The following is a 56,760-nucleotide window of genomic DNA, read 5'->3' as shown; positions in this document are numbered from 1 at the left end:
CATCTCTAAAATACCCCATATTTTTAGTTTTTTGCGCTGCTTTGTGAGCGTTCATTGGTGAGAAGAACCAAGTGGAATAGATTATATGGGAAAAATCAATAAGGGGAAGCCTGATGACCAGACCATTGCCGTCTTCAAACGATTTTACTGCGCCATATGCTGTCGATGATCAGCAACTGGTCGCATCTTTGCTGAAAACCATCGCCCTGCCGGAAGACGTCAACCGCCGTATCGATGCACGTGCCAGCAAATACATCGCCACGATTCGCAAGGAAGCGAGTGGTATCGGCGGTGTGGAGGATTTCCTGCGCGAATATGGCTTGTCCACCCGTGAAGGGCTGGCGCTGATGGTTCTCGCCGAAGCCCTGCTGCGCGTGCCGGATGCGGCCACGCAGGACAAGCTGATCGAGGACAAGCTGAAGCAGGGCAAGTGGTCGGAGCACGAGCCGAGCGGCGATACGTGGTTTGTATCGGCATCGGCTTGGGCGCTCGGCCTTTCCGCCAAGGTGATCAAGCCGGGCGAGACGCCGGAAGGGGTGATTTCCTCGCTGGTCAAGCGTATCGGCCTTCCCACGGTCCGCACCGCCACCAAGCAGGCCATGCGTTATCTCGGCCACCATTTCGTTCTCGGCGAAACCATCAAGGATGCGCTGAAGCGCGCTGCTTCCAACGAAGCCAAGGGTTATCGCCATTCCTTCGATATGCTGGGTGAGGGCGCCCGGACGCGCAAGGACGCGCGCGGCTATTTCAAATCCTATTCCGATGCTATCGACGCGATCGGCCGTGCCACGGGCAACAAGAAGCTGCCGGATCGCATGGGCATTTCCGTCAAGCTCTCCGCCCTGCATCCGCGTTATCTCGCCACGCATCATGATCAGGTCATGGCCGAACTGGTGCCGGACCTCTTGGCATTGGCGCAGAAGGCCAAATCCTACGATCTCAATTTCACGGTCGATGCCGAAGAAGCCGACCGGCTTGAGCTGTCGCTGGATGTGATCGACCGCGTCTTTGCCGATCCGTCGCTGGGTGGATGGGACGGGTTCGGCCTGGCCATCCAAGCCTATCAGAAGCGTGCGCTTGAGGTGATCGACCACATCGACCGGCTGGCGGCGCGCCACAACCGTAAGATGATGGTGCGGCTGGTCAAGGGGGCCTATTGGGATACGGAAGTGAAGCGGACGCAGGAGCGCGGTCTGCCCGATTACCCGGTGTTCACCCGCAAGCCTGCAACCGATGCGTCCTATATGGCCTGCGCCAAGCGTATGCTTGACGCCCGGCCCCGCATATTCCCGCAATTTGCCACCCACAATGCGCTGACGGTCGCCATGATCCTGGAAATGGCCGGCGACGACAAGACCGGCTTTGAGTTCCAGCGGCTGCATGGCATGGGCGAAAGCCTCTACAAGCAGATCACGGAAAAGGACGAGAAGATCGCCTGCCGCATCTATGCGCCTGTTGGCGGCTATCGCGATCTCCTGGCCTATCTGGTTCGCCGCCTGCTCGAAAACGGCGCCAACTCGTCTTTCGTGTCGGTGGTCGGTGACAGCAATGTGCCGATAGCGGACCTGCTGGTGCGCCCGGCGGAAAAGCTCAATGACGGCAAAGGCTATCGTCACCCGCATATCCCGCTGCCCGCCAAAATCTATGGCAAGCGCACCAATTCGGCCGGCGTGGAACTGGGTGACCGCAAGGAACTGGCGGCCCTTTTGGGCGGGATCGCCAAGGCATCCCGCACGGTCAACGCTGTTCCGCTGATCGACGGCGTGAAAGCTGCGGGCAAGGCCCAGAATGTGATTTCGCCGGTCAACGGTGCAACCGTCGGAACGGTTGTGTTTGCGACGGCGGACGAAGCGGCAAAGGCCGTCGGCATTGCCAAAAGGGCTTTCGTCTCATGGTCGCGTGTTCCGGTGGAAACCCGCGCCAAGGCCCTGGAAAAGGCGGGTGACCTTCTGGAGAACAATCGTGATCTGCTGATGGACCTTCTCTCCCGTGAAGCGGGCAAGACGCTCGATGACGGCATTGCCGAAATTCGCGAGGCAGTGGATTTCTGCCGCTACTACGCTGCCGAGGCGCGCCGTCAGTTTGCAACCGACAAGGCCATGCCCGGCCCGACAGGCGAAGACAACAAGCTGCGTCATCGCGGTCGCGGTGCCTTCGTCTGCATCAGCCCGTGGAATTTCCCGCTGGCGATTTTCCTGGGTCAGGTCACGGCGGCCCTTGCTGCGGGGAACACCGTCGTGGCGAAGCCGGCGGAACAGACGCCGCTGATCGCCTATGAAGCCATCCGGCTTCTCCACGAAGCGGGCGTGCCGAAAGATGCCGTGCTTTATGTCCCGGGTGACGGCTCGGTCGGTGCGGCACTGACATCCCATGCGGATATTGCCGGCGTGGCCTTCACCGGCTCGACCGATACGGCCTGGGCCATCAACCGTACGCTGGCGGCGAAGAAAGGCCCGATTGTTCCGCTGATCGCCGAAACCGGCGGCCTCAACGGGATGATCGTCGATGCCACTGCCTTGTCGGAACAGGTTGCCGACGATGTTGTCATGTCGGCGTTCCGTTCGGCAGGTCAGCGCTGTTCTGCGTTGCGAATTCTCTACCTGCAGGAGGATATTGCCGACAACATGCTCGAGATGATCGAAGGCGCGGCACGTGAGTTGACGCTTGGCGATCCCTCGCTGGCCTCCACCGATATCGGCCCGATCATCGATCAGACGCAGCGCGACATGCTCGCGGCCCACATTGCCGCGATGCGCAAGAGCCAGAAGGTTCGCTATGCCGGCACTGCGCCGGACGAAGGCCTGTTCTTTGCGCCGCATATTGTTGAACTCAATCATGCGGAAGCGTTGGAGAAGGAGGTGTTCGGGCCGGTTCTGCACGTGGTGCGCTGGAAAGCCAAGGATCTGGACAAGGTACTCGACCAGATCGCCTCGACCGGTTACGGCCTGACCTTCGGTCTGCACACGCGCATTGAGGCGACAGTCGCCAAAGTCATCGACCGGCTCGACATCGGCAATGTCTATGTCAACCGCAACACGATCGGCGCGGTTGTCGGGACACAGCCCTTCGGCGGTTCGGGTCTTTCCGGCACAGGTCCCAAGGCGGGCGGTCCGTCGTACCTGACGCGGTTTGCGCTGGAACAGGTGGTCTCGGTCAATACGGCTGCGGCCGGGGGCAATGCCAGCCTCATCGCCATGGGCGAATAAGCGGGAAAACGGCTGAAATCAGATGCGCGATTGGGGATAGTGGGGCACTCACTATCCCCAATTCGCTTCTACGATGCTATTTGGCGTATTCAGAATGGTAACCGATAAATAGGGCGCAACCCTAAAATGGGGAGGATATGCCGATGGCTGTCATGAAGTCCGATATTGAGATCGCCCGCGCTGCAACCAAGAAACCGGTTTTCGAGATAGGTGCAAAGATTGGCATTGCGCCGGAACACCTCGTTCCCTACGGGCACGACAAGGCAAAACTCTCGGCGGAATTCATCCGCTCGAAGCGCGGTGCTCCGGATGGCAAGCTGATCCTCGTGACGGCGGTCAGCCCGACACCGGCCGGTGAAGGCAAGACGACGACGACCGTCGGTCTCGGCGATGGTCTCAACCGCATCGGCAAGAGCGCGATTGTCTGCATCCGCGAGGCGTCGCTCGGGCCCTGTTTCGGCGTGAAAGGCGGCGCCGCCGGCGGCGGCTATGCGCAGGTCATCCCGATGGAAGACATCAACCTGCATTTCACCGGCGATTTTCACGCCATCACTGCGGCGCACAATCTGCTGGCAGCCCTGATCGACAATCACGTCTATTGGGGCAATGAACTCAATCTCGATACGCGCCGCGTGACCTGGCGGCGGGTCATGGACATGAACGACCGCGCGCTGCGCGATATCGCGTCTTCCCTGGGCGGCGTGGCCAACGGCTTTCCGCGTGAATCGGGTTTTGATATCACGGTGGCCTCGGAAGTCATGGCCATTCTCTGCCTTGCAACCGATCTCGAAGATCTCGAGCGGCGGCTGGGCGATATCATTATCGGCTATCGTTTCGACAAGACCGCCGTCTATGCCCGGGACCTCAAGGCCGACAAGGCGATGGCCGTCCTCCTGAAGGATGCCATGCAGCCCAATCTGGTGCAGACGCTGGAAAACAATCCGGCCTTTGTGCATGGCGGCCCCTTCGCCAATATTGCCCACGGCTGCAACTCCGTCGTTGCCACGACGACTGCGCTCAAGCTTGCGGATTACGTGGTGACGGAAGCCGGTTTCGGTGCCGATCTCGGCGCAGAGAAATTCTTCAACATCAAATGCCGCAAGGCCGGATTGAAACCGGCCGCTGCCGTCATCGTTGCCACGGTCCGCGCCATGAAGATGCATGGCGGCGTTGCCAGGGACGATCTCGGTCTTGAGAATGTTGCTGCGGTAAAGGCGGGCTGTGCCAATCTTGGCCGCCACATGGAAAATGTGCGGCAGTTCGGTGTGCCTGTTGTCGTGGCGATCAATCATTTCAGCGCCGATACCGATGCCGAGATCGAAACCGTGAAGAACTTCGTTGCGGCCCACGGCGCGCAAGCCATCCTGTGCAAGCACTGGGCGCTGGGATCGGCCGGGATCGAAGAGCTGGCGCACAAGGTGGTGTCTCTCGCCGAGAGCGGTTCAGCCCAGTTCTCGCCGCTCTACGAGGATGAGCTCTCTCTGTTCGACAAGATCGAGACGGTGGTCAAGCGCATCTATCGCGGCGCGGAGGCGGATGCCGATGCCAGCGTGCGGGAGCAGTTGCGGCAATGGGAGGCCGCGGGATACGGCCATCTTCCCGTCTGCATGGCCAAGACGCAATATTCGTTCTCGACGGATTCGCACCTGCGCGGCGCACCGGTCAATCATGTGGTGCATGTGCGGGAGGTGCGCCTTTCGGCTGGCGCCGGCTTCGTCGTCGCGATCTGCGGTGAGATCATGACCATGCCGGGTCTGCCGAAATCGCCTTCGGCGGAACGCATTCATCTCAACGGGCAGGGTTTGATCGAAGGGTTGTTCTGAGCGATTTTCAGGCCGGTGATTTTTGCTGTTGCAAGCGCCGCCGCGTAACGCTAACAATCACCGCCATGAACACGCGCGTTATGATGTCAAATGGCTGGTGGTGGGCTCGCTGATCGCGGCCACGCAGCCTTTTGCACGCACGTAAAGGGATCAGGGCCGCAACGGGTTTTCCGGGCGGCCTTTTTGTTTGACCGCCAGAAGCCCGCAAAGCCAAATGCAACGGAGTGGAAATGATGATGCATAGAATTGAGGGCGACGTGGAAATATTCGACACGGCAGGCGGTGTTACCATCTCCCGGTCACGCATTGCGACTGCCTATGCCAGCGCCATCGACAGCTATGTCGACGGGCTGGATGAACGGCGCGGGGCAGTTTTCTCGTCCAATTATGAATATCCCGGCCGTTACACGCGCTGGGATACGGCCATTATCGATCCTCCGGTTGTCATCACCTCCAATGGCCGGCATATGACGATCGAGGCGCTGAACAAGCGCGGTGAAATCCTGTTGCGCCCGATCTACAAAGCGGTTTCGGCCCTTGCCGAAGTGTCGATTTCCGCTGCGGGCGCAACGAAGCTTGACCTTGAAATCGCCCTGCCGAGCCGTCCGTTCACCGAAGAAGAACGCTCGCGTATTCCTTCGGTTTTCACGGTTTTGCGCGGCATCGTCGCCCTGTTCTTCAGCGAGGAGGATGCCAATCTCGGCCTGTATGGCGCGTTCGGCTATGATCTCGCGTTCCAGTTCGATCCGATCCAGTACAAGCTGAAGCGGCCGGATGACCAGCGCGACATCGTGCTCTATCTCCCGGACGAAATTCTGGTCGTCGATCACCACGCCGCCAAGGCGTGGCTTGACCGGTATGAATACGCGTTCGAGGGTGCTTCCACGGAAGGCCTGTCGCGGGAAACCGAAGCCAGGGCATTCAAGCCGACGAGCATGATCCCGGGTCGCGGCGACCACAATCCCGGCGACTATGCGGAACTCGTCAAGAAAGCCAAGGAAAGCTTCAAGCGCGGTGATCTCTTCGAAGTGGTGCCGGGCCAGACATTCTACGAGCGCTGCGAGACCAAGCCTTCGGTGATTTCGCGCCGTCTCAAGGCCATCAACCCGTCGCCCTATTCCTTCTACATCAATCTGGGCGACAACGAATATCTCGTCGGTGCTTCGCCCGAGATGTTCGTGCGCGTGGTTGGCCGCCGTATCGAGACCTGCCCGATTTCGGGAACGATCAAGCGCGGCGAGGATGCGATTGCCGATGCCGAGCAGATCATCAAGCTGCTCAATTCCAAGAAGGACGAGTCTGAACTCACCATGTGCTCGGACGTGGACCGCAATGACAAGAGCCGGGTCTGCGAGCCAGGTTCCGTGCGCGTCATCGGCCGCCGCCAGATCGAAATGTATTCCCGGCTTATTCACACCGTGGACCATATCGAGGGCCGTCTGCGCGAGGATATGGACGCCTTTGACGGCTTCCTGTCGCATGCATGGGCCGTAACGGTGACGGGTGCGCCAAAGCTCTGGGCCATGCGCTTCATCGAAGAGAACGAACGCAGCCCGCGCGCCTGGTACGGCGGTGCCATCGGCATGGTCAATTTCAATGGCGACATGAACACCGGCCTGACCCTGCGCACCATCCGCATCAAGGACGGCATCGCACAGGTGCGGGCGGGCGCGACGCTGCTGTTCGATTCGATTCCGGAAGAGGAAGAGGCGGAAACCGAACTCAAGGCTTCCGCGATGATTGCGGCGGTGCGCGAGGCGCACAAGAGCAATATCCCCGTGGAAGAACGCGCCGTTGCGCGGGTCGGCGAAGGGCTGTCGATCCTGCTTGTCGACCACGAGGATTCGTTCGTCCATACGCTCGCCAATTATTTCCGGCAGACGGGCGCCACCGTGACCACCGTTCGCACGCCGGTGCCCGATGAAATCTTCGACCGGTTGAAGCCTGATCTGGTGGTGCTTTCGCCGGGGCCGGGCACGCCGGAGGATTTCGACTGCAAGGCAACCATCAAGAACGCGCGCAAGCGCGACCTGCCGATCTTTGGTGTCTGCCTCGGCTTGCAGGCGCTGGCGGAAGCCTATGGCGGCACGCTGCGGCAACTGCACGTTCCGATGCATGGAAAACCGTCACGTATCCGGATTACCAAGCAGGGCAGGATTTTTTCGGGGCTGCCGAAGGAGGTCACGGTTGGCCGTTACCACTCGATCTTTGCCGATCCGGTGCGGCTGCCGGATGAGTTCATCGTGACGGCGGAGACCGAAGACGGGGTCATCATGGCCTTCGAACACAAGAGCGAACCGATTGCGGCGGTGCAATTCCATCCGGAATCGATTATGACCCTCGGGCATAATGCGGGCATGCGCATGATTGAAAACATCGTGGCGCATCTGCCGCGCAAGGCCAAGGAGCGAGCTGCCTGATGGAAGGTGAAAACGTCGTCCAGCGACTGGCATTCTGGTCGATTTTCGTTGGCATGGGCGTGCTGGCACTGAAATATGCCGCCTATCACGTCACCGGTTCCGTTGCGCTCTACTCCGACGCATTGGAATCGATCGTGAATGTCGTGGCGGCGCTTGCCGCCTGGTGGGCGATCCGTGTCAGCCACAAGCCCGCCGACCAGAATCACCCGTTCGGGCACCACAAGGCCGAGTATTTTTCGGCGGTGCTCGAGGGCGTGCTGATCGTCGTGGCGGCGCTGTTGATCCTGCGGGAAGTCTGGTCCGCCTGGGAGATGCCCAAGGTCATGGAGGAACCATGGCTGGGTCTGGCGATCAATGGCGGTGCCTCGCTTGTGAACGCCCTGTGGGCCACGCTGCTGATCAGCCGTGGTCGCCGGCACAAATCGCCGGCTTTGCTGGCGGACGGCAAGCACATCATGACCGATGTCGTGACCTCCATCGGTGTGTTCATCGGTCTCGTCGGTGCCGTGATCACCGGCTGGACGTTCCTCGATCCGCTGCTTGCGATGATCGTTGCGCTCAACATCCTCTGGCAAGGCTGGAGTGTGATCGGGTCGTCCGTGCAGGGCCTGATGGATGTGGGTGTTCCCACCGAGGAAACCATGCGCATCCGCGACGTCATCTCGGCCAATGCCGACGGTGCGCTTGAGGTGCATGACCTGAAGACGCGCATTGCCGGGCGGGTAACGTTCATCGAGTTTCATCTGGTCGTTCATGCCAGCATGAGCGTCGGCGACGCCCATGTCATCTGCGACCGGATGGAAAATGCGCTGATGCAGCAGATTCCCGATTCGAGTGTCGTCATTCACGTCGAACCGGAAGAAGAGGCCAAACTGCCGATCGGCACGGCTGCCGTTCCCTTCGCCTGAGCGATCCAACCTTGTGGGCGATGCGGGCAAAGCTCTTGGTTGGGACGGTAATCTGGTGTTTTAAATCCCCTTTTGCGTCACTTTGATTCCCGTTTTGTGTCTTGTAGAATCCCGTTTTGTGTCTTAGGGTCAATTTGCAAGTCGTTCACGCAGTTGGAAAATGTATCCGAGATTTTCTGCACAGGATATAAGGTCTGCTCTGACGGACAGTCGGGTGGTGCTGATTGCAGGACCGCGTCAGGCGGGAAAATCGACCTTGGCAAAGTCTGTGTCAGACTCGTCGAGGAGCTATTTTACGCTCGACGATGCAACGATATTGAATGCTGCCAAAGCTGATCCCAAAGGTTTCATAAGAGGCCTGGATCGCGTGACGATTGACGAGATTCAACGAGCGCCTGGTTTATTGCTCGCTATCAAGGAAAGTGTTGATGAAGATCCACGCCCGGGACGCTTCTTGCTGACCGGTTCGGCCAACATCATGACGCTGCCAACAGTCGCCGATTCCCTGGCGGGACGGATGGAAGTGATTACGTTGATGCCGTTGGCGCGGGGCGAAATAAGCGGGCAGAAGCCAACCTTCCTTGAACTGGCTTTTCAAGGCCAGGTGGCGCCGGTCAAGGGAATATCTGTTTCAGGCCCGGAATTAATCGAGATTGTCCTGGCGGGCGGTTATCCCGAAGCAATTGCACGCTCCACGCCAGAGCGACGCACCAAATGGTATCTCGATTATATAAACGCGATCATTCAGCGGGACGTGCGCGACATCGCTGATATCACCCGTATTGGTGACATGCCGCGGCTGATACGTCTCTTTGCAAACTATTCGGCAAAACTCATCAATTTCAGTGAAATCGGCGTCGCTCTGGCGATGGATCGCAAGACCGTCCAACGCTATCTCGATATTTTCACGGCCTTGTATATCACTCACTCAATGGAACCATGGCATAACAATCAGATATCGCGGCTGACCAAGTCACCAAAACTTCACTTTCTTGATAGCGGGCTCCTTGCTTCCGTACTCGGCGTTACAATGGATGGAATCAGGTCAGACCGGAATGTGTTTGGCCACTTGCTGGAAAGCTTTGTTTTTGGCGAGCTTCTTAAACAGGTCGGATGGATGCAGGCGCGAGGAATATCCATTCATCATTTCAGAACGACAACCAGGATCCAGGAAGAGGTTGATTTTGTTCTTGAAGGCAATCGGGGCGGGATAGTGGGTATTGAAGTCAAAGCATCGGCTACCGTGCTATCTGAGGATTTTCGTGGAATGCGTAAGCTTTCAGAGGTAACCAAGGGCCGGTTCATCGCGGGCATACTCATCTATGATGGCGATAAGATCGTTCCATTCGGTTCCGACATGTTTGCCGTGCCGGTCTCGCATCTCTGGAACTGATGGATATGGTTTGGAGAACTACAAAAACCGGTGCACGGCAGCAACATTTGTCACGCAATGTTTCGAGCTGTCATGATTTTGTTACAATTATATTGACATAGCAGAGCCGCTGAATGACACCATCATCAAGCAACGCAATTTCTCCATCAATGATGCAACGCCGGGGGCGTCAGTCAGGGGACACAGGATTTGGCGGCAAGCATCCATTCTCCAGGGAATCGAGCGCCGAAAACGCAGGCAGCGCCGGGCGGACAACCGCGGCTGTTTACAAAATTAGTTAACCTTTAACTGTCAGGATTAACTTATGGGTAAACCGACCCTCTACGCACTTCTCACCGGACTTTCATTGATGGCTGCGGCCTATCCCGCCAGCGCGCGGATCATCATCGACTGTGAGAAGCCGGCGGCAGCGAAGGTACCGGCCCCGGCGAACCCGGTTGATCCGCTTGCGGTTACCGGTAAAACTAGCACGGCCGCCTGCGGGCAGAAGCTGCAGGCCGTGGTGCCCGCGCCAGAGAAGGCGCAGCCCATCAATATCGTTGCAACAGGCGGTGCAGGCATGTTGAAAAAAGCAGTGAAGGGCGAGATTCTTCCACAGGGCGAGAGCGCGCTGCGGGACGACCTTGCGTTCAAATACCGGCTCTACCGGCCAGATGAGCCCAATGGCGATGCGATGGTTCTCCTGCACGGTTCGGGCCAGGACGAAACCAGCCTTGTTTCCCTCGCCACCAAGATCGCGCCGCATGCGCTTCTGCTCGCCGTTCGCGGCCGGATCATGCAGGATGGCACCAGCCGGTGGTACCGCCGTCTGACGGCGGTCAGCTTCGACCAGAAGGACATTCATGTCGAGGCCAAGGCCTTCGCCGGTTTCCTGAAACAGGCGACGGAGAAGTACAAGATCGATCTCAACCGCACGACGTTCCTCGGCTATTCGAACGGCGCCAACCTGGTTGGCGCGGTGATGATGCTCTATCCGGATATGGTCAAGCAGGCGGTGCTGCTGCGCTCCATGCCGGTGCTGACGGAAAATACCGATGCCAATCTCGCGGGTGCGCGGGTTCTGACGGTTTCCGGCGTTGCCGACCAGACCTATGCGCCGTTCGCACCGGCGCTTGCGACCCTGCTGCGCGCGCACGGGGCAACGGTCGAGGCGAAGTCGATCAAATCCGATCATGGCCTCGGCAATGACGACGTGCGGGTTGTCAGCGAGTGGCTTTCGGGAACGAGCGCCGAGTTGAAGAAGAACTGAGTTCCCTGCGAACACCTCTTGCATCCGGCCGGACAGTCGTTTAATTGTCTGGCCCATGGAAACGCGCCAGACACATTTGTCGTCTTTTGCCAAATCCGCTTTTGCGGGTTTGACCAGCCGCGCCTATCTCCTTCCGCTTCTTCTCGACCTTATCGGCGATCGCCGGGCTCGTTGAGAGGAGCGTCCGGCGGTCGAAAGTGCCGCCAGGCTTTTTGCTCCTTACCCCTTTACAAGACCATTCCAACGCTTGAAAAAGTGCCGCACGAGCGCCAGAGATGCGCAGACGGCCGGAAACGAGAAGCAAATGACCGATATGACCGCTCCCCGCACCATGGGCATGCCCGATGCCCGCAAGAAATATGAACCGTATCCGCTGGTTGATCTGAAGGACCGGCAATGGCCGTCCAGGCGCATCGAAAAGGCACCGATCTGGTGTTCCGTCGATTTGCGCGATGGCAACCAGGCATTGATCGACCCGATGGGCCACGACCGCAAGGTGCGGATGTTCGCCCTGTTGCTCGATATGGGTTTCAAGGAAATCGAGATCGGCTTTCCATCGGCGTCGCAGACGGATTTCGACTTTGCCCGCTGGTGCGTCGAGGAAGGCAATATTTCCGACGATGTCTCCCTGCAGGTCCTGGTGCAGTGCCGTCCCGAATTGATCACCCGTACCTTTGAATCCCTGCAGGGCGCAACCAAGCCGATCATCCATTTCTACAACTCGACCAGCGAATTGCAGCGCCGGGTTGTTTTCAACAAGGATGTCGGCGGCATCAAAACCATTGCCACCGATGCGGCCAAGATGATCACCGACATGGCGGCAAAGGCCGGCGGCGGTTTCCGCTTCGAATATTCGCCGGAAAGCTTTACCGGAACGGAACTCGACGTGGCGCTGGAGATCTGCAATGCGGTCACCGAAATCGTCAAGCCGACCCCTGACAACAAGCTGATCATCAATCTGCCGTCGACAGTCGAGATGTCGACGCCGAATGTCTATGCGGACCGCATCGAGTGGATGTGCCGCCAGCTCGACAACCGTGAAAACCTGATCATTTCGTTGCATCCGCACAATGATCGCGGAACGGGTATCGCCACGACGGAACTCGGTCTGATGGCCGGTGCCGACCGTGTTGAAGGCACCCTGTTCGGCAATGGCGAACGGACGGGCAATGTCGACATCGTGACTTTGGCGCTCAACATGTTCACGCAGGGCGTCGATCCGGAAATCGACTGCTCCGATATCAACCGGATGAAGGAAGTCTACGAATATTCCAATCAGCTGGTGATTCCGGAACGTCATCCCTATGTGGGCGAGCTGGTCTATACGGCCTTCTCCGGTTCGCATCAGGACGCGATCAACAAGGGCATGAAGGCGATCAAGCAGGCCAACAAGACCCTGTGGGAGGTGCCTTATCTGCCCATCGATCCGCAGGACGTCGGCCGCAGCTACGAGGCGATCATCCGCATCAACTCCCAGTCTGGCAAGGGCGGACTCGCCTATATCCTGCAGGCTGACTATGGCATCAATTTGCCACGCGGCATGCAGGTGGAGTTCCGCGATGACATCCAGCAGATCACCGACGAGGAAGGCAAAGAGATGCCATCCAAGCAGATTTATCAGCGGTTCCTCGAGCTTTATGTCGATCAGCCGGATGCCCGGTTGAAATTCGTCGATCACCACACCTATCCCGATACGGAGCACAAGGGCATGCGCATCCTCTCGGCCGAGATTACCGACCGCGGCGAAACAAAGCGGATCGAGGGCAGGGGAACAGGTCCGGTCGACGGCTTCATCGATGCCCTGTCGCACTATCTCGGTTTCAGGCTCTCGGTCGTCAACTATTCGGAGCACTCGCTCCAGCATGGTTCCGATGCTGCGGCTATCAGCTACATGGAAATCGAGCATCCGAACGGCAAGATTTTCGGTGCAGGCATCAACAAGAGCATTGTTGCCGCCTCGCTTGAGGGCATTGTCTCGGCGGCCAACCGCATTATCGGCAAATAAGCCGGACATCTGCAAAAGGCCGCTGCGAAGCGGCCTTTTTCTATTGGGAGCGTTTCATGCATCAGTTGCACGCAATCGAGATGGGTGAGGGGAATGGAACACCCGTCGTCTTCCTGCATGGGTTTGGCGGAACCGCCGCCGGGTGGCATGTCGTGCAAACGGCGATTTCCGCTGATCATCCGACCCTTGCATTCGATCTGCCCGGCCATGGTGCATCGCTGGATTACCCCGATGCGGTGACCGCCCGCCATTTTGCGCAGGCGGTTGTTGAGGACATCAACAGGCGCGATATTCCAAGGGTTCATCTGGTCGGCCACTCCATGGGCGGCGCAACCGTGGCGCTGGTTGCCGCCTTTGCCGCTGAAAAAGTGGCCTCGCTGACTTTGCTGGCTCCGGGCGGCTTCGGTCCCGATATCAATGGCCGCTTGCTTCGGCATTATGCGGCGGCCCGAACATATGACGCGCTTCAGGCGGCGTTGGAGGGCATGTTCGGCTGGCGCAATCCTGTTCCTGAAGAGATGATCCGGCGCGACGTGGACCTGCGCCGCAAGCCGGGACAGATCGAACGGCTCGATGCCATTCTCGCGCGAATGATGAAAGACGGTTTGCAGGGGACTATTCCCAGAGATTTCCTGCAGGCTTTCACCATGCCGGTCACCGTTGCATGGGGGCGGCTGGACAATGTCTTGCCGGTGTATCAATCGGAAGGGCTGCCGCCGCGTTTTTCGATACATCGTTTTGACGGGGCCGGACATATGCTGATCGAGGAGATTCCGGGCGAGGTCATCCGTATCATTTCGACAACTGTGCGCACAGGCTGAATTCGGACAAGTTTGTGATGCAACGACGGACGCATATTGTTAATGATGCCTTAACCCCACTTGCCGGAAACGCCTATGAGTGAGATGCACGACAAGATCAGCCCGATGGATGCCAGGCGCAGGCTCGGCGATGCCATTCGCGGTGCACAGGTCGCAGCGGCGGACCGCGGCGATGTCGTCATCGACATGAAGGAAGCGGATCTCGCCCGGATCGAAATCCTGGCGCAGGATCTGCAGCCGGTTTTCGATGAAGTTCCTGCCGATGACGAGCAGTGGGATTTTGCCATTTCCACCGGCTTGCAGCCGCGCCTGTGGATCGATGCCACCGCGCATGTGATGATGGGCCGGGACAGGCGCACCTATCGCTTTGTCAGGGATACAAGGCTTGGGCGGAGCGTTCTGGCGGAGTCGCCCGAAGTGAAGCCGATCTCCGACGCGGTCACCACCTACATTGCCGAGCGGATCGTCGAACGGCAGCGCATGATGGAGGGCGAACGGGTCAGCCTGCGCTCCACGGCTGTTGCTGCGCCATCCGGTCCGGCCGAGCCCGCCCCGCAATCGGCGGCTGCACCGACGGTCCAGCTTCGGCAGCACCGCTCGATGGCGAATGATTTCGTCAATGCGGTCATCTGGCTGCTGATCGGTGCTTTCGCGGGTGCTGGCGCACTGCTCGCCTTTTTCTGGGACCGGCTTTCACCCTATTTCTAACGCTCAGGCGGGCGCGGAAACAGCGCCGACATGAAGTTCGTGCTCGGCTATCGTCTCGATGGTCATGGCGGCATCCACGATGCCGCGCTCCGTCATGCGGCATGACCAGCCGGAAGCGGTCTTCGCGATGGCAAAGATATTGAAGCGCGCCGCCGGCTTGTGGCCGCCGAAGCTTTGGCTGGCGGAAGGCACGCAAACAACGGGTATCTTCCAGCCGGGGCCGTCGATTGCGTAGCGTGTCGCCAGATGCGTATGGCCATGCAGGACAAGTTCCGCCCCGTGCCGCCGCACGGTCCGCTGGAACAGGCCGATGCCGAGCAGCCGCTTGTGCGACGGCGCTGCACCGCGCACCGGCGGGTGATGGATCATGATCACCCGGAACAGGCAGCGCTTGGCGGTTTCATCGAGAATTTCGCCGAGGCGGCGTGCCTGCCGGTCGCGCAGATCGCCGGTTGCCATGAACGGTGCGGTGGCGCGGGCCGATGACACCCCGATCAGGGCGACATCGCCGCGAACCCGCAGGTAAGGGAACTCAACCGGACGCTGTTCGGCTGCCTCGCGGTCGCCCAGCATCCATGGAGCCCAGTAGCGCCGGGTTTTTTTCAAAGCGCCGGGCACATAGGCGTCGTGATTGCCGGGGACAACGGACACGTCATGCGGATTGCCCAGGGTTTTGAGCCAGCGTTCGGCGGTCTCCAGTTCCTCATCCAGCGCCAGGTTGACGAGATCACCCGTCACTGCCAGATGGTCCGGCGCCTGCGCCTTCAGATCGGCAACCAGGGTATCGAGCGTGCCTTCCGTCATCGAGCCCTTGCGGTTGGACCGCCAGTTGATATAGCCGGTGATGCGTTTCGACACGAGCTCACGCAGGCTCAGCGCGGGCAGGGGCGACAGGTGAATGTCGGAGATATGTGCAAGACGGAACATTGTTTCAGCTTTAAGAGAGTGTAGCGTAGGAATCCAGTGTTAGAACCTTTGTATCGTTACTGGGTTCCCATTTAGGACCGGTGAAATGGCTGACAAAAGCGTGAAATGGCGGCATCGCCTGTTTCACACCTATTTTCTCCTGCGGCGCCCGATGACGTTGGGCGCGCGTGGCGTGATCCTCGACGAAGCGGCGCGGTCGGTCTTTCTCATCAGGCATACCTATGTGCCCGGCTGGCAGTTTCCCGGCGGCGGCGTGGAAACCGGCCATACGATCGAGCACACGCTGGCGAAAGAGTTGATGGAAGAAGGCAATATCGAACTGACGGCCAGGCCGCAGCTTTTTGCCATCTATCACAATGCGCATGCCTCAAAGCGCGACCACGTCGCGCTCTATGTCTGCCGTTCGTTCCGGCAGACCGCACCGCGCCTGCCGGACCGCGAAATCGCCGAGACCGGATTTTTCCGGCTCGATGCTCTGCCGGAAGGCACCACCGCCGCAACGCGGCGGCGGCTTGCCGAAATTCTCGACGGCGCCGAGATATCGCTCACCTGGTGAGTTCAGAACCGGTCGCGGTCGTGGGGGGCGGCAAAATCCAGCTGCGGCCCCTTGGGGACGATGCCCGTCGGGTTGATGGTTTTGTGGCTGCCGTAATAATGCGCCTTGATGTGCAGCATGTTCACGGTCCCGGCCACATCAGGCACCTGATAGAGATCGCGGGTATAGTTGGACAGGTTCGGATAGTCGGCAATGCGCTGCCGGTTGCATTTGAAATGCCCGACATAAACCGGATCGAAGCGCAGCAGGGTGGTGAACAGCCGCCAGTCCGCCTCGGTAACCCGATTGCCCGCGAGATAGCGCTGCCTGCCGAGACGCTCTTCCAGTTGGTCGAGCGTGGCAAACAGCTGGTCGAACGCTTCTCCGTAGGCTTCCTGCGTGGTGGCAAAGCCTGCGCGGTACACGCCATTGTTGATATTGGGATAGACCAGCGCATTGACGGCGTCGATCTCGCCACGCAGGGCTTCGGGGTAGAAATCCCGCGATGCATCGCCAAAGGCATCGAACGCCGTGTTGAGCATGCGGATGATTTCGGAGGACTCGTTCGAAACAATGGTGTTCTGCTGCTTGTCCCACAGAACAGGTACGGTCACGCGGCCGGAATAGGAAGGGTCCGCGCGCGTGTAGATTTCGTGAAGCCGTTTCGAACCGAACAGATGATCCGGTGTGGCTCCATCCACGGCATGGAAGGTCCAGCCTTCGGCGCCCATGAAGTGATCGACGACCGAAACGGAAATGACATCCTCGAGCTTCTTCAACGCGCGAAAGATCAGCGTGCGGTGAGCCCAGGGGCAGGCATAGGAAACATAGAGGTGATAGCGCCCGGCCTCGGCCTTGAAACCGCCCTTGCCGGAAGGGCCGGCAGAGCCATCCGCCGTCACCCAGTTGCGGAACTGCGACTCCGAACGGATGAAGCGCCCGCCGCTGTCCTTGGTGTCATACCACTGGTCGTGCCACTTGCCGTCAATCAGAAGACCCATTTCATACTCCTTGGCGCGTAAACCTGCGTGCAACGGTAACTGCGTTTATTGCCGATTGCCTATACCTAGACACAAATGCCGTCCAAACCACCCCGGTCCAGGTGAACAGAGTGTCACTTTTTGCCATGGACGCGCGAAAATCGGTTTACGGCGGGCGGCTGAGATGCTACGCGGAAAAAAAGGAGACATTTTGTGACAGGATTCCTCTTCATCCGACGATGAAACCCGAACCGGCGCTTGAACAGCGCGGCGGACTTTCCTGTGTTGGCCAAAGGCCATTGTCTACTCCTTTATGAAGATACCCAGCATGCTGACCCATGTCGTGACCTACGCACCGGAAGAACCGGTGCATGACGCTGCCATCGAAGACATCAACAAGGAAGCATTCGGCCCTGGCCGTTTCACCCGTGCCGCCTATCGCATCCGCGAAGGCGGTCCGCATGACAGCACCCTGTCCTTTGTCGCACTGAACGGCGAACATGTCGTGGGGTCGGTGCGGTTGACGCCCATCCTGATCGGCAAGACACCGGCGATGCTGCTCGGTCCGCTGGCGGTCCGGCCGGCCTGGAAGAAGCAGGGCATCGGCGCGGCGCTCATGCGCATGTCCATGGAAGCCGCCCGGCTTGCCGGACACAAGCTTGTCATTCTGGTGGGCGACGAGCCCTATTATGCGCCGTTCGGATTCCGCCCCATTGTCGGGCATCAGATCGAAATGCCCGCGCCTGTCGAGCCATCGCGGTTCCTTGCCTGCGAACTCACGCCGCGCGCCCTGAAAGACGTGCAGGGCCGGGTGCGGCATGCGGGGATTGACGGTCAGTAGGCCGGTCTTCACCGGCCTTCGCGGTACCACATGCTGCCAAGGACAAGGATCATTGCGGCAAGGCCGAGGAAGCCGGAGAACAGCGGCAGGCGGTTGACGCTTTTCAGCACCGTTTCACTGGTTGGCCGCAAGCCGATCCAGTTGTCGCCACTGGCACTGGCAAAGCTGCGCGAGGCGACGATGCTGGGCACTTCAATCGATGTCTGGTCTGCGGTTGCCCGCAGGCGGCGGGCACCGCCGCCGGTTTCGCGGGCGAAGCCGTCGAGCTTGGCTGTCGTCGATATGTAATCGGCAAACTCCGGCGCATCGACCGGCCCGACATGGGCCAGCGTCGTCAGATCGCCATTGGCAACCTGGAACAAGCCGATTTCCGTTGTCGGTACCGAGGCGGTGAACACGCCGGGTTCGGTCTCGGTGAGCGGGATGTCCTGTTTCTTGCCGGATGGCGTGATGATGCTGGCCTGCTGGGCGGTCTTCTTCATCGTCTGACGGCGGATTTCGAGATTGCGGCCGCTGCCCGTTGCGGTCAGGGCTTCCTCTTCCAGTTCAGGTTCCTTCATCAGCCAATGGGCAATCCGGCGGTAGAGCGCGGCATGCGGGCCGCCGCCTTCAAAGCCGCGCGCCCACAGCCAGCCCTGATCGGACAGGAACATGCCGACCCGGCCTTCGCCGATACGGTTGAGCACGAGCAACGGCTTGTCGCCGGCATTCATCACCACCGTGCCATCCGGCTTGTTGACGTCGATCACGCGGAACCAGCGGCTCCACTGCGGCGGTTCCTGTGTGCTGCCTTCAAGCCCGCGCGTCACGGGATGGCGTTTGCCGTCGTCGCTGAGGCGCGGATAGAAGGCTTTTTCGGTAACGTCGCCCGTCGGCGTAGCCGGCAGGATGGTCAGGAGCGGTGTGTTGGCGATGGAGACGTTGCCCGCATATTCGGGACCGGCGGCAATCAACAATGCGCCGCCCTTCTGCACATAGTCGTTGATGTAGTCGTAATAGAGCAGCGGCAGCACGTCGCGATGCTGATAGCGATCGAAGATGATGAGATCGAACTGGTCGATCTTCTCGACAAACAATTCCCGCGTCGGGAAAGCGATCAGCGACAGTTCATTGATCGGCGTGCTGTCCTGTTTTTCCGGCGGACGCAGAATGGTGAAGTGGACGAGATCCACAGAAGCATCGGATTTCAGCAGGTTGCGCCATGTGCGCTCGCCATTGTGCGGCTCGCCGGAAACCAGCAGTACTTTCAGGTTTTCGCGGATGCCATCGACCATGGCGACGGCTCGGTTGTTGATTTCGGTCAGCTCATTGGGAACGGCATCGACTGCCAGCTCGACAATATTGACGCCGGCGCGCGGCAGCGTCACCTCAAGCGGCATTTCCTTGCCGATGACGGCATCCTGCGACAACACCTCGTTGCCGTTCACCCGCACGGTGACGCGCGCCCGGCCGCCCTGGGGTTCACCGGCGGCCGTGACCTTGTAAGTCATCTGCTGCGGTTTGCCGGTGATGCCGAAGCGCGGCGCCCGGACAAACTGGATGCGCCGGTCGATCTCGCCCGGCCTGCCGGTGATCAGGCCATGGATCGGTGCGTTGAAACCCAGCGCGGCAACATTGTTCGGGATATCGTGGATCTGCCCGTCGGTGATCATGATGGCGCCGCCGATGCGCGAGGGCGGAACATCGCGGAATGCGCCGTTCATGGCCTGGAACAGCCGCGTGGCCGTGGCATCGTCGGTTTCGCTGGCGCGGTTGGTCTCGACGGTCCGCACCTCGAACTGCGGCAGGCGCGCCAGCGCGGCCTGGACCTGCTTGAGCGCCTCGGTCGTATCGGCGGTGCGGTCGCCGATATCCTGGCTCTGGCTGCGGTCGGCGATCACGGCGACGACGCTTTTGAGCGGCTCGCGTTCCTCGTTGATAACGACGGGATTGAACAGGGCCATGGCGAGCGCGGCCACGGCGAGAAGACGGATCACGCTGCCGCGCTGGCGCAGGTACAGGCCTGCCAGTGCGAGCGCCAGCAGAGGCAGGAGCAGCAAGGCCAGAAGTGGGGTCGAGAGCAGGGGCTGGAAGTCGAGGGAGAGATACATGTCAGTTCGCCAGCCGCTTCAGGAGATCGGGCACGTGCACCTGATCGGATTTGTAGTTGCCGGTCAGCATGTACATGACGATGTTGATGCCTGCGCGATAGGCGAGAACCCGCTGATCCGGGTCATTGGGGATCGTCGGGAGCAGGGGTGCACCGCTGGCGTTGACGGCCCAGGCGCCTGCGAGATCATTGCCGGTTATCATGATGGGCGAAACGCCGTCGCCGACCCGCACCGGACGGTCCTTGTTGGCTTCGGGTGCCTGCGAGGCCTGCACCCAGAGCTGGCTGCCGCGGAACCGGCCGGGAAAATCCTGCAGGATATAGAAGGCCTTGGTCAGCACATGGTCATTGGGCACCGGTTCCAGCGCCGGTATGTTCATGCCGGAAAGAATGTCGCGCAGGCGCGCATTGGCCGGTGTCGAGCTGTTGTCGAAGCTGATGGCGGCAGCATCCTGATCGCGCGTGTCGAACAGAACGGTTCCGCCCTGCTGCATATAGGCGTCGATCTTGGCAATCGCGGCCTGCGACGGCATTTTGGCTGCGGGGTCGACGGGCCAGTAGATCAGCGGAAAGAAGGCGAGCTCATCGGTTTCCGGGTTGACGCCTATGGGCTCGCCGGGCTCCAGCGCCGTGCTGTCGGCAAGTGCCCTGGAAAGCCCGAAAAGGCCCGCTTTGCTGATGTCGTCAACGGCACGATCCCCGGTGATGATATAGGCGAGGTGCGTGGCATTGACCGCGTCCAGGATCGTCTGGTCGCCCGGTTTGCTGTCGTTCTGCTGGGCATGCGCCGGAGAGGGACCGAATGCCAGGATGGCGGGAATGAGCAGGATCACCAAGGAGGCGGCGGTAACCGTCTTGAAGCGGCGGCGCAAATGCCCGCCAAGCCAGAGAATGGCAAGCGCATCGAGCGCCAGCAGCAGGGCGGCGAGCCCGAAGAGCGGGCCGCGCAGCGGCATCGATTCATCGACGGCATAGCGTGCCGTGGTCACGGGAATGGCAAGCTCGGGACGGACCAGAGGCTTGATACCGCTGTCCGGCTTGAAAAGGTTGAGGGCAGTCATGGAATCCTCAACGCCGTAAAAGCCGGGCGGATTGTCAAAGCTCACCATGCCGGTTTCGCCCGGCTTGAGGATAAGCGGTTTGGCATCCGCGCCCGGAGGGGTCAAAGCCCCCTCGGCGTTCAATGTCAGATAGGGCGGAAATGCGCGGGAAGCCCCGGCGCCATTGTCCTGCGGCGACGGTCCGGTGTTGCGCGACAGGGTGACGATGCGGTGCAGCATGTCGACAAAACTGCCGCTGATCGGCAGGTTAGACCATGTGGCTTCCGGCGTGACGTGGAAGAGGACGAGCTGGCCGCGCCCGCGGGTCTCGCCCGTCACCAGCGGCGTGCCGTCGGCAAGATTGGCCCAGCTCTTCTCGAAGAGGTCGATGGCGGGCTCTGCCAGAACCTGGCGGTTGACGGTGACATCCTGCGGCGTCGGCAGCCCGGCAAACGGACCCGTATCCGGGAATGCGGCAACCGGCTGGGATTCCTTCCACGACAGGGCGCCGCCCAGGGAACGTTCGCCCTTGCGCAGGTTGACCGGCAGAAGCGGGTCATGCTCGCTGTTGCCCGCAAGGCGCGGTCCGGCAAAGCGGATCAGTGTCCCGCCCTTGGCAACCCAGTCCACCATGGCCTGTTCGGTCTCGCCGGGCAGTTTGCCGATATCGGCCATGATGATGACGGACGGCTTCTGTTCCAGGAGTTCCGGAATGGCCTTGATCAGCTCCGCATTGCGTGGCCGCAGGAGATCGGCGAAGGGCTCAAGCGCGCGCGAAATGTAGTAGAGCGGCGACAGCAGCGGCTGCGACTGATCCGCTTCGGAACCGGACAACAGGGCGACGCGGCGGCGCTTGTTGTTGTCGTCGACAAGGAACGTGGCGCCCGCATGCGGGGCATTGTCGATGCGCAGGCTGTGAAAGTCGTTGCGCAGTTCGTAGGGCGCCGCGATGACGGCTTCGCCGGTCGCTTCATTGGCCCGGAAAACCAGTCCGGTTTCGGCGATGCGGCGGCCTTTTTCATCATAGGCGCCGATGGTGATGCCGCCCGAGGCGCGGCTGTCATCGGAACGCACGGCGTGGACGGTGAGCCCGTTCGCATTGTTCTCCACCTGCCGGATGGCAGAAAGGGCCGCGATCGACGGCTGATACCAGATCACCGAGGCGATCCCGCTCCCTTCCATGGATTTGATGGCCGTCGCCGCCTGCGGGGTGTCGACACCATCGTTGAGATAGGCGACGCGCACGCCTTTGACATTGGTAAGGACGGCCTTCAGCCGGTCGAAGGCAGCGCTGCGGTTGACGGGAATCGGCCGGACATTCAGCGCACGCAGCCGCTCGAGCGCGGTTGCAGCATCGAACGGGCCGACATCGGCATTCAGTTTCTCGGCCGTACCCAGGATGTAGATCAGCGCGCCGGAGGCATTGGCATCGGCGATGAGCCGTTCTGCCGTTTCCTTGCGGGCGGTCCATTCCTCATTGGAGGACCAGCCATTGTCGAGCACGATGGCGACCGGCTCCTTGCCGCTCAAGGTCTCGGCGCGCGGATTCCAGACGGGTTCGGCGAGCGCCAGAATGACGAGCGCAGCCAGCACGAGCCGCAGCAGCGTCAGCCACCACGGGCTGCGGTCCGGCGTTTCCTCCTTCTTGAGGATCTGGGCCAGAATTTTCAGCGGCGGGAAGGATTCGCGGACCGGCCGCGGCGGCGTCGCCCGCAGCAGCCACCAGATAACGGGCAGGGCCAGAAGACCCAGAAGAATGGCCGGTGCGCCGAGGGCAAGGGGAAACGCACCCATCATAGGCCCGTCCTCTGATACCCGGCATCGGCGGTCATGTTCAGATGCACCGAAACCAGCGCTTCGGAGGCAAGGCGGTCAGTGCGGTTGGCGGTGTAGCTCCAGCCGATCCGGCGGCAATAGGCGCTGAGTGTTTCACGCCGTGCAAGGAACAGGCGCTTGTATTCCTCGGCATAGTCCTGCGCCCGGCCGACGGTCAGCATCGCGCCGGATTCCGGATCGACGAATTCCGTGCGCCGCTTGTAGGGGAAATCCGCTTCGGCCGGATCGTAGATTTCGACCAGATGCGCGCGGGCGCCGCGCTGGGCGATCTGCTCGAGCAGGGCAAGCGTCTCGCTGACCGGCTCGAGAAAATCGCTGACCAGCACGACATCGGAAAAGCGCCGGACCTTGCTGAAATCCGGCTGCTTCGGCAGGTCGATGACATGCGAGAGCGCAACCGCCAACCGCTCCGCGCCATTGGCGGCGGAGGTCGGATCGGTCACGTCGGGGAAGGCGATGCGCTCGCCGCTGCGCGACAAAAGTTCGGCCAATGCCAGGGTAAGCACAAGCGCGCGCGATTCCTTCGACACCTGCGCCATATCCGATTTGTAGAGCATGGAGGCCGAGGAATCGGCCCACAGCCAGACCGTATGGGCGGCTTCCCATTCCTGATCCCTGACATAGGTGCGGTCATCGCGCGCCGAACGGCGCCAGTCGATGCGCGCGATGGCTTCGCCGTCGGTGTAGGGCCGGAACTGCCAGAACGTCTCGCCGACGCCGCTCTTGCGGCGGCCATGCCAGCCGGTATTCGTGGTGTTGGCAATGCGGCGGGCTTCGACCAGAAGATCGGGCAACAACGCAGCGCGCTGGCGTGCACGCGCCAGCGCCTCGCGTGTCGCGGTCTTCTGGACCTGCGCGCCGATGGCTGCCATCAGAGTGCGGCCTTGGTCAGATTGGCGATGACCTCGCGCACATTCATGCCGTCGGCACGGGCGGCGAAGGTCAGTGCCATGCGGTGCTGCAGAACCGGCTCGGCCAGCGCCCTGACATCGTCAATCGACGGCGCGAGACGCCCGTCATAGAGCGCGCGGGCGCGGGCGCACAGCATCAGCGCCTGGCTCGCACGGGGGCCGGGGCCCCAGGCGATGAATTTTTGCGCGATATCGTTGTCCGCACCGGGGCGGGCCGAACGCACGAGCTTGAGGATGGCTTCGACAACGCCTTCCGCCACGGGAATCCGGCGGATCAGCTGCTGCATTTCGCGCAGGCGCTCGGCAGTGATGGTCTTGGCCGCCCGGGCTTCCGAGGTGCCGGTGGTTTCGAGAAGGACGCGGCGCTCCGCCTCCAGCTCCGGATAAAGGATATCGATCTGCATGAGAAAGCGGTCAAGCTGCGCCTCGGGCAGAGGATAGGTGCCTTCCTGCTCCAGCGGATTTTGCGTCGCCAGTACATGGAACGGCGCGGGCAGGTCGTGCCGTTCACCGGCAACGGTCACATGGTATTCCTGCATGGACTGGAGCAGGGCCGACTGGGTGCGCGGCGAGGCGCGGTTGATTTCGTCGGCCATCAGCAGCTGCGCGAAGATCGGGCCTTTGACATAGCGGAACGAGCGTTTGCCGTGATCGTCCTGTTCCATGACTTCCGAGCCGATAATGTCCGACGGCATCAGGTCGGGCGTGAACTGCACGCGGCGCTCGTCGAGGCCAAGCACCGTGCCGAGGGTTTCGACCAGCTTGGTCTTGGCAAGGCCGGGAACGCCGACGAGCAGGGCATGGCCGCCGGCAAGCAGCGCGACGAGCGTGCGCTCGATCACGCTTTCCTGGCCGAAGATGACAGTGCCGACCGCAGCGCGTACCCTGGAGATATCGGCAAGAGCCTTTTCGGCCTCTGCGATCATGGCCTTCGGATCGGACGGTTCCCCGGTTTTGATGATTGTCATGGTTTACCTCGTCTCTGGCCTGCGGAGCTGGTTTATGGTCAGCTTCACACTTAAATGAGTCTAGATCACTATGACATGCAGACAAGCGGTTTAACGGTGACTATTTCGTGACGAATGAACAAAAAGGTCTTGGTATGGCACAGTCAGAGGGCACGTTGCGCGATGCGGCAGGGCTTGAAGCGCTGATTTCGCGCGCCGCGGCGCAAGGCAAGGGCCTGCCGCCGGTGGAAAAGTGGAACCCCGACTTCTGCGGCGATCTCGATATGGAGATCAAGGCTGATGGCACCTGGTTCTACATGGGAACACCCATCGGCCGCGCACCGCTGGTCCGGCTGTTCTCCACGGTGCTGCGCCGGGATGCCGATGGCAAGACCTATCTGGTCACGCCCGTCGAGAAAGTCGGTATCCGCGTCGAGGATGCGCCCTTCCTTGGTGTCGAGCTTAATGTATCGGGCGAGGGCGCCGATCAGGTCATGACCTTCCGCACCAATGTCGGCGATATCGTCGAGGCTAATGCCGCCAATCCCCTGCGCTTTGTCATCGATCCGGCCAATGGCGGGCTTAAGCCCTATGTGCTGGTGCGCGGACGGCTGGAAGCGCTCCTGGCCCGCCCGGTCATGTACGAACTGGTCAGCCATGGCGAAGATATCGTCGTCGGCGGCAAATCCATGTTTGCCGTGCGTTCCGGTGGTACGGTCTTTCCGATCATGCCGTCGGGCGAACTGGAAGAGCAAAGCCTATGAACCAGACAGTATTGAGGGATGACGGCTTTTCCGCCCGGGCCTTTGCGCAGCGCGTCGCGGCGAAGGGCCATGAGACGCTGAGCGTCGATCATGGCGACCACCTGCTCAATCCCGACCTCGATGCCCTGATCGCGGCGACCAAACTGCGCGAGGCGGCGGTGCTGATCCCCATCGTCGATCACGGGGATGAAGCGGGGGTCATTCTCACCCTGCGCAATGCCAACATGCGCAAGCATTCGGGCCAGGTGGCGTTTCCCGGCGGAGCCATCGATCCGGAAGACGATTTCCAGCCGGAAAAGGCGGCGCTGCGGGAAGCGCATGAGGAGATCGGCCTGGAAGGGCGGCATGTCGAGCTTCTCGGCCGCCTGCCGCGCTATCTCACCACGACGGGCTATTCCATCACCCCGGTGCTCGGGCTCGTTCATCCGCCCTTCGACCTGACGCCCAATCCGGACGAGGTGGCCGATGTGTTCGAAGTGCCATTGTCCTTTCTGATGAATCCTGCCAACCACCGCAGGGAAAGCCGGATATGGCAGGACAAGGAACGTTTCTATTATACGATGCCGTTCGGCGACCGCTTCATCTGGGGCGTTACGGCGGGCATCATCCGCACACTTTATGAAAGGCTCTATTCTTGAGCATGACAGTATCGATTGCCGGCAAGGCCCCATGGCTGAAGAACGAGGCTTTGCAAAGGCTGCTCGCCGCCCTTTCCGCCGATGGCGAGGGCGCACGCATCGTCGGCGGCGCGGTGCGCAATGCGCTCCTCGGGCAGGAGGTGTCCGATCTCGATATCGCAACCACCTGTGTGCCGGATGAAACGATTCACCGGGCGCAGGCGGCGGGGTTCAAGACCGTGCCGACCGGTATCAGCCATGGCACGGTGACCGTTGTCGCCGACAAGCGGCCGTTCGAGGTGACCACGCTGCGCGCCGATGTCGAGACTGACGGGCGCCATGCAGCCGTTGCCTTCGGCCGCGACTGGCAGGTGGATGCGGACCGGCGCGATTTCACCATCAATGCGCTCTACGTCGAAGCGGATGGCACGATCGTCGATCTGGTCGGCGGTCTTGCCGATATTGAAAGCCGGACCCTGCGCTTCATCGGCGATGCGGAACAGCGCATCCGCGAGGATTACCTGCGCATCCTGCGCTTCTTCCGGTTTTTTGCCTGGTATGGCCATGGCCGTCCAGAGAGCGAAGGCCTGAAGGCCTGTGCCCGCCTGAAGGACGGGCTGGCACAGCTGTCGGCGGAGCGCATCTGGTCGGAGCTGAAGAAGATGCTGGCGGCGCCGGATCCTTCGCGCGCCCTGCTGTGGATGCGTCAGGCGGGCGTGCTGACCGCGGTTCTGCCGGAGAGCGAGAAATGGGGCATCGATGCGATCCATGGTCTCGTCAAAACGGAAAAGGAACTTGGCTGGCCGGCTGATCCGCTGCTGCGCCTTGCCAGCATGATCCCGCCTGATGCGGAGCGCATCCATGCCATGGCGGTGCGCCTCAAGCTTTCCAATCAGGAGCGCGAGCGGCTGGAAGCCTGGGCTGGCGCCGTCCTGCCCAGTGCCGAAATCTCGGAGGCGGGTTTTGCCAAGCGGCTTTATCGCAGCGACCGGCAAGGCATGATGGACCGCCTGCGCCTTGCGCTGGTTTCAGCGCGCATGGAAGCGCTCAACGACAATGCCGCCATGATGCGTGCCGGTCATCTGTCAAAACTGCTGGAATTTGCCGGGCAGTACGAGAAGCCCAAATTCCCCGTTTCCGGCGGCGATCTCATCGCTGCCGGTCTGGAAAAGGGCCCCGACGTGGGCAAGCTGCACCGCGCGCTCGAGGATGCCTGGATTGACTCGGGCTTTACGCTGGACCGTGATGCACTGCTTGCCAGAATTCCCGACCTGACAGGAAAGCCTGTCTAAGCAGCCTTGCCCTTTTCAGGCTGGATATTGGCCTTGATCGTTTCGAGCATGGCTTCGCGGATGGCCGTTTCGCCGTGGGTTTCGCGAAGGTGCTCGGTGGCGCGGCGGATGATCTCGGCTTCGGTGTCGTGACGGGTATGCCACTGGCAACCGGGAACGATGCAATGAAGTTCTTTCATGGCCTTTTCTCCCTGTTGTGGGCCCGGTGCGACGCGAGCCCTCTCCATCGAGATACGGCTTCAGATACCGTACCGGCAGCACCATAACGCATGAAAGCCGGGATTGATCCCTGAAAAAATCACATCACGGCCATTTGACCGTTGGCGGCATGGACGAAAGGATCGAATCCACGTTGCCGCCGGTCTTCAGGCCGAAGATCGTGCCGCGGTCGTAGAGCAGGTTGAATTCAACGTAGCGTCCGCGCCGGACCAGCTGTTCCTGCCGGTCTTCGGAACTCCAGTCCCGGTTGAAATTCTGCCGGACGAGATAGGGGTAGACCACCGAAAAGGCCCGGCCGACGTCGCGGGTGAAGGCAAAGTCGGCATCCCAGCCGCCATTTTCGTCGGAAGAATGCAGCCAGTCATAGAAAATGCCGCCCGTGCCGCGCGGCTCCTTGCGGTGCGGCAGATAAAAATACTCGTCGCACCAGTCCTTGAATTTCTCGTGGTTGGCGACCGCCGCATGCTTGTCGCAGACGAATTTCATCGCCTTGTGGAAGGCGGCGGTATCCGGGTCTTCCTGTGTCCGTTTGCGGTCGAGAACCGGCGTCAGGTCAGCGCCGCCGCCGAACCACTGGCGGGTGGTGACAACCATGCGCGTGTTCATGTGCACTGCCGGGACGAACGGGTTCTGCGGATGGGCAATCAGCGAGATGCCCGAGGCCCAGAAGCGCGGATCTTCATCCGCACCGGGTATCTGCTTACGGAATTCCTGGGAAAATTCGCCATGGACGGTGGAGGTGTGAACCCCGACCTTCTCGAAGACCCGGCCATGCATGATGGACATGATCCCGCCGCCGCCATTGCCTTCGTCGCGCTGCCATGGCGTCTGTATGAAACGGCCCGCCGGCCGGTCGGAGAGAGGGCCTTCCAGATCGTCCTCGAGTTGCTCGAAACTGGCGCAAATCTTGTCGCGCAATTCGGCAAACCACGCGGTGGCGGCTGTCTTCTTGTCTTCAAGTGCTTCGGGCAGGATGGCGGGAATATCCGGGCGGTCCATATTAGCGAATCCTTCTTGCTGTATACTTTATCACATCCGGGGCGCGGCAAAGGAAGGTGGTGTTTGGGCTATCCCAAAAAAATGACTCGTTTTCGGGGCGGGGTTTGATCTACTCTCTGCCGTACAGGGTTCAGGAAGGGATGCAAAATGGTCTCCAAAGTACCCAGGACACACTTTCCCAAGCCGCCGCTCGACGGCTTGCGCAAGCAGCTGAAGGAAAGCCGGGGCGAAGCCCCCCGGCAGCGTGGCGCATTCATCCGCGAGAGCTTCCGCCTGCCGCGTCTTGCCGCCCGGGAGAAGGCGAAGGAGTGGTTCGACCAATACCCGAAAGCAGCCTACTGGACGGAAATCGAAAGCTGGTACGAACGGCCTGGCGACATCATCGAATTCACCATGCGCCGTTTGCCCAATGCCGACTAAAATCGGCTGAAAAGACCGCTGCGCGTGCGGAAATCTCGAATTTCCAGGAAAAACCGGCGTGAATTGTCAACAACCGAACACTTTTCTTCATAAATGGCATCAAATTATTTCAATGATGGATTCAGGATTGTCATGAATCGTGGCTGACAGCCTGCCATAAAGACAGTAGAACTTTTTGCAGCGCCGGAGAATCTTCCGGCCGCGCAATCCGCGCAATAAAAAATTCAAGGAGGACACTATGCGCTTATCGTTGATCTCTGGCGTGGCGTTGACGGCTGTCATGGCGATGACTTCATTCGCCCGTGCTGACATCGTCATCGGCAACATCGCGCCTGTAACCGGCCCTGTGGCTGCCTATGGCATGCAGGTGAAGAACGGTGTTGCTGCGGCTGCGGAAGCCATCAATGCCGAAGGCGGCATCAAGGGCGAGAAGATCGTCATCAAGCTTTTCGATGATGCCGGTGAGCCGAAGCAGGGTGTGTCGGTTGCCAACCAGGTGGTCGGCGAAGGCATCAAGTTCGTGGTCGGCCCGGTCACATCAGGTGTTTCGATGCCGGTTTCCGATGTACTGGCTGAAAACGGCATCCTGATGATCACCCCGACCTCCACCACGCCGGATCTGACGACGCGTGGCCTGGACACCGTGTTCCGCACCTGCGGCCGCGATGACCAGCAGGCTGAAGTTGCTGCCCAGTACATTCTCAAGCACTACAAGGATAAGCGCGTCGCGGTTGTCTATGACAAGAACACCTATGGCACGGGTCTGGCCAACAATCTGAAGGCAACGCTCAACAAGGGCGGCGTCAAGGAAGTTGTCGATCAGGGCATCAATGCCGGTGAAAAGGACTACAGCGCGCTCATTACCCGCCTGAAGTCGGAAAAAGCCGACGTGATCTATTTCGGCGGTTACCATCCGGAAGGCGGCCTGATTGCCCGCCAGCTTGCGGATCAGGGCATCAAGGCCCAGATCATCGGTGCCGAAGGCCTGTCGAACACGGAATATTGGGCCATTGGCGGCGCTGCCGCTGCCGGTACGCTGTTCACCAACAGTGCCGATCCGACAAAGAACCCATCCGCTGCGAAGATCATGGAAGCTTTGAAGGCCAAGAACATTCCGGCTGAAGCCTTCACGCTCAATGCCTATGCGGCGCTGCAGGTCATCAAGGCCGGCATTGAAAAGGCCGGCTCCGCCGATCCGGCAGCGGTTGCTGCGGCACTGCATTCCGGCGCACCGGTTTCGACCGTCGTCGGCGACCTGACCTATGCAAAGACCGGCGATCTGACGACGCCGACCTTCGTTCTCTACAAGTGGGAAGACGGCAAGGCAGCCGAAGTCAAGTAAGCTTCCTGTCAGGTGAATGAGGACGCCGGTCAGAAATGGCCGGCGTTTTTCATGCGGGCAGCGAGAACTGCCGCAAGGCTTCACCGGTGGCGATGGCCGCGGACAGTGCCAGGTTGAGCGACCGCGCCCCCGGCACCATCGGGATGATCAATCTGGCATCGGCCGACTGGTGCACCTCATCCGGCACGCCGGCCGATTCGCGTCCAAGCAGCAGGATGTCGCCCTGTCGAAAGGTGAATTGCGTGTAGGGCACAGCCGCCTTGGTGGAAAACAGCAGCAGGCGGCGCTGTTCGCCCTGGCGCCAGTTCTGGAAGTGCTGCCAGTCGGCATGGCGGGTGAGCGCGGCCTGTTCGAGGTAATCCATCCCGGCGCGTTTGAGCGACCGGTCGGACACGTCGAAGCCCGCGGGCTCGATGAGATCGACCCCGATCCCGAAACAGGCGGCCATGCGCAGGATCGTGCCGGTATTGCCCGGAATATCCGGCTGGTAGAGCGCAATGCGCAGGTCGGGTTTGTTTTCAATCACAACCGGTGGGCTCCGTTGGCAATATTTTGCTCAGGCGCATGTATTTCCTGAGAATAGGCTCTCGCTTTTTCCGTTCATAATAGGTATAGGGTTTCGACCGCAACGCTAACTTTGCCAACACAAACTTTGGAGGTGTCGATGACTGAATTTTTCCGACTTCTTCCAAACCGGATGGTTTCTCCCGATGAAGCCGTGCCCGGTGTCGTTGGCGGTCTTGTGTCTGTTCTTTCCGCGTAGTTTTCTTCCCTGACACAAGTCGCAATCGTCCCATGGTTGGCGTTTGCATGTTTGTCTTTCTCTGTTTCCATCATGCTCCGGCAACCCAAGCGCAGTAACCGCCACGCTGCGTCGGAATCATTTTCGTCTCGCGCGTCATGCCGAGACCGTCGCCCGAAAGAGGTTTGATAATGTTTCGCTGGTTTGAAAAAAGGCTTGAGGCGTTTCCATCCGCCGAGCCCGGTGAGCCACCCAAGACACTGGTTGCATTCTGTTTGCACTACACGCGCGGCGTCTGGCCATGGCTCGCCGTCATGGCGGTGTGCACGGCGTCGATCGCCGTCCTTGAAGTGTCGATGTATGCATTCATGGGCAATGTCGTCGACTGGCTGTCCAACCAGTCGCGTGAAACCTTCATTGCGCAGGAAGGCTGGAAGCTGGCACTGCTTGCCGGTGTCGTGCTGATCGTCATGCCCGGCATCGTGCTGCTCGATTCGCTGGTCATTCACCAGACCCTGTTGAGCAATTACCCCATGCGCATCCGCTGGATGGTGCATCGCTATGTCGTCCGCCAGTCCATGACGTTCTTCCAGGACGAGTTTGCCGGGCGGATTTCCACCAAGCTGATGCAGACATCGCTCGCCGTGCGCGAGGCGGTGATGAAGCTGCTCGACGTCCTGAACTATGTGATCGTCTATTTCAGCGGCACGCTCATCATCGCCGCCGCTGCGGATCTGCGTCTCATGGTGCCGTTCCTGATCTGGCTGGCCGCCTATGTCGGGCTGATGTGGTATTTCATCCCGAAGCTGCAGGTGGCATCCAAGGCGCAGGCAGATTCGCGCTCATCCATGACCGGCCGCATCGTCGACAGCTATACGAACATTGCCACGGTCAAGCTCTTCTCCCATTCCAAGCGGGAAGAGAACTATGCCCGCGAGGGAATGGAGGAGTTCCTGTCCACCGCCTATAGGCAGATGCGCATGGTGACGGGATTCCATGTCATGCTCTATGCGATGAACTGCCTTCTGTTGTTCTCGGTGAGCAGCATTGCGATCTGGCTGTGGCTGGGTTCGGCCATCTCCGTTGGCGCCGTGGCGGTGGGCATCGGCCTTGTGCTGCGTCTCAACGGCATGTCGCAATGGATCATGTGGGAAATGTCGGCGCTGTTCGAGAATATCGGAACAGTGGAAGACGGCATTACCTCCATCTCGCTGCCGCGCCTTGTCACCGATGTCCCCAATGCGCCAGAACTGGCCGTCAGCGCCGGTGCGATCCGCTTCGAAGCCATCGGTTTCCACTACGGCAAGGGGGCGGGCGTCATCGACAGGCTGTCCCTCGACATTCGCCCGGGCGAAAAGATCGGGCTGGTCGGACGGTCGGGTGCGGGCAAGTCGACGCTCGTCAACCTGCTCCTGCGGTTCTACGATCTGGAGAGCGGCCGTATCACCATCGATGGCCAGGACATCGCCAAGGTGAAGCAGGACTCGCTGCGCGAGCATATCGGCATGATCACGCAGGATACCTCGCTGCTGCACCGCTCCATCCGCGACAATGTGCTGTACGGCAAGCCCGATGCCTCCGAGGAACTGATGCGCCAGGCCGTGCAGAATGCGCAGGCGGAGACATTCATCGAAGCGGCGTCCGATCCCAAGGGACGGCGCGGGTTCGATGCGCATGTGGGCGAGCGGGGCGTCAAGCTCTCGGGCGGCCAGCGCCAGCGTATCGCCATTGCCCGGGTCATGCTGAAGGACGCGCCGATTCTCATCATGGACGAGGCAACCTCCGCGCTTGATTCGGAAGTGGAAGCGGCCATCCAGGACAATCTTTACCGGCTGATGCAGGGAAAGACGGTCATTGCCATCGCGCACCGCCTCTCCACCATTGCGGCGCTCGACCGTCTCGTGGTGATGGACAAGGGCAGGATCGTGGAGAGCGGCAGCCATGAGGAACTGATTGCCGCCGACGGCATCTACGCCAACCTCTGGGCCCGGCAGTCCGGTGGCTTCCTCGGGCTGGATGACGAGCAGGAAGCGGCGGAATAGCTGCCTTCAACAGTCACACTGCACCAATGCTTCCCGGTTCCGCCGGGGAGCATTTTTCTTTGCCGGGAAATATCTGAATGAACTTTAATTTGACCGGCGAGGGGACTCGCTCAAGAGTATTCTTTCAGTCGCGCGCTGCACGTCTGACCCTGAAAGGCTCCTGATCCGATGTGCACCGCATGAGAAATATCTTCCGTCTGTTCGAAAGCTGGATCGATCCTTACGCCGCACCGCCGGCGGATCATGTCCCGTCGCGGCCGTTCCCGTTCATCTGGTTCTATGTCCGGCAGGCCAAGGCCGCGTTTTTCGCCGTGCTGGTGCTGGGCGGGCTGGTCGCTTTGACGGAAGCGGGCCTGTTCTGGTTTCTCGGCGGGCTCGTCGATATTCTGGCATCGGTCAACCCGGCAAAGGGCTGGCAAGGCCTGATGCAGGATCACGGCACGCCGCTCCTTCTGATGCTGGCGGGTGTCCTGATCGCCCGGACGATCATCCTGACGCTGTCGGCACTGGTCGAGGAGCAGACCGTCGTGCCGGGCTTCTTTAATCTGGTGCGCTGGCAGGCGCATCTGCACACCTATCGCCAGAGCCTCGCCTTCTTCCAGAATGACTTTTCCGGCCGCATCGTCACCAAGGTCTGGGCGACCGGGCAGGCTGTCGGCGATTTTATGATGACGCTTCTGCAGGCCATCTGGATCTGCATCGTCTACAGCGTCACCACCATCGCGCTGATCGGCGACCTTGACTGGCGGCTGGCAACGATCGTCGTCGTCTGGCTCGCTGTGTTCAGCCTGATTGCCCGCTATTTCCTGCCGCGTGTGCGCCGGGCCGCGGCGGAAACAGCCGAAGCGAGCTCCGTCGTCACCGGGCGGCTGGTCGATGGTTACAGCAATATCCAGACGCTGAAGCTGTTCGGCAATGCGGAGCGCGACGACGCCTATATGCGGCAGGGCATGCAGCGCTGGCTCGATGCCATCATTCCGCTGACGCGCGGCCTGAGCGGCATCCGCATTGCACTCGGCGCAACCAGCGGTGTGATGATCTGCGCCGTGGCGATTGTTTCCATCGATCTGTGGTTGAAGTCGGAAATATCGCCTGGCGCCATCGCCTTCACCATCGGCCTTGTCCTGCGGTTAAGCATGCTTTTGGGACGGACCATGGCCAACCTCAACGGTCTCCTGCGCAATTACGGTACCATCCAGAATTCGATGGAACTGCTGGCGCGGCCGGTCACCGTTGTCGACAAACCCCGTGCGGCACAGCTTGCGGTACCCGCAGGCGCCATCCGTTTCGACAATGTGCAGTTCCACTATGACCGCTCGAAGCCGGTCTTCGACAATCTGTCGCTGAACATTCTTCCCGGCGAAAAGGTCGGGCTTGTCGGGCGTTCCGGTGCGGGCAAGTCCACCCTGGTCAACCTGCTCCTGCGTTTCTACGACGTGCAGGCCGGGCGCATTCTGATCGACGGACAGGATATTGCGGAGGTAACACAGGACTCGTTGCGCGCGCATATCGGCATGGTAACGCAAGACACCTCGCTGCTGCATCGCTCTGTGCGTGACAACATCCTGTACGGCCGTCCCGAGGCATCCGATGAACTGATGCGGCAGGCCGTGGAGAATGCGCAGGCCGACACCTTCATTGCCGCCTTGACCGATCCCAAGGGCAGGCGGGGCTTCGATGCCCATGTGGGCGAACGCGGCGTCAAGCTGTCCGGCGGCCAGCGGCAGCGCATCGCCATTGCGCGGGTCATGCTGAAGGACGCACCGATTCTCATTCTCGACGAGGCGACGTCGGCACTCGATTCGGAAGTGGAAGCGGCTATCCAGGACAATCTCTACCGGCTGATGCGCGGCAAAACCGTCATCGCCATCGCGCACCGCCTGTCGACCATCGCTGCGCTCGACCGGCTTGTGGTCATGGATGGCGGACGCATTGTCGAGAGCGGCAGCCACGACGCGCTGATCGCCGCCAACGGGCTCTACGCCGGACTTTGGGCGCGCCAATCCGGCGGCTTTATCGGGCGGCTGTGAGGCCGCTGCGAAAATGCAAACAGATTCATGGCCAAAGAGTGGAAAAGGTGTGGCGACTTATCCCTGCGACATCCTGCCCTTGTGGCTCTGTCAGGCTGGACAAGCTCATGCGACATGCTTAGAAACCACGCAATATGCTGGGGAATCCGCGAGGCTCATTCTATGGGCCAGTCGTGTATTGTGGTGACAAAGTGGACTCTCCTGCTGCGTTGTTATTCGGAAAGGAACAGGCCCCGTGAGCGCACACGATACGACCGAGCCAACACGGCGTGACTTCCTCTATATTGCGACAGGTATGGCCGGTGTGGTCGGAGCGGGAGCCTTTGCATGGCCCTTCATCGACCAGATGAGACCGGACGCATCCACGCTGGCAGTCTCGTCCATCGAAGTTGATGTTTCAGCGCTGACACCGGGCATGTCCCTGACGGTCAAATGGCGCGGTAAACCCGTTTTCATTCGCAATCGTACGCCGAAGGAAATCGAGGATGCCAAAAACGTCCAGCTGAGCCAGCTCAAGGATCCGATTGCGCGTAACGCCAATCTGCCGAGCGATGCCCAGGCGACCGATGCTGATCGCGGTGCAGGCAAAGGCAAGGAAAACTGGCTGGTCATGATCGGCGTGTGCACCCATCTGGGTTGCATTCCGCTCGGCCAGCAGGGGGATTTCGGCGGCTGGTTCTGCCCATGCCACGGCTCGCAATACGATACTGCCGGGCGCATCCGTTCCGGTCCCGCACCGGAAAACCTGCCCGTCCCGCCACTTTCATTCATTTCCGACACCGTCATCAAGATCGGCTAAGGTTCCAGGGGGAGACACGACATGAGCGGTGGACATTCATCCTATACGCCGAACACAGGTATCGAAAAATGGGTCGATGCGCGACTTCCGTTGCCGCGTCTGATCTATGATTCATTCGTTGCCTATCCTGTTCCGCGCAATCTCAACTACGCCTATGCCTTCGGTGGCATTCTGGCGATCATGCTGGTGGCGCAGATCATTACCGGTGTCGTTCTGGCCATGCATTATGCGGCTGAGACGGGACTGGCATTCAACTCCGTTGAAAAGATCATGCGCGACGTGAATTCGGGCTGGCTGCTGCGCTACCTGCATTCCAACGGCGCATCGATGTTCTTCCTTGCGGTCTGGGTGCATATTTTCCGCGGGCTCTACTACGGTTCCTACAAGGCGCCGCGCGAGCTGTTGTGGATTCTCGGCGTGATCATCCTTCTCCTGATGATGGCGACCGCCTTCATGGGCTACGTCCTGCCCTGGGGCCAGATGTCCTTCTGGGGTGCAACCGTTATCACCGGCTTCTTCACGGCGTTTCCGATCATCGGTGACCCGATCCAGCAGCTGCTGCTCGGCGGTTTTGCCGTGGATAATCCGACCCTCAACCGCTTCTTCTCGCTGCATTACCTGCTGCCCTTCATGATTGCCGGTGTTGTTATCCTGCACGTCTGGGCCCTGCACGTGACCGGCCAGACCAACCCGACCGGTATTGAAGTCAAGTCGAAGACGGACACGGTGGCGTTCACACCCTATGCAACCATCAAGGATGCATTTGCGCTGTCGCTCTTCCTGATCCTCTTTGCTTATTTCGTCTTCTACATGCCGAACTACATGGGCCATCCGGACAACTACATCCCGGCTGACTCGCTGAAGACGCCAGCCCACATCGTTCCTGAATGGTACTTCCTGCCGTTCTACGCGATGCTGCGCGCCATCACCTTCAACATCGGACCGATCAACTCGAAGCTCGGCGGCGTTCTGACCATGTTCGGCTCGATCGCGATCCTGTTCATCGTGCCATGGCTCGATACATCGAAGGTGCGTTCGGCCGTCTATCGTCCCTGGTACAAGCTGTTCTTCTGGATCTTCGTTGCCAATGCCATCATGCTCGGCTGGCTCGGTTCGCGTCCTGCCGAAGGCATCTACACGATCCTTTCGCAGCTCGGCACAGCCTTCTACTTCGGCTTCTTCATCATCATCATGCCGTTGCTCGGCCTGATCGAAACGCCGCGCCGCATACCAAACTCGATTACCGAAGCTGTGCTTGCCAAGACCAAGAGCGGCGGTCAGCCCGCGGGTGTTGCGGCGGCTCCGGAAACCAAAGGCTGAGAAACGTGAAGGACTCTCCGATGAAAAAAATCCTCCTCGGTCTCGCAGCTGCCGGTCTCGGTACCATGCTGGCTTTCGGCGGCGGTGCGTTTGCGGAAGAAGCAGCCCACAATGCTGCTGAGCCGACGCACTTCCCGATCAAGCATCCGGAACAGATGAAGTGGTCCTTCGCCGGCCCCTTCGGCACCTATGACAAGCAGCAGCTTCAGCGCGGTCTGAAGATCTACAAGGAAGTCTGCTCCGCCTGTCATTCGATGAAGCTGGTGGCTTTCCGTTCGCTTTCGGAACTCGGTTACAGCGAAGCGCAGGTCAAGGCATTCGCCGCGGAATATGAAGTGAAGGACGGCCCCAATGCGGAAGGTGAGATGTTCACCCGCAAGGCTATTCCGGCCGATCATTTCCCGGCGCCGTTCGCCAATGAACAGGCAGCGGCTGCCGCCAACAATGGTGCCGCTCCGCCCGACTTCTCGCTCATCGCCAAGGCTCGTGCTGTCGAGCGCGGCTTCCCGCAGTTCCTGATCGACATCTTCTGGGGACAGTATCAGGAAGGCGGACCGGACTATATTCACGCGCTGCTGACCGGCTTCGGCGAAACACCGCCGGAAGGCATGAAGATCCCCGAGGGCACGCACTACAACCCTTACTTCATCGCCGCCAAGTCATTGGCCATGGCCCAGCCGTTGCAGGATGGCCAGGTGACCTATGATGACGGTTCGCCGCAGACACTGGCGCAGTATTCGAAGGACGTATCGGCATTCCTGATGTGGGCCGCTGAACCGCACCTGGAAGACCGCAAGAAGACCGGTTTCCGCGTCATGATCTTCCTTGTTCTGTTTGCGGGTCTCCTCTACGTCGCCAAGCGCCGAATCTGGGCCGACATCGAACATTGATCGGCTCTGACAATATCTGATCCGGAAAGGGCGCCTTGCGCCCTTTTCTTTTGCGGTGGTGGTCTATTAGACTGCACCGCTGTGCGCCTTGCAGGCACAAAGGAGTGACGACATGGATTCGACGCTGAAGCAGACGCTGGTGGATGCCATTCGGAATATCCCCGATTACCCCAAACCCGGTGTCATGTTTCGCGACATCACGACCCTGCTTGGCAATGCACGCGCCTTTCGCCGGGCCGTCGATGAACTGGTCCATCCCTATGCGGGCGGCAAGGTCGACAAGGTTGCCGGCGTGGAAGCGCGCGGCTTCATCATCGGCGGCGCCATGGCGCACCAGCTGTCCTCCGGTTTCGTGCCGATCCGCAAGAAGGGCAAGCTGCCGCATGACACGGTGCGCATCGCCTACAGCCTGGAATATGGCGTCGATGAAATGGAGATGCACCGGGATGCCATCGTGCCCGGCGAGAAGGTCATTCTCGTCGATGACCTGATCGCAACGGGCGGCACGGCCGAAGCTGCGGTGAAACTGTTGCAGCAGATGGGTGCCGATATTGTCAGCGCCTGCTTCATCATCGATCTGCCTGATCTGGGCGGGCGCAGGAAGCTCGAAGCGCTCGGCGTCAACGTGCGCACGCTCATCGCCTATGAAGGCCACTGAGGGCCTTCTGCGGCCCCTTACTAGGCTAATCCTATCAACGCGGCGCTGTTGAACTCCAGGACCTTCTGTTCGTTCTGGTTATAGGCTGCGGATGACATCTGCATCATCGCCCAGCCGGGGCGCGATTGCAGCGCGCGAAACCCGTTCAGCGTCCGGGTAAAACGGATCGTGTCCCCGGCATAAACAGGCTTCAGCCATTTCAGGTTTTCAAAGCCGGGCGAGGGGCCGAATTGCGGCGGCGTTTCGCCCCGCTCCATGGCCGCCTTGATCTGGCGTTTCATGTCCTCGACATTCAGCCGCATCCAAATGGCCGTCGTATGCCAGCCGGAGGCACACAGTGCCCCGAAATTGCTATGTTTGGCCGCTTCCGGATCCACGTGGAAACGCTGCGGATCGTACTTCCTGGCAAAGGTGACGATCTCTTCGGCGGTGAATGTGTGCGTGCCGAGATCGCGTTCGATCCCGATAAGGGCGGTGAGGGCTGCGCTCATGCTGCGGCGGGCTCCCGCAATGTGAACATGCCGGTGTTCTGCAGTTCGCAGACCACTTCGCCATGCTGATTGGAGATGGCGTGGTGCAGAACGATGAAGCCGAGGTCCGGCTTGGATTTGGATACGCGCCGTTCGATGACCGTACTCTTGCCGGTCAGCGTGTCCCCGGCAAGAACCGGCTTCTTCCACTTGGCGTAGTCGATGCCCGGCGCACCCTGCGATGTGGAATCGAGGAGATAGGCATCGCACATCATGCGCATGAACATGGAAACCGTGTGCCAGCCGGAGGCGGCAAGGCCGCCAAGGATGCTGGCCTTGCCCGCAGCCTCGTCCAGATGGAAGGGCTGGGGATCGAACTGGGTGGCGAAATCGATGATTTCACCGGCTTCGACGGATTTCGCGGGGAGCAGCCATTCGCTGCCGACCGTGAAATCCTCATAGGCATATCGGGGATTGTAGTCGCTCATGCCACCATAATAGGCATGAGCGCATTTGGTTCAAGAGGCAGAAGCGCGTCTTATGTATTGAAACGGAACAGCATGATATCGCCGTCCTGCACTACATATTCCTTGCCTTCGTCGCGCGCCTTGCCGGCTTCCTTGGCGGGCACTTCGCCGCCGAGGGTGACATAGTCATTATAGGCGATGGTCTGCGCGCGGATGAAGCCGCGCTCGAAATCCGTGTGGATGACGCCGGCGGCCTGCGGCGCCTTTGAGCCGCGTTCAACGGTCCAGGCGCGGGCCTCCTTCGGTCCGACGGTGAAATAGGTGATCAGGTGCAGGAGCTTGTAACCGGCACGGATCAGGCGATCGAGACCGGGCTCGTCCAGGTTCATCGCGTCCAGATATTCCTTGGCCTCTTCATCCGGCAACTGAGCGACTTCCGCTTCGATGGCAGCGGAGATCGTCACCGTCTCGGCGCCCTGGGCCGTTGCCATTTCCTCGACGGCTTCCGTGTGTTCGTTGCCGGTTGCCGCATCGCTTTCGGCGACGTTGCAAACGTAGAGCACAGGCTTTGAGGTCAGGAGATTGAGGCCCTGCAGAATGAGGAGGTCGTCCGGCGCAATGCCGTTCAGCATGAAGCGCACCGGCTTGCCGCCCTGCAGCAGGGACAGTGCCTGCTCCATGACGGGAAGAACGGTGAGGGCTTCCTTGTCCTTGACGCCAGCGCGCTTGCGGAACTGCACGATGCGGCGCTCGAGACTATCGAGGTCGGAAAGCATCAGTTCCGTCTCGACGGTTTCCGCGTCGGAGACGGGATCGATCCGGCCTTCCACATGGGTGATGTCGTCATCTTCAAAGCAGCGCAGCACGTGCACCACGGCGTCGACTTCGCGGATGTTGGCAAGGAACTGGTTGCCGAGGCCTTCACCCTTGGACGCGCCGCGCACGAGGCCAGCGATATCGACAAAGCTGATACGGGTCGGGACGATGTTGGCGGATTTGCCGATCTTGGCGATGGCCTGCAGGCGCGGGTCAGGCACGGCAACTTCGCCGGTGTTCGGCTCGATGGTGCAGAACGGATAGTTCGCAGCCTGCGCGGCAGCTGTCTTGGTCAAGGCGTTGAAAAGCGTCGATTTGCCAACATTGGGCAAGCCAACGATGCCGCATTTGAAACCCATAATCTGCGATCCTTATTCTTTCTTGCCGAAGAGCTTGTTCAGCATGTCGGCCATCGGGCCGGTTTTTGGAATGTTGACGTTCGGCTTGGCCGGACGTGCCTGCCGGATATGGCTTTGACCCGCCGGTTTTGCAACCGGATTCGGCTCGTTCCTGTGGCCGCTGCCGGTGGCGAGCGCCACACGGTTCATGAACCCGGCATCGTCCTTGTTGACGAGCAAACCCGTATTGTCGGCGATGGCCCCGAGAATGGGTTCGACCCATTCCCCGTCCGCCTTGGAAAAATTGCCGAGGACATGGTGTGTCACCATCTCCTTGACGCCGGGATGACCGATCCCGACACGAATGCGCCGGTAGTCCTTGCCGCAATGGGCATCGATGGACTTGATGCCGTTGTGCCCGCCCGAACCGCCGCCCGTCTTCACGCGCAGCTTGCCCGGCGGCAGGTCCAGTTCATCATAGATGACGACGAGATCGCCCAGCGCCAGCTTGTAGAAGCGCATGGCCTCGCCAACGGACTGGCCGGACAGATTCATGAACGTCTGGGGTTTGATCAGAATGACCTTTTCGCCGTCGATCGTGCCGTCGGCGATCAGGGCCTGGAACTTCTTGGTCCAGGGAGAAAAACGATGGCGACGGTGTATTTCATCCGCCGCCATGAAACCGATATTATGCCGGTTTGCAGCATATTGGGAGCCGGGATTGCCAAGACCTGCGATGAGCAGCACGGTGCCATAGCTCCCAATAGAGACGATTACTCGCCGTCTTTTTCTGCCGTTTCAGTGGTCTCGGCTGCTGCCTCAACGGTCTCGTCTTCTGCAGCGAGAACAGCCGGAGCGGCAATCGTGGCAATGGTGAAGTCACGATCGTGGATAACCGATGTTACGCCCTTCGGCAGTGTAACAGCGGAAATGTGGATCGAGTCACCGATCTGCAGGCCGGTCAGATCGATTTCGATCGCATCCGGGATTGCATTTGCCGGGGCATGCAGTTCGACATCGTGACGAACGATGTTGAGAACGCCGCCGCGCTTGATGCCTGGGGACAGTTCTTCGTTGAGGAAGTGAACAGGGACGTTCACGTTCACAACCGACTTTGCCGACACACGCAGGAAGTCAACATGCACTGGCTTGTCGCTGACCGGATCGAGCTGGAAGTCCTTGGGAAGGACCTGAATGGTCTTGCCATCCAGCTGGATGTTCGCGATCGTCGTCTTGAAGCCGCCGCCGTGAATCTTGTAGTAGAGTGTCTTGTAGTCGAGGGTAATCGAGATTGGTGCCTGCTTGTCACCATAGATGACTGCTGGCACTTTACCGTTGCGGCGAATTTCCCGGGAGGACCCCTTACCAACCCGTTCGCGCGCCTCGGCCTTGAGCTCGTATGCTTCGCTCATGGCATTTCCTTTCGAGGTTCAAATCTGGAGTGTTTTCCGGGTTGTCTGCAAAGAAAGCCCAAAAAACATGAAGCGGTCGCATGGCCATCCGGAACCGGATGAAATGACCGCCCCATTCCGCGTTGCCTCCAAGGGTGTCTACGCGGATGGCGGCTCTATAACGGAAAGAGACGCCATGTGCAAGTTTGTTGCTTGACCGGTATGCCGGGAAAGTCTGTCATTCCACCGTCATAGGCGCTGTTTAGGGCGGGACAACGGAACAGGGACGGGCGATGGCCGGGACAATAGCGCTGGAACAGCAAAAAATCGAGGCGCGCGACGCGTTTTATACCTTCGGCAAGATCGGCCTTCTGTCCTTCGGCGGTCCGGCCGGACAGATCGCGATGATGCACCGCGTGCTGGTTGATGAAAAGCAGTGGATCAGTGAGGAACGCTTCCTGCATGCGCTGAATTTCTGCATGCTGCTGCCCGGTCCCGAAGCGATGCAGCTTGCCACCTATCTCGGCTGGCTGTTTCACGGGGTGAGGGGCGGTGTTGTCGCCGGGCTTCTGTTTATCCTGCCGGGCGCGTGCGTGATGCTGGCGCTGTCGGCGCTCTATGTCAGTTTCGGGCAGGTGCCGCTTGTCGAGGGGTTGTTGTTCGGCCTGAAGGCGGCCGTGCTGGCGATTGTACTCGAGGCCCTGATCAAGGTCGGCAAGCGCGCCCTGACCGACTATCCCGCCTATGGCATCGCCGTTTGCGCATTTGTCGCCATTGCCCTCATCAAGATGCCGTTTCCGCTGGTCATCCTGATCGCCGGGCTTTTCGGCTTTGCGCGCTATCGCCTGACCAACAGAGTGTCCCCGTCATTGCCGGACAGAACCATTACCGAACCCGCGGCGCGCGGTGCTTTCCAGTCCGTCCTGATGTGGACCGTGCTCTGGCTGGGGCCGCTTTTGTTCCTGGTAGCGGGGCTGGGGCAAAGCAATGTCTTTGCCGCCGAAGCAGCCTTCTTCTCCAAGATGGCCGTCGTCACCTTCGGCGGCGCCTATGCGGTGCTGGCTTATGTGGCGCAGCAGGCGGTGGACTATTATGGCTGGCTGAAGCCTGACGAAATGCTCACCGGGCTGGGGCTGGCTGAAACCACCCCCGGACCGCTCATCCTGGTGCTGGCCTTTGTCGGTTTCGTCGGCGGCGCGCGCCTGTCCGGCTTCGATCCGCTCACCGGCGGGCTGCTTGGCGGGCTGACGGCACTGTGGTTCACCTTCGCACCATGTTTTCTCTGGATTTTTGCCGGTGCGCCCTTTGTCGAGCGGCTGCGCCATGTCGGCTGGCTGAAAGCCTCACTGGCGGCGATCACCGGCGCCGTCGTCGGTGTCATCGCCAATCTTGCCGTGTGGTTTGGCCTGCACGTGCTGTTTGGTGCGTTTCAGGAAAGGCTGGTTGGGCCGCTGCATCTGCCGGTATTGGACCTCGCCGCCTTTGACTGGGCGGCGGCAGCCATAGCGTCGGGAGCGGCAGTCGCACTGATTGCGCTGCGCCTGAACATGCTCGTCGTGCTGGGATTGGCGGCGCTGGCCGGAATCCTGCTCCGGCTCTAATCGAACAGGCTGGAAACGGATTCTTCCGAGGCTGTGCGCGAAACCGCTTCACCGATCAGATCGGAAATCGACAGGACACGGATATTGTGCGCCGCTTCGATGGCCGGTGTCGGCTGGATGGAGTCGGTGATCACCAGTTCCTTCAGCTTCGAGCCGGCAATACGGGCGACCGCACCGCCGGAAAGCACGCCGTGGGTGATGTAGGCGGTGACGCTGGTGGCACCCTTGGCAAGAAGCGCTTCGGCCGCGTTGCACAATGTGCCGCCGGAATCGACGATATCGTCGAACAGCAGGCAATCCTTGCCGGTGACTTCACCGATAACGTTCATGACTTCCGATTCACCGGGACGGTCGCGGCGCTTGTCGACGATGGCAAGCTGCGCGTCGATGCGCTTGGCCAGCGAACGGGCACGCACCACACCGCCGACGTCGGGCGAGACGACCATGACATTCGATGTGCCGTAATGGGCGCGGACATCGCGGGCGATGACCGGAACGGCATAGAGGTTGTCGGTCGGGATATCGAAGAAGCCCTGGATCTGGCCGGCATGCAGATCGAGCGTCAGCACGCGGTTTGCACCGGCTTCGGTGATCAGATTGGCAACCAGCTTGGCGGAGATCGGGGTGCGCGGACCGGGCTTGCGGTCCTGGCGGGCATAGCCGAAATAGGGAAGGACTGCGGTGATGCGCTTTGCCGAGGACCGGCGGAAGGCATCGATCATGATGAGCAGTTCCATCAGGTGATCATTGGCCGGGAAGGACGTCGACTGCATGACGAAGACATCTTCGCCGCGCACGTTTTCCTGGATCTCGACAAATATCTCCTCGTCGGCGAAGCGCCGGACGCTGGCCTTTCCAAGCGGAATATTGAGATATTTGGCGACAGATTCAGCGAGAACGCGATTGGAATTGCCCGCGAATAGTTTCATGCCCGTATTTTCCCCGGTGCCAGCCAAGTGAAGGATATGCGGGGCCTTTTACTGTGCCTGACGCACATTGCAAGCGGGCAGGGCAGATTCATGCACAGTTCCTCGCTAATATCGCGTCAAACGCGTAAATATGTCACGTCTTGGCGCCGGATACCCATTTCAGATAGCCGTCGATGGCCTTGTCGGCGATTGATTCCATCACCTTCGGCGGCACGGTGCTCCAAGGGTCTGTTCCGTTGCCGGGGACGATTTCCTGTCCCTGGATGCGGTGAAGCCGGGTTCCCGCAGGGTCGAGCACGTCCCACACATAGATGATCGTCGTCTGGTTGCCGTCGGGCAGGGCGGAGAAGTAGCCCTTCATGATATGCGTGTTGTCGGTATCGGCGGCCGTACCCAGAACGATGCCCTTGGCCTTGGCCAGCGCCGAGAGCCGTTGCGACAAGGGTGTGGCGGCGGCAATCGGGGCGCCGACGATCGGGGCGAAACGCAGTTTTGCCGTGCGGGACACACCCGGCTGCGCGGCACCCGATGCAACGGCGGTGCCAGCGGACGTTGCGGTTCCCGGTTGCGGCGTTGCTGTGGGTGTCCCTGGCGCCGTGGCCGTCGGCGTCGCGGTGGTCACCGTTGCGGGCGTGGTGCCCGGCGTGACCGTTCCCGGCGCTGCAGCTGTGCCTTGCGCTGCCGGAAGGTCTTTCTTTGTCACGCCCATGGGCGATTCGGCGCTGTTGCAGGCACTGAGGCCAAGAGCCGCCAGCGCCACACAGGTATAGGTCAGTGATTTGCGAGACATCATCTTTGGTCTAACCCCATCATGAGCCATAGTTGTGCCATCTCGAAAAAACGAAAGCTGACAAAAGTTTTATTTTACGATCAAGTCAAGAGGTTGGCGCGAAAGTGGCTCGGCAGCGCCATTGGTCGTGAGGTAGGTCCGTCCCAATGTCATGGCCGTACCGCTGTCGGAATCCATGATGATCATATGGGCAAAAAGCGTCATGTCGGGCTGTATCCGCTCCGGATTGCCGGCATAGAACATCGGCATGTCCATCCATGAGGGTGTGAAGCGCGCGCCTTGCGAATAGCCGCAGGCATTGAGCCGGTGCCGCGTCAGGTCATGGGCCTCCATCACCTGGGAATGCGCGTCAAACACATCACCGAAAGTTGATGCCGGAGTCATCGCCTCTTCAACTGCCTCGAGCGCCTCGCGGGCCGCGTCATAGAGCTCCAGATGGCGTTTCGACGCCTTGCCGGTCAGCACGGTGCGCATCATTGCCGCGTGGTAATGGCGATAGACACCGGCCCATTCCAGCGTGAGCTGATCGTTTTTCGTGAGCTTGCGCCGCCCGGCCTTGTACCGGCACAGCAGGGCATCTTCGCCCGAACCGATGATGAATTCGTTGGCCGGGTAATCGCCGCCGCCGGCAAAGATGGCGCCCTGCATGGCCGCGAGGATGTCGCCTTCGTCGGCACCGGCCTTGATGAGCTTCAACGCTGCATCCAGCGCCTCGTCGCCAAGTTCGGCCGCCTTGCGGCTATAGGCGATTTCAGCGGGGCTTTTCAGCACGCGCAGCCTGTCGACAAGACCGGATGCATCGACGATCTGGCCAAAGGCGGCGAGTTGCTCATCGAGCTTGCGGCCGTTGGCGGCGGTCAGGCCATGGGTCTGGTATTCGACGCCGATGCGTTTGCCGAGCAGGTCGAGATCGTTGAGGAGTTCGCGCAAATCCGCTGCCGGATTGGCATTGTCGCGGTCGGCCCAGATCACGATGTTTTCGATGTTCGAGGTCTGGCGCGCCTGGCGCAAATCGGCCGAGCGGGTCATCAGCACCTGGCTGCCATCGGACTTGACGACGAGACACTGGAAGAAGCAGAAGCCGAACGTGTCATAGCCGGTCAGCCAGTACATGCTCTCCTGCGCGAAGAGCAGAATGGCATCCAGCTTCTGCTCGGCCATCACCATCATCAGGCGGTCGCGGCGTGCCGCAAATTCCTCGGGCTCGAAATGAAGGGCCATCATTGTTCCTCTAGAATGGTGATCGCCGAGATCTGGCGACCATAGTCCGGTTCCTTGCGATGGGTGGTGCGCCGGTAGGAGAAAAACTGGTCTTCCTCGGCATAGGTGCATTTCTCCAGTGCGGCGGCGTTCACCCCGGCATTGCCCAGCCGCATGGTGATGAAAGCCCAGAGATCGAACATCTTGTGGTTTTCTTTGGCGGAGTCGCGGAAAAAACGGGTGTAGGACGGGTCGGTTCCGGTGAACTGATCATAGAATTCCGCGCCGACTTCGTAATTGTCGGGGCCGATCGTTGGTCCCAGCACCGCCTGGATGTTGTCGCGTTTCGCACCGAGCGCAATCATCGCGTCGATGGTGTTCTCCAATACGCCGCCAAGGGCGCCGCGCCAGCCCGCATGGGCCGCGCCGATGACTTTCGCATCGCGGTCGGCAAACAGGATCGGGCCGCAATCGGCCGACAGCGCACCGATGACAAGGCCGGGTGTCGCCGTCACCATGGCGTCGGCCTTGGGCCGCTCGCCGGTGAGCGGCGCCGTAACCGTGATGACATCGGGCGAATGCACCTGATGCACGGTGACGAGATGGGAGAGGTCGGCGCCCAAAGCATTGGCGACGCGCCTGCGGTTTTCCCGGACATGGTCCTGGTTGTCGTTGGAGCCGCTGCCGACGTTCAATCCGGCGTAGATACCTGTGGAAACACCGCCGATACGGGTGAAGAACCCGTGAGCGATTCGATCTTTCTCGGGAGACCCCAGCAGGGAAGCGTGCAGCGCTACTGGTTTTTCAGACGTGATCATGCCGGATTGCTCTTTCTCAAGGCTGCGGATGGTGGTGGAGCATCGACGCGAAGTCAATTGCTTCCGTCATATGGATTCGAATGGAAACAAATGTGTGGCGGAGTCCGCGACGCAAAGCACCTTGAACAGCGTGCCCATCTGATCGGGGCCTGCCAACCGCTCGACATCGGCGCGGATCTGCTCCTGGAACGCCGCCGGCTTGCCGCGGCCGAGGGCGCCGGCGCGGTCGAGCAAGCCCATGGCAATGAGAAAATCCCCCTGCGTCGTGGTATTCGCCGTGCAGCCTTCAGAACGCGCGGCCTTTGCCAGCATGGCAAAATCCACATGGCTGGTCACGTCGGCTTCACCCGGCGTGTCCAGCACGTCAACAGGCTTATGGCTGCGCAGCGCCTGCAGCGTATCGCCGAAACCCTGCTGCAGATGGCCGTAGTCGAAGAGCAGCGCCGCGCCGCGCTCGCGGTGCAGGCGTTCGGCGATATCCTGCATCAGCGCGCTGCGTGCCGGGGCAATTTCGACAATGCTGCCATCGGGTGCCGTGCTGTGTCCGGCGGGCAAGAGCGCCGTATCGATCGATCCGCTTCCCGCCGCAAATGCCAGGTTGCCGCCATCGTCGACGGTGACGATCCGGTCGACGAAACGCCCGCCCGATTTGACGTACTGGCGGACCGGAATGGCATCGAACAGCTCGTTGGCCAAGAGAACCAGCGGACCGGATGGCAAATCGCCGAACTGCGCATGCCACTGGATTTCCAGGCCCGATGGCGCGAGTGTCTCTTTCTGGATCTGCGCGAGGCGCGGGCTGATCTCGACCATGCGGATCTGTGCCGCCGCGATGAAATCCGGAGCAAGCTTTAATGCCGTGCGCAGCACGTCCTGCATCAGCGTGCCGCGTCCGGGGCCCATCTCGCACAGGATGAATGCGGCGGGCGATCCCATCGCCTGCCAGGCACTGACACACCAGACGCCGGCAAGCTCGCCGAACATCTGGCTGACTTCCGGGGCGGTGATGAAATCGCCCTCGCGGCCAAACGGTTCGCGCGTCGTGTAATAGCCGGCATCCGGATCGAACAGGCACATCGCCATGTAGTCGGCAACGCTGACCGGGCCTGTCAGCCCGATCTGCCGGATGATGCGTTGTTTCAGTGTCATCGTCCGGTGGAAACTTCCGGGTTGCGGGCGGTCAGCAGCGCCCACAGGCCGACAAGCACCATGGGAACGGACAGGATCATGCCCATCGTCAGCCAGCCGCCATAGAGATAACCGAGCTGGGCATCCGGCTCGCGGAAGAACTCGACAAAGATGCGCGACAGGCCATAGCCGGTGATGAAGGCGCCGCCGATAAAGCGCGGGCTCTTCAGCTTGCGGCCGTAAAAGATCAGCAGCGCCAGGGTGGCGAACAGGACGATGCCTTCCAGCGCCGCCTCGTACAGCTGGCTCGGATGGCGGACGAACGGGCCGCCGGTCGGGAAGATCATGCCCCAGGGCACGTCCGTGATGCGGCCCCAGAGTTCGCCGTTGATGAAATTGGCAACCCGGACCAGCCCGAGGCCGACGGGAACGCCCGCGGCGATGGTGTCGATCATGCTGAACACCGTGATCTTGCGCGAGCGGGCGAAAAGAATCATCGCCAGCGTGGTGCCGATCAACCCGCCATGGAAGGACATGCCGCCTTCCCACACCTTGAAGATGTCGAAGGGGTGGCTGATGTAGCGGGCCAGATCGTAGAACAGGATATAGCCGATGCGTCCGCCCAGAACCACGCCGAGCGCAGCCCACAGGACGAAGTCGTCGAGATCGTTGGGCTTCATCGGCGGCGTGTTGTTGGCCCACAGGCGCGGCTTGCTGATGAGTCTCTTGCCGTACCACCAGGCGAAGAGAATGCCGACGACATAGCCGAGGCCATACCAGTGAACGGAGAACGGCCCGATGGAAAAGATCACCGGATCGATATTGGGAAATGCGATCGCGGCCATCGTCGGGACAAGTATTTCGCTCACAATAGGCACTCCGTCATCATCAGGTTCATCGGCGCGGACCATGCGCGAGGGCAGGAACAGCGTCAAGCCGCCTGTCCGGTAACATTTGCGCAATTATGACCTTCGCTTGCAATCGCCTGCCGCGGCGATTATTTGATGGGGAAAGCAACAGAGGTATCAGCCATGACCAATGGATCAAACCGCGTTCTTGATGAACTGGCCAAGCTCGTGACCGACGCTGCCGGTGCAGCGCAGGGCGTCCGCCGCGAAGTCGAAACCGCTTTCCGTGGGCAGGCTGAACGGCTGCTCAACACCATGGATGTGGTGCAGCGCGAGGACTTCGAAGCGGTGCGCGAAATGGCCATCCGTGCCCGTGCCGAAAACACGGCGCTGCTCGCCCGTATCGAAGCGCTGGAAGCGCTCGTCGGTCACAAGGAAAAGCCCGCCGCCGATGCGGCAAAACCGGCAAAGGCAGCGGCGTCCGGCACGCGCGCCAAGAAGGACTGACCGTCAAAAGAATCGCATTCTTGCAGGCCCATTGCCCGTGTCCGGGCAGTGGGCCTTTTGCATTTTTGACCGCTCCGGAATCGCGGACACGCTCTGCGGGGCGCACGGGCGCCGTTTCGCGGTGATTTATCCGGCATATTCGGACTGTCCCCAAAATAAATCTTAAGAAATTATCAACAGGTGGAAATCGCCGAAAATCGTTTTCTTAGAGTCAGTTAAAGGCTGGTCGTGAATCATTTTCATAACATCTGTCCACACCCATTCGCGCCATTTGGCCAAAAGGGGACTGGCGCTCGGACTCAGCATCAATACACTGAAATTACAGCATGATTCGTTTCAATGGTCATGCAGCGGGTAACAAGTTCATATCCGTGGTCCGGCTGGTGCGTACTGCCTGCCGGTGAGTTTTCAAGCGTTAGGTGTCCTTTGGGTGGGTGCGCTGTGCTCCCGCAGCGTCAGATGAGATTCGATTGAGCAGGTAATGGCGATGAGCCTTCTGGAAATAGAGATTGCGCGTGATTTGCATCCGGTCGATGTGATTGAACATGTGGCCCATGCCAATGAATGGGCTTTCGAGCGCACCGGGGACGACGAGATTGCCATTACGGTCGAGGGCAACTGGACCGATTACCAGATTTCCTTCTCGTGGATGGAAGATTTCGAGGCGCTGCATCTGGCCTGCGCCTTTGACATCGCGGTCAGCGAACCGCGCGTCAATGAAGTGATGCGATTGCTGTCGCTGATCAACGAGCAGCTGCTGATGGGGCATTTCGATCTGTGGCGCCAGGAAGGCGCGGTGATGTACCGCCAGTCGCTGCTTCTGTCCGGCGGTGCGGAACCGACGAGCAAACAGGTGGAAGTGCTTCTGTCCAGTGCGCTGGATGCCTGCGAGACCTATTTCCAGGCATTCCAGTTTGTTGTCTGGTCGGGCTCGACAGCACGGGAATCGCTCGATAGCATTCTGTTCGAGACGGTCGGTTCCGCCTGACCTGAAGCATGTCGGTTTGTTTGAGTTGAATATGATGACCATCAGTTTTGATGATTTTGAGAAAGTGGATATCCGCGTCGGCACCATCGTCGAGGCGGAAACCTTCCCGGAAGCGCGCAAGCCGGCCTTCAAGCTCAAGATCGATTTCGGCCCGGAAATCGGGGTGAAGAAGTCCTCCGCGCAGATCACCAAGCACCATACGCTGGACGAGCTGAAAGGCCGCCAGGTGATGGCGGTGGTCAACTTCCCGCCGCGCCAGATCGGCCCGTTCATGTCGGAAGTTCTGACACTGGGTTTTCCGGACGAGGAGGGCGGCGTTGTTCTGGCCGCCATCAGCAAGCCGGTGCCGAACGGCGGCAAGCTGTTCTAAATACGAGCTCTTGATGAGATTCATGGGCGCAAAAGTCGGCTTTTGCGCCCAGAGCTTTTTCAGTTCCTAAAACTAGATCGTCTTCGCCGCCATCTCCTTGGCGATGTAGTCCGCCTGCCGGATGGCAAGCGTGACAATCGTCAATGTCGGGTTTTCCGCCCCGCCCGAGGTGAACTGGCTGCCGTCGGAGACGAAGAGATTCTTGATGTCGTGGCTCTGGCCGAACTTGTTGACCACGCCATCCTTCGGCTTCTCGCTCATGCGGTTGGTGCCCAGATTATGGGTTGACGGGTAGGGTGGTGTCGGCAGGGTGCGGGTTGCGCCGACGGCCTTGTAGAGGGCCTGACCCTGTTTGTAGGCATGGTTGCGCATCGCGGTGTCGTTGGGGTGGTCGCTGAAGTTCACATTGGCGATGGGCAGGCCGTACTGGTCCTTCTCCTCCTTGTGCAGGGTGATGCGGTTGTTCTCCTGCGGCATGTCCTCGCCGACGATCCACAGACCGGCCATGTTGGCATATTCATCGAGCGCCGAGGTGAAGGAACGGCCCCAGCCGCCCGGATCGAGAAACGCCGCCATGAAGGGCAGGCCGAGCGACAGCGTTTCCATTTCATAGCCGCCGACAAAGCCGCGCGCCGGGTCATGCCGTGCCTCATCGCGGATGATACCGGCCATGGTGGTGCCGCGATACATGTGCACGGGCTTTTCGAAGACGCCGTAAACCGAGCCGGTGGTGTGGCGCATGTAGTTGCGCCCAACCTGGCCGGAGGAGTTTGCCAGTCCATCGGGGAACATCGTCGAGGCGGAATTCAGCAGCAGGCGCGGACTCTCGATCGAATTGCCGGCCACGGCAACGATGCGGGCCTTCTGCACATGCTGCTTGCCGTCCTTGTCGACATAGAGCACGCCGGTCACCTTGCCGCTCTTGTCGTGCTCGATCTTCTGCACCATCGCATTGGGGCGGACTTCCAGCCTGCCGGTGGCTTCCCCCTTGGGGATTTCCGTATAGAGCGTCGACCATTTGGCGCCCCATTTGCACCCCTGGAAACAGAACCCTGTCTGCTGGCACGCCATGCGGTCGTCCCGCTCGGCGGAGTTGATCGCCATGTTGCCGGTGTGGCATTCCTTGTAGCCGAGCTTGTCGGCCCCGGCTTTCAGCACCTTGAAGTTGTTGTTGCCCGGCAGGCCGGCAATGCCATTGGTGCGGGTCACGCCCATCTTGTCCTCGGCCTTGGCGTAGTAGGGCTCGAGCTCCTTCAGGGTGAGAGGCCAGTCGAGCAGATTGGCGCCCTCGAGCTTGCCGTAGTGGCTCAGGGTGCGGAATTCGTGCTCCTGCAAACGCAGCGAGGCACCGGCCCAATGGGTGGTGGTGCCGCCAACCGACTTGACGATCCACGCGGGAAGGTTGGGAAAATCCTTGGCGACCCGCCAGTCGCCGGATGTGCTGCGTTTGTCGACCCAGGCAAGCTGGCCGAAACTGTCCCATTCGTCATTGATGAAGTCTTCATATTCATGCCGGGCGCCGGCTTCGAGTATGACAACGTCGATGCCCTTCTGCGCGAGTTCGTTGCCAAGCGTACCGCCGCCGGCGCCGGAACCGATGATGACGACAACGTGGTCGTCCTTGAGATCATAAGGTGCAGCCATGGTTTCCTCCCGATAGGCTGAAGAACAATGTGCGATGGCCGAGACGGCTCAAAGCCACTCGATGTCGCTGAAGCCGCGGGCGATATAGCCGCCCTTCGAGTAGGATTCGCCTTCATAGCCAAAGAGCGGCCACAGCTCCTTCTGGTTGTAGAGCCCGGTGACAAGACCACCTCGAATTGTCTGGAAGAACGGCGTGTCCTCGATCTGGCGCAGCAGTTTCAACCGGTGCTCTTCCCAGTCGAGACCGAGATAGCCGCCTTTGCCGGCCCGCCTGTCGAGGTCGGCGATGCCGGTCTCGATCAGCTCCTTCTGCTTGGGATCGGACCCTGCCTTGGCGTCGTAGGGTTTGACGGCAATGGCGTAGAAGCGGTCCGGAATGTTGTCATGCGGGTAGATATCGCGCGCCAGCTGGATCAGCGTCGCCATGGTCTCGGGCTTGAGACTGGATGTCTCGAGGCCCCAGGCCTGCTGCGGATGGATGATGGAATTGCCGCTGATGACCAGCAGAGCGCCGAGGCTGGCCATGCCGCCCCGTTTGAGCAGTTCACGCCGCGACAGGCCCGCCTGCGCGGCGCTGCCGGATTTGCCCGGCTCCGCGGCCTTGCGGTTGAATATCGTTACCATGGATTTCCTCCCTTGCTTGCTATCGGCGCTCTCCCCCGAGCGCGCCCTTGCTGGCTGATGGCGTCCTCCAACGCCGTTCAGCCGGTTTCAGACGAACCGGCCCTGTCGTTGCAGGACTTCAATCTTGTAGCCGTCCGGGTCTTCGACGAAAAAGAACCGGGCCAGCAGCGCGCCCTCACGCTTGAATTCGACAATGTCACGGATTTTGAAATCGAGACCTTTCAGCCGGGTATGCCGGGCGTCGAGATCAGCGACGCTGACCGCGAGATGGCCGTAGCCGTCACCGAGATTGTAGGGTTCGGTGCGGCCCTTGTTGATTGTCAGTTCAAGCTCGAATGCCGTTTCGTTGTTCCTCAGATAGACGAGCGTGAAACTGTTGAAATCCAGCCGGTCGGCGACTTCGAGGCCGAATGCCTGTTGATAGAATGATACGGACCTGTCCTCATCGAGCACGCGGATCATGGAATGGATGGCTTTTGCCAAAAAGACCTCCTTTGACGTTGCGCCCCGCGGCAAAACTTCGGTTGCAGTTGCAGGGCATGTCGGCGATTATGGACCCGGGAAAACAGAATGGGTGGCAATCGGCTACCACACCGCCGGAAGAGCGGAATAATTTTCGCCGGAAACCGATCCGGTGCGCAAAATTTCACCTGCCGGGATGAAGCGCATCAAGGGGATGGCTGAGGGCGAAGCAGAAAAGGGAGGTTCGTTGGATGTGTAAGGTATTTGCAGAACAGGATCCGGAAGGCTACCGGCAGATCAACCGTTCTGTGCGCATTGCCGGGCATTCCACCAGCATCCAGCTGGAAGTCACGTTCTGGAAGCTTCTGGACGAGATCGCCGTCAGTCAGAACATGACGACGCCGCGCTTCATCTCGACGCTCTACGATGAGGCCCTGCAGGCCAATGGCGAGATTCCGAATTTCGCCTCGATGCTGCGCACCACCTGTGCGCTGTATTTGCGCGGTGTCCAGGCAACCGCCGAAACCTCCTGCGTGACGCCGATCGGCAACCGGGCCGCCTGACGATCAGGCGGGAATACGCACGACGGCGCGCAGGCCGCCCATGGGGCTTTCGTCCAGGGTGATATCGCCGCCATGGCTGCGGGCAATGTCAAGCGCGATGGCAAGCCCGAGCCCGGTGCCGCTGGCATCCTGATTGCGCGCCTCATCCAGCCGGAAGAATGGCTTGAACACCTCGTCGCGCATCTCCTTGGGGATGCCGGAGCCGTCATCGTCGATGGTGATGCTCAGCCAGCCATCGCGGTGATCGGCGGTGACGACGACATTCTTGGCATAGCGGAACGAGTTCGATACCAGGTTGGAGATCAGCCGCGAGAAGGCATTGGGCCGGACCTGAATCTCCGGTTCGCCGCGAATGCTGGACTTGAAGCCGCGCTCCAGCAGGGTGCCTTCCTCTTTCAGTTTGGTGAAAAGGCGTTCCAGGTTGAAGGTGCCGGTTTCTTCCTCCGCCTCGCTGCGGGCAAAGGCGAGATAGCCCTCAAGCATGGACTGCATGTCCTCGATATCCTGCTCCATCGCTTCCGTATCGACCTTGTGGCCGACCAGCGCAAGCTGCAGCTTGAAGCGGGTGAGGATTGTCCGCAGGTCGTGACTGACGCCGCTCAGCATGGTGGTGCGCTGCTCGATCTGGCGTTCGATGCGCTCGCGCATGACGATGAAGGCCGCGCCCGCCCGTCGGACTTCCTCCGCGCCGCGCGGCTTGAAATCGGGCGGTGTCGCCCGGCCCTTGCCGAAACTGTCGGCGGCCGCGGCCAGCTGCTGGATCGGCTTGATCTGGTTACGCAGGAACAGGATGGCGATCGCCAGCAGCACCAGCGCCGAGCCGGACATCCAGACCAGGAGAATCAGCGTGTTCGAGGCATAGGCCTGGCTGCGGCGGGCAAAGACCCGCAGGACCTTGCCTTCCAGCTGGATGCGGATTTCGACGAGATCGGAATCGCCTATTGTGTCGATCCAGAACGGGCGGTTGATCTGCTTGGTGATCTCGGCGCTCAGCGGCTCGTCAAGAATGGAAAAGAACGGCTTCGGGCCGGGTGCAGGCAAGGGGTCGGGCGGCAGGATGGAGATGTTGAGCGACAACCTCTCGCGCGCAATGCGGATGAGGTTTTCATAGCCGGGGTCCTGCGGATAGGTGTCCATCAGGTCGATGATGCCGGAGATGTCGCGCACCACGGCCGTCGACAGGCGCTGGGTGACCGTCTGCCAGTAACGCTCCATGAACACGAAGGCGATGACCGACTGCAGCAGCACCATGGGTGCGATGATGATGATCAGCGAGCGGGCATAGAGCCGTTTCGGCATCCACTGCGCCAGCCAGCGGGAAAATTTCCGCCAGGGGCCGAGCAGCGTGCTGCGGCGGCGGCGCCAATGCCGCTGCCTGACTGCCAATGCGCGTTTTGCACTGTCCGTTTGTGCCATATGATCGGTGCCCACTCGCGCATTGGTTATTGCGTCCTGATCCCGCGGATCGGGACGTTTACTCCACGCTCAATTTATAGCCGACGCCGCGCACCGTCTGCAACCAAACCGGATTGGCCGGGTCATTTTCTATCTTGCGGCGCAGCCGGTTGATCTGCACGTCGATTGTCCGTTCGCCGACATCGCCTTCCTGGCCGGTCAGCTCATGCCGGGGCACGGTTTCACCGGCACGGGCCGCGAATATCGCCATGATATCCTGTTCGCGGTCGGTCAGGCGGATCGGTTCGCCCGAACGCTTCAACTCGCGCTTGGCGATGACGAAGGTATAGGGCCCGAAAACGATCTGCTCGATCTTGGCCTGCGATGCCGGGGCGCCGCGGCGCAGGATATTGTTGATGCGCAGGATCAGTTCGCGCGGATCGAAGGGTTTCGGCAGATAATCATCCGCACCGGCTTCCAGACCGCTGATGCGGCTGTCGGTTTCCGACAGGGCCGTGAGCATCAGGATGGGAACGCTCTTTTCCTGGCGCAGGGACTGGGTGAGGGCCACGCCGCTTTCACCCGGCATCATCACATCGAGGATCAGCAGATCATAGTCAATGCCGGCAAGCTTGCGC

The 56,760-nt window shown here is 60.4% G+C and carries 53 protein-coding genes (2 of these 53 running past the window's edge); 27 read left to right on the top strand and 26 right to left on the bottom strand.

What is annotated here, in order from left to right; translation table 11 throughout:
• On the bottom strand, positions 1–3 hold the 5' end (the start) of the coding sequence (locus ACIQWS_RS20890; protein WP_105731999.1) for an Lrp/AsnC ligand binding domain-containing protein. It extends 459 nt beyond the left edge of the window; only the first 3 of its 462 coding nucleotides appear in the window; it begins with the start codon at positions 1–3; its stop codon lies beyond the left edge, outside the window.
• 110 nt (positions 4–113) lie between these two features.
• On the opposite strand from ACIQWS_RS20890, the gene putA reads away from it, so the two are divergent.
• The 9 genes from putA to ACIQWS_RS20845 all read left to right on the top strand — a co-directional run bounded on the left by putA (position 114) and on the right by ACIQWS_RS20845 (position 14,533).
• Positions 114–3,206 (top strand): bifunctional proline dehydrogenase/L-glutamate gamma-semialdehyde dehydrogenase PutA, encoded by a 3,093-nt coding sequence (gene putA, locus ACIQWS_RS20885; RefSeq protein WP_403183935.1) that lies wholly within the window; start codon positions 114–116, stop codon positions 3,204–3,206.
• 143 nt (positions 3,207–3,349) lie between these two features.
• The gene (locus ACIQWS_RS20880; protein WP_403183932.1) at positions 3,350–5,029 is read left to right on the top strand and encodes a formate--tetrahydrofolate ligase; all 1,680 of its coding nucleotides are present in this window, start codon (positions 3,350–3,352) and stop codon (positions 5,027–5,029) included.
• A 236-nt stretch (positions 5,030–5,265) separates the two neighbouring features.
• Positions 5,266–7,449: an anthranilate synthase gene (locus tag ACIQWS_RS20875; protein WP_403183931.1), complete on the top strand. Its 2,184-nt coding sequence runs from the start codon at positions 5,266–5,268 to the stop codon at positions 7,447–7,449.
• Positions 7,449–8,357, top strand: coding sequence for a cation diffusion facilitator family transporter (locus tag ACIQWS_RS20870; protein ID WP_346307473.1), 909 nt, complete (start codon positions 7,449–7,451; stop codon positions 8,355–8,357). The genes ACIQWS_RS20875 and ACIQWS_RS20870 overlap by 1 nt, the downstream gene beginning before the upstream one ends.
• A 214-nt stretch (positions 8,358–8,571) precedes the next feature.
• Complete coding sequence (locus tag ACIQWS_RS20865; RefSeq protein WP_403183928.1) at positions 8,572–9,750, top strand: ATP-binding protein; 1,179 nt, start codon at positions 8,572–8,574, stop codon at positions 9,748–9,750.
• A gap of 304 nt (positions 9,751–10,054) precedes the next feature.
• Positions 10,055–10,999 carry an alpha/beta hydrolase gene (locus ACIQWS_RS20860; RefSeq protein WP_346307471.1) on the top strand — a complete coding sequence of 315 codons (945 nt, stop codon included), beginning with the start codon at positions 10,055–10,057 and terminating at the stop codon, positions 10,997–10,999.
• Between the two features lie 304 nt (positions 11,000–11,303).
• Positions 11,304–13,004, top strand: a complete 1,701-nt coding sequence (leuA, locus tag ACIQWS_RS20855; protein WP_403183925.1) for a 2-isopropylmalate synthase — start codon at positions 11,304–11,306, stop codon at positions 13,002–13,004.
• Positions 13,005–13,060: 56 nt separating this feature from the next.
• Positions 13,061–13,825, top strand: coding sequence for an alpha/beta fold hydrolase (locus tag ACIQWS_RS20850; RefSeq protein ID WP_403183923.1), 765 nt, complete (start codon positions 13,061–13,063; stop codon positions 13,823–13,825).
• Positions 13,826–13,900: 75 nt separating this feature from the next.
• The gene (locus tag ACIQWS_RS20845) at positions 13,901–14,533 is read left to right on the top strand and encodes a hypothetical protein (RefSeq protein ID WP_403183921.1); all 633 of its coding nucleotides are present in this window, start codon (positions 13,901–13,903) and stop codon (positions 14,531–14,533) included.
• A 3-nt stretch (positions 14,534–14,536) separates the two neighbouring features.
• On the opposite strand, the gene ACIQWS_RS20840 is transcribed toward ACIQWS_RS20845, so the two are convergent.
• Positions 14,537–15,460, bottom strand: coding sequence for a metallophosphoesterase family protein (locus tag ACIQWS_RS20840; protein WP_403183919.1), 924 nt, complete (start codon positions 15,458–15,460; stop codon positions 14,537–14,539).
• A gap of 85 nt (positions 15,461–15,545) precedes the next feature.
• Between ACIQWS_RS20840 and ACIQWS_RS20835 the strand changes: the two genes are divergently transcribed.
• Entirely contained in the window at positions 15,546–16,016 is a 471-nt protein-coding gene (locus ACIQWS_RS20835; RefSeq protein ID WP_403183917.1) for an NUDIX domain-containing protein, read from the top strand.
• Positions 16,017–16,018: 2 nt separating this feature from the next.
• On the opposite strand, the gene ACIQWS_RS20830 is transcribed toward ACIQWS_RS20835, so the two are convergent.
• On the bottom strand, positions 16,019–16,996 hold the full coding sequence (locus ACIQWS_RS20830; RefSeq protein ID WP_346307466.1) for a glutathione S-transferase family protein: 978 nt from the start codon (positions 16,994–16,996) through the stop codon (positions 16,019–16,021).
• A 307-nt stretch (positions 16,997–17,303) separates the two neighbouring features.
• Between ACIQWS_RS20830 and ACIQWS_RS20825 the strand changes: the two genes are divergently transcribed.
• Complete coding sequence (locus tag ACIQWS_RS20825) at positions 17,304–17,816, top strand: N-acetyltransferase (protein ID WP_346307465.1); 513 nt, start codon at positions 17,304–17,306, stop codon at positions 17,814–17,816.
• An 8-nt stretch (positions 17,817–17,824) separates the two neighbouring features.
• On the opposite strand, the gene ACIQWS_RS20820 is transcribed toward ACIQWS_RS20825, so the two are convergent.
• Genes ACIQWS_RS20820 through ACIQWS_RS20805 form a run of 4 tightly spaced genes read right to left on the bottom strand, consistent with a single transcriptional unit; the run spans position 17,825 to position 24,660 of the window.
• The gene (locus ACIQWS_RS20820) at positions 17,825–19,906 is read right to left on the bottom strand and encodes a hypothetical protein (protein ID WP_403183915.1); all 2,082 of its coding nucleotides are present in this window, start codon (positions 19,904–19,906) and stop codon (positions 17,825–17,827) included.
• A 1-nt stretch (position 19,907) separates the two neighbouring features.
• Complete coding sequence (locus ACIQWS_RS20815; RefSeq protein WP_403183913.1) at positions 19,908–22,739, bottom strand: DUF4159 domain-containing protein; 2,832 nt, start codon at positions 22,737–22,739, stop codon at positions 19,908–19,910.
• The gene (locus tag ACIQWS_RS20810) at positions 22,739–23,653 is read right to left on the bottom strand and encodes a DUF58 domain-containing protein (protein ID WP_403183911.1); all 915 of its coding nucleotides are present in this window, start codon (positions 23,651–23,653) and stop codon (positions 22,739–22,741) included. Before ACIQWS_RS20810 ends, ACIQWS_RS20815 begins: the two co-directional genes overlap by 1 nt.
• The gene (locus ACIQWS_RS20805) at positions 23,653–24,660 is read right to left on the bottom strand and encodes an AAA family ATPase (RefSeq protein ID WP_403183908.1); all 1,008 of its coding nucleotides are present in this window, start codon (positions 24,658–24,660) and stop codon (positions 23,653–23,655) included. Before ACIQWS_RS20805 ends, ACIQWS_RS20810 begins: the two co-directional genes overlap by 1 nt.
• Positions 24,661–24,794: 134 nt before the next feature.
• On the opposite strand from ACIQWS_RS20805, the gene ACIQWS_RS20800 reads away from it, so the two are divergent.
• From ACIQWS_RS20800 to ACIQWS_RS20790, 3 genes are read left to right on the top strand one after another with little or no spacing between them, the layout of a single operon-like run.
• Positions 24,795–25,403: a DUF1285 domain-containing protein gene (locus ACIQWS_RS20800; protein WP_403183906.1), complete on the top strand. Its 609-nt coding sequence runs from the start codon at positions 24,795–24,797 to the stop codon at positions 25,401–25,403.
• A complete protein-coding gene (locus tag ACIQWS_RS20795) occupies positions 25,400–26,041 on the top strand; it encodes a CoA pyrophosphatase (RefSeq protein ID WP_403183904.1) in 642 nt (213 codons plus the stop codon). Before ACIQWS_RS20800 ends, ACIQWS_RS20795 begins: the two co-directional genes overlap by 4 nt.
• Positions 26,042–26,043: 2 nt before the next feature.
• Positions 26,044–27,312, top strand: coding sequence for a CCA tRNA nucleotidyltransferase (locus ACIQWS_RS20790; protein WP_403184214.1), 1,269 nt, complete (start codon positions 26,044–26,046; stop codon positions 27,310–27,312).
• Here the strand turns inward: ACIQWS_RS20790 and ACIQWS_RS20785 are convergent.
• The gene (locus ACIQWS_RS20785) at positions 27,309–27,491 is read right to left on the bottom strand and encodes a DUF1059 domain-containing protein (protein ID WP_105732019.1); all 183 of its coding nucleotides are present in this window, start codon (positions 27,489–27,491) and stop codon (positions 27,309–27,311) included. The genes ACIQWS_RS20790 and ACIQWS_RS20785 overlap by 4 nt on opposite strands.
• A gap of 124 nt (positions 27,492–27,615) precedes the next feature.
• On the bottom strand, positions 27,616–28,530 hold the full coding sequence (hemF, locus tag ACIQWS_RS20780; protein ID WP_346306279.1) for an oxygen-dependent coproporphyrinogen oxidase: 915 nt from the start codon (positions 28,528–28,530) through the stop codon (positions 27,616–27,618).
• A gap of 147 nt (positions 28,531–28,677) precedes the next feature.
• Between hemF and ACIQWS_RS20775 the strand changes: the two genes are divergently transcribed.
• Together ACIQWS_RS20775 and ACIQWS_RS20770 are read left to right on the top strand one after the other, a co-directional pair.
• On the top strand, positions 28,678–28,950 hold the full coding sequence (locus tag ACIQWS_RS20775) for a hypothetical protein (RefSeq protein ID WP_223612567.1): 273 nt from the start codon (positions 28,678–28,680) through the stop codon (positions 28,948–28,950).
• Positions 28,951–29,188: 238 nt separating this feature from the next.
• Positions 29,189–30,292 carry an ABC transporter substrate-binding protein gene (locus ACIQWS_RS20770; RefSeq protein ID WP_288192683.1) on the top strand — a complete coding sequence of 368 codons (1,104 nt, stop codon included), beginning with the start codon at positions 29,189–29,191 and terminating at the stop codon, positions 30,290–30,292.
• Positions 30,293–30,341: 49 nt separating this feature from the next.
• On the opposite strand, the gene ACIQWS_RS20765 is transcribed toward ACIQWS_RS20770, so the two are convergent.
• On the bottom strand, positions 30,342–30,815 hold the full coding sequence (locus ACIQWS_RS20765) for a tRNA (cytidine(34)-2'-O)-methyltransferase (RefSeq protein ID WP_346306284.1): 474 nt from the start codon (positions 30,813–30,815) through the stop codon (positions 30,342–30,344).
• 410 nt (positions 30,816–31,225) lie between these two features.
• Here ACIQWS_RS20765 and ACIQWS_RS20760 point away from each other — a divergent pair, with 410 nt between their 5' ends.
• The 6 genes from ACIQWS_RS20760 to ACIQWS_RS20735 all read left to right on the top strand — a co-directional run bounded on the left by ACIQWS_RS20760 (position 31,226) and on the right by ACIQWS_RS20735 (position 38,773).
• A complete protein-coding gene (locus ACIQWS_RS20760) occupies positions 31,226–33,076 on the top strand; it encodes an ABC transporter ATP-binding protein (RefSeq protein WP_403183900.1) in 1,851 nt (616 codons plus the stop codon).
• 179 nt (positions 33,077–33,255) lie between these two features.
• Positions 33,256–35,106 (top strand): ABC transporter ATP-binding protein, encoded by a 1,851-nt coding sequence (locus ACIQWS_RS20755; RefSeq protein WP_403183897.1) that lies wholly within the window; start codon positions 33,256–33,258, stop codon positions 35,104–35,106.
• 235 nt (positions 35,107–35,341) lie between these two features.
• Positions 35,342–35,905, top strand: a complete 564-nt coding sequence (gene petA, locus ACIQWS_RS20750; protein WP_105732026.1) for a ubiquinol-cytochrome c reductase iron-sulfur subunit — start codon at positions 35,342–35,344, stop codon at positions 35,903–35,905.
• Positions 35,906–35,926: 21 nt separating this feature from the next.
• Positions 35,927–37,225 carry a cytochrome b N-terminal domain-containing protein gene (locus tag ACIQWS_RS20745; RefSeq protein WP_346306282.1) on the top strand — a complete coding sequence of 433 codons (1,299 nt, stop codon included), beginning with the start codon at positions 35,927–35,929 and terminating at the stop codon, positions 37,223–37,225.
• A gap of 20 nt (positions 37,226–37,245) precedes the next feature.
• Positions 37,246–38,115 (top strand): cytochrome c1, encoded by an 870-nt coding sequence (locus ACIQWS_RS20740; RefSeq protein ID WP_105732028.1) that lies wholly within the window; start codon positions 37,246–37,248, stop codon positions 38,113–38,115.
• A 112-nt stretch (positions 38,116–38,227) separates the two neighbouring features.
• Positions 38,228–38,773, top strand: a complete 546-nt coding sequence (locus ACIQWS_RS20735) for an adenine phosphoribosyltransferase (RefSeq protein ID WP_403183893.1) — start codon at positions 38,228–38,230, stop codon at positions 38,771–38,773.
• Positions 38,774–38,793: 20 nt separating this feature from the next.
• Here the strand turns inward: ACIQWS_RS20735 and ACIQWS_RS20730 are convergent, their stop codons facing one another.
• Genes ACIQWS_RS20730 through ACIQWS_RS20710 form a run of 5 tightly spaced genes read right to left on the bottom strand, consistent with a single transcriptional unit; the run spans position 38,794 to position 42,276 of the window.
• The gene (locus ACIQWS_RS20730) at positions 38,794–39,264 is read right to left on the bottom strand and encodes a MaoC family dehydratase (protein WP_346306553.1); all 471 of its coding nucleotides are present in this window, start codon (positions 39,262–39,264) and stop codon (positions 38,794–38,796) included.
• Complete coding sequence (locus tag ACIQWS_RS20725; protein WP_223612574.1) at positions 39,261–39,731, bottom strand: MaoC family dehydratase; 471 nt, start codon at positions 39,729–39,731, stop codon at positions 39,261–39,263. Before ACIQWS_RS20725 ends, ACIQWS_RS20730 begins: the two co-directional genes overlap by 4 nt.
• A 50-nt stretch (positions 39,732–39,781) precedes the next feature.
• Complete coding sequence (gene ychF, locus ACIQWS_RS20720) at positions 39,782–40,885, bottom strand: redox-regulated ATPase YchF (protein ID WP_346306552.1); 1,104 nt, start codon at positions 40,883–40,885, stop codon at positions 39,782–39,784.
• Positions 40,886–40,897: 12 nt separating this feature from the next.
• Positions 40,898–41,611: an aminoacyl-tRNA hydrolase gene (pth, locus tag ACIQWS_RS20715; protein ID WP_346306551.1), complete on the bottom strand. Its 714-nt coding sequence runs from the start codon at positions 41,609–41,611 to the stop codon at positions 40,898–40,900.
• A 26-nt stretch (positions 41,612–41,637) separates the two neighbouring features.
• Positions 41,638–42,276 carry a 50S ribosomal protein L25/general stress protein Ctc gene (locus tag ACIQWS_RS20710; protein WP_223612577.1) on the bottom strand — a complete coding sequence of 213 codons (639 nt, stop codon included), beginning with the start codon at positions 42,274–42,276 and terminating at the stop codon, positions 41,638–41,640.
• Between the two features lie 272 nt (positions 42,277–42,548).
• On the opposite strand from ACIQWS_RS20710, the gene chrA reads away from it, so the two are divergent.
• Positions 42,549–43,856 (top strand): chromate efflux transporter, encoded by a 1,308-nt coding sequence (chrA, locus tag ACIQWS_RS20705; RefSeq protein WP_403183888.1) that lies wholly within the window; start codon positions 42,549–42,551, stop codon positions 43,854–43,856.
• On the opposite strand, the gene ACIQWS_RS20700 is transcribed toward chrA, so the two are convergent.
• The 6 genes from ACIQWS_RS20700 to lgt all read right to left on the bottom strand — a co-directional run bounded on the left by ACIQWS_RS20700 (position 43,853) and on the right by lgt (position 49,590).
• Entirely contained in the window at positions 43,853–44,785 is a 933-nt protein-coding gene (locus ACIQWS_RS20700; RefSeq protein ID WP_223612579.1) for a ribose-phosphate pyrophosphokinase, read from the bottom strand. The genes chrA and ACIQWS_RS20700 overlap by 4 nt on opposite strands.
• Before the next feature lie 133 nt (positions 44,786–44,918).
• Entirely contained in the window at positions 44,919–45,575 is a 657-nt protein-coding gene (locus ACIQWS_RS20695; RefSeq protein WP_403183882.1) for a hypothetical protein, read from the bottom strand.
• A gap of 69 nt (positions 45,576–45,644) precedes the next feature.
• Positions 45,645–46,796: a Xaa-Pro peptidase family protein gene (locus ACIQWS_RS20690; protein ID WP_346304956.1), complete on the bottom strand. Its 1,152-nt coding sequence runs from the start codon at positions 46,794–46,796 to the stop codon at positions 45,645–45,647.
• Positions 46,796–47,593: a peptidoglycan editing factor PgeF gene (gene pgeF / locus ACIQWS_RS20685; RefSeq protein ID WP_403183880.1), complete on the bottom strand. Its 798-nt coding sequence runs from the start codon at positions 47,591–47,593 to the stop codon at positions 46,796–46,798. The genes ACIQWS_RS20690 and pgeF overlap by 1 nt, the downstream gene beginning before the upstream one ends.
• A gap of 66 nt (positions 47,594–47,659) precedes the next feature.
• Positions 47,660–48,742: a class I SAM-dependent methyltransferase gene (locus ACIQWS_RS20680; RefSeq protein ID WP_403183879.1), complete on the bottom strand. Its 1,083-nt coding sequence runs from the start codon at positions 48,740–48,742 to the stop codon at positions 47,660–47,662.
• Positions 48,739–49,590 (bottom strand): prolipoprotein diacylglyceryl transferase, encoded by an 852-nt coding sequence (lgt, locus tag ACIQWS_RS20675; RefSeq protein ID WP_403183876.1) that lies wholly within the window; start codon positions 49,588–49,590, stop codon positions 48,739–48,741. Before lgt ends, ACIQWS_RS20680 begins: the two co-directional genes overlap by 4 nt.
• 162 nt (positions 49,591–49,752) lie before the next feature.
• On the opposite strand from lgt, the gene ACIQWS_RS20670 reads away from it, so the two are divergent.
• The 3 genes from ACIQWS_RS20670 to ACIQWS_RS20660 all read left to right on the top strand — a co-directional run bounded on the left by ACIQWS_RS20670 (position 49,753) and on the right by ACIQWS_RS20660 (position 51,434).
• Positions 49,753–50,076 (top strand): accessory factor UbiK family protein, encoded by a 324-nt coding sequence (locus tag ACIQWS_RS20670; RefSeq protein ID WP_346304959.1) that lies wholly within the window; start codon positions 49,753–49,755, stop codon positions 50,074–50,076.
• 487 nt (positions 50,077–50,563) lie between these two features.
• A complete protein-coding gene (locus tag ACIQWS_RS20665; protein ID WP_091877999.1) occupies positions 50,564–51,064 on the top strand; it encodes a YbjN domain-containing protein in 501 nt (166 codons plus the stop codon).
• 31 nt (positions 51,065–51,095) lie between these two features.
• A complete protein-coding gene (locus ACIQWS_RS20660) occupies positions 51,096–51,434 on the top strand; it encodes a tRNA-binding protein (protein WP_346304960.1) in 339 nt (112 codons plus the stop codon).
• Between the two features lie 72 nt (positions 51,435–51,506).
• Here the strand turns inward: ACIQWS_RS20660 and ACIQWS_RS20655 are convergent, their stop codons facing one another.
• The 3 genes from ACIQWS_RS20655 to ACIQWS_RS20645 form a co-directional block, all read right to left on the bottom strand.
• A complete protein-coding gene (locus ACIQWS_RS20655) occupies positions 51,507–53,078 on the bottom strand; it encodes a GMC family oxidoreductase (RefSeq protein ID WP_346304961.1) in 1,572 nt (523 codons plus the stop codon).
• Between the two features lie 48 nt (positions 53,079–53,126).
• Positions 53,127–53,702, bottom strand: coding sequence for a gluconate 2-dehydrogenase subunit 3 family protein (locus ACIQWS_RS20650; protein ID WP_346304962.1), 576 nt, complete (start codon positions 53,700–53,702; stop codon positions 53,127–53,129).
• 87 nt (positions 53,703–53,789) lie between these two features.
• Positions 53,790–54,185 carry a VOC family protein gene (locus tag ACIQWS_RS20645; RefSeq protein ID WP_403183871.1) on the bottom strand — a complete coding sequence of 132 codons (396 nt, stop codon included), beginning with the start codon at positions 54,183–54,185 and terminating at the stop codon, positions 53,790–53,792.
• Positions 54,186–54,415: 230 nt separating this feature from the next.
• Between ACIQWS_RS20645 and ACIQWS_RS20640 the strand changes: the two genes are divergently transcribed.
• Positions 54,416–54,727, top strand: coding sequence for a ribbon-helix-helix domain-containing protein (locus tag ACIQWS_RS20640; protein ID WP_223612590.1), 312 nt, complete (start codon positions 54,416–54,418; stop codon positions 54,725–54,727).
• Between the two features lie 3 nt (positions 54,728–54,730).
• Here the strand turns inward: ACIQWS_RS20640 and ACIQWS_RS20635 are convergent, their stop codons facing one another.
• Together ACIQWS_RS20635 and ACIQWS_RS20630 are read right to left on the bottom strand one after the other, a co-directional pair.
• Positions 54,731–56,026 carry a sensor histidine kinase gene (locus tag ACIQWS_RS20635; RefSeq protein ID WP_374042724.1) on the bottom strand — a complete coding sequence of 432 codons (1,296 nt, stop codon included), beginning with the start codon at positions 56,024–56,026 and terminating at the stop codon, positions 54,731–54,733.
• Between the two features lie 175 nt (positions 56,027–56,201).
• Positions 56,202–56,760, bottom strand: partial view of a response regulator gene (locus ACIQWS_RS20630; protein WP_403183868.1) — the 3' portion only. Its footprint extends 152 nt past the window's final position; 559 of the gene's 711 nt are visible here — the last part of the coding sequence; its start codon lies beyond the right edge, outside the window; it ends in the stop codon at positions 56,202–56,204.

It is taken from the genome of Phyllobacterium sp. NPDC097923 (assembly GCF_044760925.1).
Lineage (GTDB): Bacteria > Pseudomonadota > Alphaproteobacteria > Rhizobiales > Rhizobiaceae > Phyllobacterium > Phyllobacterium calauticae.
This window is presented reverse-complemented; position numbering and strand designations above follow the sequence as displayed.

Coding starts and splice junctions, on each gene's coding strand:
- chrA (WP_403183888.1), top strand. CDS start 42,549: ATGGCCGGGACAATAGCGCTGGAACAGCAAAAAATCGAGGCGCGCGAC.
- ACIQWS_RS20790 (WP_403184214.1), top strand. CDS start 26,044: ATGACAGTATCGATTGCCGGCAAGGCCCCATGGCTGAAGAACGAGGCT.
- ACIQWS_RS20840 (WP_403183919.1), bottom strand. CDS start 15,460: ATGTTCCGTCTTGCACATATCTCCGACATTCACCTGTCGCCCCTGCCC.
- ACIQWS_RS20795 (WP_403183904.1), top strand. CDS start 25,400: ATGAACCAGACAGTATTGAGGGATGACGGCTTTTCCGCCCGGGCCTTT.
- ACIQWS_RS20775 (WP_223612567.1), top strand. CDS start 28,678: ATGGTCTCCAAAGTACCCAGGACACACTTTCCCAAGCCGCCGCTCGAC.
- ACIQWS_RS20755 (WP_403183897.1), top strand. CDS start 33,256: ATGAGAAATATCTTCCGTCTGTTCGAAAGCTGGATCGATCCTTACGCC.
- ACIQWS_RS20690 (WP_346304956.1), bottom strand. CDS start 46,796: ATGGCCCTTCATTTCGAGCCCGAGGAATTTGCGGCACGCCGCGACCGC.
- ACIQWS_RS20650 (WP_346304962.1), bottom strand. CDS start 53,702: ATGGTAACGATATTCAACCGCAAGGCCGCGGAGCCGGGCAAATCCGGC.
- putA (WP_403183935.1), top strand. CDS start 114: ATGACCAGACCATTGCCGTCTTCAAACGATTTTACTGCGCCATATGCT.
- ACIQWS_RS20845 (WP_403183921.1), top strand. CDS start 13,901: ATGAGTGAGATGCACGACAAGATCAGCCCGATGGATGCCAGGCGCAGG.
- ACIQWS_RS20770 (WP_288192683.1), top strand. CDS start 29,189: ATGCGCTTATCGTTGATCTCTGGCGTGGCGTTGACGGCTGTCATGGCG.
- ACIQWS_RS20655 (WP_346304961.1), bottom strand. CDS start 53,078: ATGGCTGCACCTTATGATCTCAAGGACGACCACGTTGTCGTCATCATC.
- ACIQWS_RS20680 (WP_403183879.1), bottom strand. CDS start 48,742: ATGACACTGAAACAACGCATCATCCGGCAGATCGGGCTGACAGGCCCG.
- ACIQWS_RS20730 (WP_346306553.1), bottom strand. CDS start 39,264: ATGAGCGCAGCCCTCACCGCCCTTATCGGGATCGAACGCGATCTCGGC.
- ACIQWS_RS20880 (WP_403183932.1), top strand. CDS start 3,350: ATGGCTGTCATGAAGTCCGATATTGAGATCGCCCGCGCTGCAACCAAG.
- hemF (WP_346306279.1), bottom strand. CDS start 28,530: ATGGACCGCCCGGATATTCCCGCCATCCTGCCCGAAGCACTTGAAGAC.
- ACIQWS_RS20820 (WP_403183915.1), bottom strand. CDS start 19,906: ATGTATCTCTCCCTCGACTTCCAGCCCCTGCTCTCGACCCCACTTCTG.
- ACIQWS_RS20800 (WP_403183906.1), top strand. CDS start 24,795: ATGGCACAGTCAGAGGGCACGTTGCGCGATGCGGCAGGGCTTGAAGCG.
- ACIQWS_RS20805 (WP_403183908.1), bottom strand. CDS start 24,660: ATGACAATCATCAAAACCGGGGAACCGTCCGATCCGAAGGCCATGATC.
- ACIQWS_RS20760 (WP_403183900.1), top strand. CDS start 31,226: ATGTTTCGCTGGTTTGAAAAAAGGCTTGAGGCGTTTCCATCCGCCGAG.
- pgeF (WP_403183880.1), bottom strand. CDS start 47,593: ATGATCACGTCTGAAAAACCAGTAGCGCTGCACGCTTCCCTGCTGGGG.
- ACIQWS_RS20635 (WP_374042724.1), bottom strand. CDS start 56,026: ATGCCGAAACGGCTCTATGCCCGCTCGCTGATCATCATCATCGCACCC.
- ACIQWS_RS20875 (WP_403183931.1), top strand. CDS start 5,266: ATGCATAGAATTGAGGGCGACGTGGAAATATTCGACACGGCAGGCGGT.
- leuA (WP_403183925.1), top strand. CDS start 11,304: ATGACCGATATGACCGCTCCCCGCACCATGGGCATGCCCGATGCCCGC.
- ACIQWS_RS20665 (WP_091877999.1), top strand. CDS start 50,564: ATGAGCCTTCTGGAAATAGAGATTGCGCGTGATTTGCATCCGGTCGAT.
- ACIQWS_RS20810 (WP_403183911.1), bottom strand. CDS start 23,653: ATGGCAGCCATCGGCGCGCAGGTCCAGAAGACCGCGACACGCGAGGCG.
- ACIQWS_RS20815 (WP_403183913.1), bottom strand. CDS start 22,739: ATGGGTGCGTTTCCCCTTGCCCTCGGCGCACCGGCCATTCTTCTGGGT.
- ACIQWS_RS20670 (WP_346304959.1), top strand. CDS start 49,753: ATGACCAATGGATCAAACCGCGTTCTTGATGAACTGGCCAAGCTCGTG.
- ACIQWS_RS20700 (WP_223612579.1), bottom strand. CDS start 44,785: ATGAAACTATTCGCGGGCAATTCCAATCGCGTTCTCGCTGAATCTGTC.
- ACIQWS_RS20745 (WP_346306282.1), top strand. CDS start 35,927: ATGAGCGGTGGACATTCATCCTATACGCCGAACACAGGTATCGAAAAA.
- ACIQWS_RS20725 (WP_223612574.1), bottom strand. CDS start 39,731: ATGAGCGACTACAATCCCCGATATGCCTATGAGGATTTCACGGTCGGC.
- ACIQWS_RS20695 (WP_403183882.1), bottom strand. CDS start 45,575: ATGTCTCGCAAATCACTGACCTATACCTGTGTGGCGCTGGCGGCTCTT.
- ACIQWS_RS20830 (WP_346307466.1), bottom strand. CDS start 16,996: ATGGGTCTTCTGATTGACGGCAAGTGGCACGACCAGTGGTATGACACC.
- ACIQWS_RS20825 (WP_346307465.1), top strand. CDS start 17,304: ATGCTGACCCATGTCGTGACCTACGCACCGGAAGAACCGGTGCATGAC.
- ACIQWS_RS20640 (WP_223612590.1), top strand. CDS start 54,416: ATGTGTAAGGTATTTGCAGAACAGGATCCGGAAGGCTACCGGCAGATC.
- ACIQWS_RS20660 (WP_346304960.1), top strand. CDS start 51,096: ATGATGACCATCAGTTTTGATGATTTTGAGAAAGTGGATATCCGCGTC.
- ACIQWS_RS20785 (WP_105732019.1), bottom strand. CDS start 27,491: ATGAAAGAACTTCATTGCATCGTTCCCGGTTGCCAGTGGCATACCCGT.
- ACIQWS_RS20850 (WP_403183923.1), top strand. CDS start 13,061: ATGCATCAGTTGCACGCAATCGAGATGGGTGAGGGGAATGGAACACCC.
- ACIQWS_RS20835 (WP_403183917.1), top strand. CDS start 15,546: ATGGCTGACAAAAGCGTGAAATGGCGGCATCGCCTGTTTCACACCTAT.
- ACIQWS_RS20740 (WP_105732028.1), top strand. CDS start 37,246: ATGAAAAAAATCCTCCTCGGTCTCGCAGCTGCCGGTCTCGGTACCATG.
- ychF (WP_346306552.1), bottom strand. CDS start 40,885: ATGGGTTTCAAATGCGGCATCGTTGGCTTGCCCAATGTTGGCAAATCG.
- ACIQWS_RS20735 (WP_403183893.1), top strand. CDS start 38,228: ATGGATTCGACGCTGAAGCAGACGCTGGTGGATGCCATTCGGAATATC.
- ACIQWS_RS20860 (WP_346307471.1), top strand. CDS start 10,055: ATGGGTAAACCGACCCTCTACGCACTTCTCACCGGACTTTCATTGATG.
- ACIQWS_RS20870 (WP_346307473.1), top strand. CDS start 7,449: ATGGAAGGTGAAAACGTCGTCCAGCGACTGGCATTCTGGTCGATTTTC.
- ACIQWS_RS20710 (WP_223612577.1), bottom strand. CDS start 42,276: ATGAGCGAAGCATACGAGCTCAAGGCCGAGGCGCGCGAACGGGTTGGT.